59 protein-coding genes and 2 riboswitches (1 of these 61 only partly in view) are annotated in these 54405 nt (G+C 61.7%); of the genes, 25 read left to right on the top strand and 34 right to left on the bottom strand.

The genetic code is table 11. The annotated features are described in order from the left end of the window. Positions 1–32: the 5' end (the start) of an SDR family NAD(P)-dependent oxidoreductase gene (locus B3C1_RS03600; RefSeq protein ID WP_008482977.1), read on the bottom strand. 694 nt of this gene lie to the left of the window's left edge; the window shows 32 of its 726 coding nt (coding positions 1–32); the start codon lies at positions 30–32; its stop codon lies off the left edge, out of view. Between the two features lie 66 nt (positions 33–98). On the opposite strand from B3C1_RS03600, the gene B3C1_RS03595 reads away from it, so the two are divergent. The 6 genes from B3C1_RS03595 (at position 99) to B3C1_RS03575 (ending at position 4862) form a co-directional block, all read left to right on the top strand. Continuing rightward, positions 99–635, top strand: a complete 537-nt coding sequence (locus B3C1_RS03595) for a glutathione peroxidase (RefSeq protein ID WP_008482976.1) — start codon at positions 99–101, stop codon at positions 633–635. A gap of 53 nt (positions 636–688) precedes the next feature. Further along, entirely contained in the window at positions 689–2218 is a 1530-nt protein-coding gene (locus tag B3C1_RS03590) for a cryptochrome/photolyase family protein (protein ID WP_008482975.1), read from the top strand. Further along, positions 2188–2340, top strand: coding sequence for a DUF2256 domain-containing protein (locus tag B3C1_RS19685; RefSeq protein WP_008482974.1), 153 nt, complete (start codon positions 2188–2190; stop codon positions 2338–2340). Before B3C1_RS03590 ends, B3C1_RS19685 begins: the two co-directional genes overlap by 31 nt. Further along, entirely contained in the window at positions 2322–3539 is a 1218-nt protein-coding gene (locus B3C1_RS03585; RefSeq protein ID WP_008482973.1) for an FAD-binding domain-containing protein, read from the top strand. The genes B3C1_RS19685 and B3C1_RS03585 overlap by 19 nt, the downstream gene beginning before the upstream one ends. A gap of 122 nt (positions 3540–3661) precedes the next feature. Then, a complete protein-coding gene (locus B3C1_RS03580; RefSeq protein WP_237750959.1) occupies positions 3662–4213 on the top strand; it encodes a sigma-70 family RNA polymerase sigma factor in 552 nt (183 codons plus the stop codon). Then, entirely contained in the window at positions 4203–4862 is a 660-nt protein-coding gene (locus B3C1_RS03575) for a ChrR family anti-sigma-E factor (protein WP_008482970.1), read from the top strand. Before B3C1_RS03580 ends, B3C1_RS03575 begins: the two co-directional genes overlap by 11 nt. Positions 4863–4909: 47 nt before the next feature. On the opposite strand, the gene B3C1_RS03570 is transcribed toward B3C1_RS03575, so the two are convergent. Continuing rightward, positions 4910–5512 (bottom strand): FMN-dependent NADH-azoreductase, encoded by a 603-nt coding sequence (locus B3C1_RS03570; protein ID WP_008482969.1) that lies wholly within the window; start codon positions 5510–5512, stop codon positions 4910–4912. 172 nt (positions 5513–5684) lie between these two features. Between B3C1_RS03570 and B3C1_RS03565 the strand changes: the two genes are divergently transcribed. From B3C1_RS03565 to B3C1_RS03555, 3 genes are all read left to right on the top strand, one after another. Beyond that, positions 5685–7010 carry a sodium-dependent transporter gene (locus B3C1_RS03565; RefSeq protein ID WP_008482968.1) on the top strand — a complete coding sequence of 442 codons (1326 nt, stop codon included), beginning with the start codon at positions 5685–5687 and terminating at the stop codon, positions 7008–7010. Beyond that, complete coding sequence (locus tag B3C1_RS03560) at positions 7007–8359, top strand: sodium-dependent transporter (protein WP_008482967.1); 1353 nt, start codon at positions 7007–7009, stop codon at positions 8357–8359. Before B3C1_RS03565 ends, B3C1_RS03560 begins: the two co-directional genes overlap by 4 nt. A gap of 96 nt (positions 8360–8455) precedes the next feature. Further along, positions 8456–8683 (top strand): hypothetical protein, encoded by a 228-nt coding sequence (locus B3C1_RS03555; RefSeq protein ID WP_008482966.1) that lies wholly within the window; start codon positions 8456–8458, stop codon positions 8681–8683. Between the two features lie 10 nt (positions 8684–8693). Here B3C1_RS03555 and B3C1_RS03550 read toward each other — a convergent pair whose 3' ends face one another. Both B3C1_RS03550 and B3C1_RS03545 read right to left on the bottom strand, forming a co-directional pair. Continuing rightward, positions 8694–9878 (bottom strand): ABC transporter permease, encoded by a 1185-nt coding sequence (locus tag B3C1_RS03550; RefSeq protein ID WP_008482965.1) that lies wholly within the window; start codon positions 9876–9878, stop codon positions 8694–8696. Then, positions 9878–10660 (bottom strand): ATP-binding cassette domain-containing protein, encoded by a 783-nt coding sequence (locus tag B3C1_RS03545; protein ID WP_008482963.1) that lies wholly within the window; start codon positions 10658–10660, stop codon positions 9878–9880. Before B3C1_RS03545 ends, B3C1_RS03550 begins: the two co-directional genes overlap by 1 nt. A gap of 206 nt (positions 10661–10866) precedes the next feature. On the opposite strand from B3C1_RS03545, the gene B3C1_RS03540 reads away from it, so the two are divergent. From B3C1_RS03540 to B3C1_RS03515, 6 genes are all read left to right on the top strand, one after another. After that, complete coding sequence (locus B3C1_RS03540; RefSeq protein ID WP_008482961.1) at positions 10867–11568, top strand: YIP1 family protein; 702 nt, start codon at positions 10867–10869, stop codon at positions 11566–11568. A gap of 4 nt (positions 11569–11572) precedes the next feature. Continuing rightward, positions 11573–12718 carry an efflux RND transporter periplasmic adaptor subunit gene (locus B3C1_RS03535; RefSeq protein WP_008482960.1) on the top strand — a complete coding sequence of 382 codons (1146 nt, stop codon included), beginning with the start codon at positions 11573–11575 and terminating at the stop codon, positions 12716–12718. Beyond that, positions 12711–13418 carry an ABC transporter ATP-binding protein gene (locus tag B3C1_RS03530; protein ID WP_008482959.1) on the top strand — a complete coding sequence of 236 codons (708 nt, stop codon included), beginning with the start codon at positions 12711–12713 and terminating at the stop codon, positions 13416–13418. The genes B3C1_RS03535 and B3C1_RS03530 overlap by 8 nt, the downstream gene beginning before the upstream one ends. Next, complete coding sequence (locus tag B3C1_RS03525) at positions 13411–14646, top strand: ABC transporter permease (protein ID WP_008482958.1); 1236 nt, start codon at positions 13411–13413, stop codon at positions 14644–14646. The genes B3C1_RS03530 and B3C1_RS03525 overlap by 8 nt, the downstream gene beginning before the upstream one ends. Before the next feature lie 119 nt (positions 14647–14765). Further along, positions 14766–16073 carry a hypothetical protein gene (locus B3C1_RS03520; RefSeq protein WP_156804440.1) on the top strand — a complete coding sequence of 436 codons (1308 nt, stop codon included), beginning with the start codon at positions 14766–14768 and terminating at the stop codon, positions 16071–16073. Further along, on the top strand, positions 16066–16893 hold the full coding sequence (locus B3C1_RS03515; RefSeq protein WP_008482956.1) for an immunity 49 family protein: 828 nt from the start codon (positions 16066–16068) through the stop codon (positions 16891–16893). Before B3C1_RS03520 ends, B3C1_RS03515 begins: the two co-directional genes overlap by 8 nt. Positions 16894–16972: 79 nt before the next feature. Here the strand turns inward: B3C1_RS03515 and B3C1_RS03510 are convergent, their stop codons facing one another. The 4 genes from B3C1_RS03510 to zwf are packed head-to-tail and all read right to left on the bottom strand — an operon-like array spanning position 16973 to position 21572. After that, positions 16973–17605, bottom strand: coding sequence for a bifunctional 4-hydroxy-2-oxoglutarate aldolase/2-dehydro-3-deoxy-phosphogluconate aldolase (locus tag B3C1_RS03510; RefSeq protein ID WP_008482954.1), 633 nt, complete (start codon positions 17603–17605; stop codon positions 16973–16975). After that, complete coding sequence (gene edd / locus B3C1_RS03505; protein WP_008482953.1) at positions 17602–19431, bottom strand: phosphogluconate dehydratase; 1830 nt, start codon at positions 19429–19431, stop codon at positions 17602–17604. Before edd ends, B3C1_RS03510 begins: the two co-directional genes overlap by 4 nt. Continuing rightward, entirely contained in the window at positions 19428–20132 is a 705-nt protein-coding gene (gene pgl, locus B3C1_RS03500; RefSeq protein ID WP_008482952.1) for a 6-phosphogluconolactonase, read from the bottom strand. Before pgl ends, edd begins: the two co-directional genes overlap by 4 nt. Further along, positions 20133–21572, bottom strand: a complete 1440-nt coding sequence (gene zwf, locus B3C1_RS03495; RefSeq protein ID WP_008482951.1) for a glucose-6-phosphate dehydrogenase — start codon at positions 21570–21572, stop codon at positions 20133–20135. It lies immediately after the preceding gene. Positions 21573–21775: 203 nt separating this feature from the next. Between zwf and B3C1_RS03490 the strand changes: the two genes are divergently transcribed. The 3 genes from B3C1_RS03490 (at position 21776) to B3C1_RS03480 (ending at position 24472) form a co-directional block, all read left to right on the top strand. Next, the gene (locus B3C1_RS03490; protein ID WP_008482950.1) at positions 21776–22633 is read left to right on the top strand and encodes a MurR/RpiR family transcriptional regulator; all 858 of its coding nucleotides are present in this window, start codon (positions 21776–21778) and stop codon (positions 22631–22633) included. 78 nt (positions 22634–22711) lie between these two features. Then, complete coding sequence (gene pyk / locus B3C1_RS03485) at positions 22712–24148, top strand: pyruvate kinase (protein WP_008482948.1); 1437 nt, start codon at positions 22712–22714, stop codon at positions 24146–24148. Between the two features lie 120 nt (positions 24149–24268). Continuing rightward, positions 24269–24472 carry a YwbE family protein gene (locus B3C1_RS03480; protein ID WP_008482946.1) on the top strand — a complete coding sequence of 68 codons (204 nt, stop codon included), beginning with the start codon at positions 24269–24271 and terminating at the stop codon, positions 24470–24472. A gap of 14 nt (positions 24473–24486) precedes the next feature. Here B3C1_RS03480 and B3C1_RS03475 read toward each other — a convergent pair whose 3' ends face one another. From B3C1_RS03475 to hinT, 9 genes are all read right to left on the bottom strand, one after another. Continuing rightward, complete coding sequence (locus B3C1_RS03475) at positions 24487–25155, bottom strand: hypothetical protein (RefSeq protein ID WP_008482945.1); 669 nt, start codon at positions 25153–25155, stop codon at positions 24487–24489. 111 nt (positions 25156–25266) lie between these two features. Next, positions 25267–26208, bottom strand: coding sequence for a DMT family transporter (locus B3C1_RS03470; protein ID WP_008482944.1), 942 nt, complete (start codon positions 26206–26208; stop codon positions 25267–25269). Positions 26209–26244: 36 nt separating this feature from the next. Continuing rightward, the gene (locus B3C1_RS03465; RefSeq protein WP_008482943.1) at positions 26245–27057 is read right to left on the bottom strand and encodes a LytR/AlgR family response regulator transcription factor; all 813 of its coding nucleotides are present in this window, start codon (positions 27055–27057) and stop codon (positions 26245–26247) included. After that, positions 27054–28145, bottom strand: a complete 1092-nt coding sequence (locus B3C1_RS03460) for a sensor histidine kinase (RefSeq protein ID WP_008482942.1) — start codon at positions 28143–28145, stop codon at positions 27054–27056. Before B3C1_RS03460 ends, B3C1_RS03465 begins: the two co-directional genes overlap by 4 nt. Before the next feature lie 90 nt (positions 28146–28235). After that, a complete protein-coding gene (locus B3C1_RS03455) occupies positions 28236–29012 on the bottom strand; it encodes a choline/ethanolamine kinase family protein (protein ID WP_008482940.1) in 777 nt (258 codons plus the stop codon). Next, on the bottom strand, positions 28990–29592 hold the full coding sequence (pnuC, locus tag B3C1_RS03450) for a nicotinamide riboside transporter PnuC (protein WP_008482938.1): 603 nt from the start codon (positions 29590–29592) through the stop codon (positions 28990–28992). The genes B3C1_RS03455 and pnuC overlap by 23 nt, the downstream gene beginning before the upstream one ends. After that, a complete protein-coding gene (locus B3C1_RS03445) occupies positions 29589–29834 on the bottom strand; it encodes a thiamine-binding protein (RefSeq protein WP_008482936.1) in 246 nt (81 codons plus the stop codon). The genes pnuC and B3C1_RS03445 overlap by 4 nt, the downstream gene beginning before the upstream one ends. A gap of 9 nt (positions 29835–29843) precedes the next feature. Next, on the bottom strand, positions 29844–31892 hold the full coding sequence (locus tag B3C1_RS03440; RefSeq protein ID WP_008482935.1) for a TonB-dependent receptor: 2049 nt from the start codon (positions 31890–31892) through the stop codon (positions 29844–29846). Positions 31893–31928: 36 nt separating this feature from the next. Further along, positions 31929–32034: riboswitch (TPP riboswitch) on the bottom strand. 84 nt (positions 32035–32118) lie between these two features. Continuing rightward, the gene (gene hinT / locus B3C1_RS03435; protein ID WP_008482934.1) at positions 32119–32469 is read right to left on the bottom strand and encodes a purine nucleoside phosphoramidase; all 351 of its coding nucleotides are present in this window, start codon (positions 32467–32469) and stop codon (positions 32119–32121) included. A 68-nt stretch (positions 32470–32537) separates the two neighbouring features. On the opposite strand from hinT, the gene B3C1_RS03430 reads away from it, so the two are divergent. Then, on the top strand, positions 32538–34298 hold the full coding sequence (locus B3C1_RS03430; protein ID WP_008482933.1) for a M61 family metallopeptidase: 1761 nt from the start codon (positions 32538–32540) through the stop codon (positions 34296–34298). Between the two features lie 28 nt (positions 34299–34326). On the opposite strand, the gene B3C1_RS03425 is transcribed toward B3C1_RS03430, so the two are convergent. The 5 genes from B3C1_RS03425 to B3C1_RS03405 form a co-directional block, all read right to left on the bottom strand. Then, positions 34327–34758, bottom strand: coding sequence for a GNAT family N-acetyltransferase (locus B3C1_RS03425; protein WP_008482932.1), 432 nt, complete (start codon positions 34756–34758; stop codon positions 34327–34329). A gap of 266 nt (positions 34759–35024) precedes the next feature. Continuing rightward, positions 35025–36338 (bottom strand): hypothetical protein, encoded by a 1314-nt coding sequence (locus tag B3C1_RS03420; RefSeq protein WP_008482930.1) that lies wholly within the window; start codon positions 36336–36338, stop codon positions 35025–35027. 61 nt (positions 36339–36399) lie between these two features. Then, positions 36400–36954, bottom strand: coding sequence for a rod shape-determining protein (locus B3C1_RS03415; protein ID WP_008482928.1), 555 nt, complete (start codon positions 36952–36954; stop codon positions 36400–36402). A gap of 5 nt (positions 36955–36959) precedes the next feature. Continuing rightward, positions 36960–37307, bottom strand: a complete 348-nt coding sequence (locus B3C1_RS03410) for a hypothetical protein (RefSeq protein ID WP_008482926.1) — start codon at positions 37305–37307, stop codon at positions 36960–36962. A 195-nt stretch (positions 37308–37502) separates the two neighbouring features. Further along, positions 37503–38576 (bottom strand): alkene reductase, encoded by a 1074-nt coding sequence (locus B3C1_RS03405; protein WP_008482924.1) that lies wholly within the window; start codon positions 38574–38576, stop codon positions 37503–37505. 292 nt (positions 38577–38868) lie between these two features. Here B3C1_RS03405 and B3C1_RS03400 point away from each other — a divergent pair, with 292 nt between their 5' ends. Beyond that, complete coding sequence (locus B3C1_RS03400) at positions 38869–41433, top strand: hypothetical protein (protein ID WP_008482923.1); 2565 nt, start codon at positions 38869–38871, stop codon at positions 41431–41433. A 106-nt stretch (positions 41434–41539) separates the two neighbouring features. On the opposite strand, the gene B3C1_RS19680 is transcribed toward B3C1_RS03400, so the two are convergent. From B3C1_RS19680 to B3C1_RS03385, 3 genes are all read right to left on the bottom strand, one after another. Continuing rightward, entirely contained in the window at positions 41540–41968 is a 429-nt protein-coding gene (locus tag B3C1_RS19680; protein ID WP_192813343.1) for a CbrC family protein, read from the bottom strand. A gap of 28 nt (positions 41969–41996) precedes the next feature. Beyond that, positions 41997–42500, bottom strand: coding sequence for a hypothetical protein (locus tag B3C1_RS20425; protein ID WP_192813342.1), 504 nt, complete (start codon positions 42498–42500; stop codon positions 41997–41999). Between the two features lie 99 nt (positions 42501–42599). Further along, positions 42600–43073 carry a LabA-like NYN domain-containing protein gene (locus tag B3C1_RS03385; RefSeq protein ID WP_008482919.1) on the bottom strand — a complete coding sequence of 158 codons (474 nt, stop codon included), beginning with the start codon at positions 43071–43073 and terminating at the stop codon, positions 42600–42602. 80 nt (positions 43074–43153) lie between these two features. On the opposite strand from B3C1_RS03385, the gene B3C1_RS03380 reads away from it, so the two are divergent. Both B3C1_RS03380 and B3C1_RS03375 read left to right on the top strand, forming a co-directional pair. Next, positions 43154–44023, top strand: a complete 870-nt coding sequence (locus B3C1_RS03380; RefSeq protein ID WP_008482917.1) for a GNAT family N-acetyltransferase — start codon at positions 43154–43156, stop codon at positions 44021–44023. Continuing rightward, on the top strand, positions 44023–44931 hold the full coding sequence (locus tag B3C1_RS03375) for a polysaccharide deacetylase family protein (RefSeq protein WP_008482916.1): 909 nt from the start codon (positions 44023–44025) through the stop codon (positions 44929–44931). Before B3C1_RS03380 ends, B3C1_RS03375 begins: the two co-directional genes overlap by 1 nt. Before the next feature lie 28 nt (positions 44932–44959). Here the strand turns inward: B3C1_RS03375 and B3C1_RS03370 are convergent, their stop codons facing one another. The 3 genes from B3C1_RS03370 to B3C1_RS03360 all read right to left on the bottom strand — a co-directional run bounded on the left by B3C1_RS03370 (position 44960) and on the right by B3C1_RS03360 (position 46866). After that, the gene (locus B3C1_RS03370) at positions 44960–45289 is read right to left on the bottom strand and encodes a DUF4377 domain-containing protein (RefSeq protein ID WP_008482915.1); all 330 of its coding nucleotides are present in this window, start codon (positions 45287–45289) and stop codon (positions 44960–44962) included. 90 nt (positions 45290–45379) lie between these two features. Next, on the bottom strand, positions 45380–45790 hold the full coding sequence (locus B3C1_RS03365; protein WP_008482914.1) for a GNAT family N-acetyltransferase: 411 nt from the start codon (positions 45788–45790) through the stop codon (positions 45380–45382). 101 nt (positions 45791–45891) lie between these two features. Beyond that, entirely contained in the window at positions 45892–46866 is a 975-nt protein-coding gene (locus tag B3C1_RS03360; protein WP_035481016.1) for a helix-turn-helix transcriptional regulator, read from the bottom strand. Positions 46867–46965: 99 nt separating this feature from the next. Here B3C1_RS03360 and B3C1_RS03355 point away from each other — a divergent pair, with 99 nt between their 5' ends. Continuing rightward, a complete protein-coding gene (locus tag B3C1_RS03355; RefSeq protein ID WP_008482911.1) occupies positions 46966–47613 on the top strand; it encodes a glutathione S-transferase family protein in 648 nt (215 codons plus the stop codon). On the opposite strand, the gene B3C1_RS03350 is transcribed toward B3C1_RS03355, so the two are convergent. The 5 genes from B3C1_RS03350 to B3C1_RS03330 all read right to left on the bottom strand — a co-directional run bounded on the left by B3C1_RS03350 (position 47610) and on the right by B3C1_RS03330 (position 50710). Beyond that, positions 47610–48311: an aspartate/glutamate racemase family protein gene (locus B3C1_RS03350; RefSeq protein ID WP_008482910.1), complete on the bottom strand. Its 702-nt coding sequence runs from the start codon at positions 48309–48311 to the stop codon at positions 47610–47612. The two genes, B3C1_RS03355 and B3C1_RS03350, sit on opposite strands and share 4 nt — an antisense overlap. An 11-nt stretch (positions 48312–48322) precedes the next feature. Beyond that, positions 48323–48937, bottom strand: a complete 615-nt coding sequence (locus B3C1_RS03345) for a DKNYY domain-containing protein (protein WP_008482909.1) — start codon at positions 48935–48937, stop codon at positions 48323–48325. Continuing rightward, positions 48937–49338, bottom strand: coding sequence for a GFA family protein (locus B3C1_RS03340; RefSeq protein WP_008482908.1), 402 nt, complete (start codon positions 49336–49338; stop codon positions 48937–48939). Before B3C1_RS03340 ends, B3C1_RS03345 begins: the two co-directional genes overlap by 1 nt. An 8-nt stretch (positions 49339–49346) precedes the next feature. Continuing rightward, positions 49347–50267, bottom strand: a complete 921-nt coding sequence (locus B3C1_RS03335; protein WP_008482907.1) for a D-2-hydroxyacid dehydrogenase — start codon at positions 50265–50267, stop codon at positions 49347–49349. Between the two features lie 62 nt (positions 50268–50329). Then, positions 50330–50710 carry a hypothetical protein gene (locus tag B3C1_RS03330; RefSeq protein WP_008482906.1) on the bottom strand — a complete coding sequence of 127 codons (381 nt, stop codon included), beginning with the start codon at positions 50708–50710 and terminating at the stop codon, positions 50330–50332. A 224-nt stretch (positions 50711–50934) separates the two neighbouring features. After that, positions 50935–51110, top strand: a riboswitch (cobalamin riboswitch). Between the two features lie 77 nt (positions 51111–51187). On the opposite strand from B3C1_RS03330, the gene B3C1_RS03325 reads away from it, so the two are divergent. Together B3C1_RS03325 and B3C1_RS03320 are read left to right on the top strand one after the other, a co-directional pair. Next, complete coding sequence (locus B3C1_RS03325) at positions 51188–53098, top strand: TonB-dependent receptor family protein (RefSeq protein ID WP_008482904.1); 1911 nt, start codon at positions 51188–51190, stop codon at positions 53096–53098. An 11-nt stretch (positions 53099–53109) separates the two neighbouring features. Beyond that, on the top strand, positions 53110–53619 hold the full coding sequence (locus tag B3C1_RS03320; protein WP_008482903.1) for a DUF6580 family putative transport protein: 510 nt from the start codon (positions 53110–53112) through the stop codon (positions 53617–53619). A gap of 200 nt (positions 53620–53819) precedes the next feature. On the opposite strand, the gene B3C1_RS03315 is transcribed toward B3C1_RS03320, so the two are convergent. Further along, a partial coding sequence (locus tag B3C1_RS03315) for an SLC13 family permease (RefSeq protein ID WP_008482902.1) occupies positions 53820–54405 on the bottom strand: 586 nt, incomplete at its 5' end.

Genomic DNA, 54405 nt, shown 5'->3' with positions numbered 1-54405 from the left:
GCATTGCAGCCCTTGGGAAGATGCTGGAACATGATAAGGTCCTGATCTGATGGCCGACCCTGGGTCGTACGACGCCAAAACACAAACGGAGCATTGTCATGCTAAAACGCCTTATTCCCCTGCTGGCCGCCCTGGCCTTGCCGGCCATGGCCGCCGATTGCCCAAGCACCCTCAAATTCGTCAAGCGCAAGCTCAACTCCGAGGAAACGGTCAACCTGTGCCAGGCCTACCAGGGCAAGACCCTGCTGATCGTCAACACCGCCAGCTACTGCGGCTTTACCCCCCAGTTTGACGGCCTGGAAGCCCTGTACAGCCAATACAAGGACAAGGGCCTGGTGGTGCTGGGTTTCCCCTCCGATGATTTCTTCCAGGAAGCGGACGACGAGAAGACCACCGCCGAGGTCTGTTTTACCAAGTACAAGGTCAACTTCCCCATGTTCGAGAAGCTCCATGTGCGCGGTGACGATGCCGATCCCCTCTATCGCATCCTGGCCAGCCAAGCCGACGACAGCGCCCCCAAGTGGAACTTCTACAAATACCTGGTGGGCAAGGACGGCAAGGTCATCGAACTCTTTTCCAGCCGGACCAAACCGGACAGCGAAGAGCTGCGTAAAGCCATTGAACGTGCGTTGTGATCTCCTGTCTGACACTGCGGCGGGCTCAGGCCCGCCATTTTTTTGGGTAGTCGATGGCCAAACTGATCCTGGTGCTGGGGGACCAGCTCAGCCTTAACCTTGCCAGCCTGCGCTGTTACCAGCCGGGGGATGCCGTGTTGATGGCCGAAGTGATGACCGAGGCCAGCTACAGCCCCCACCATCAGAAGAAACTGGCCCTGGTATTCAGCGCCATGCGCCATTTCGGCAAAAGCCTTAAAGACGCCGGTTATCGCCTGCGCTACTGCGCCCTGCCCGGCTCCAGACCCAGCCTGGTGGCGGAAGTAGAGGCGACCCTTGCCAAAGATCCCAGCCTTGACAGCCTGCTGGTAACCGAGCCGGGGGAGTGGCGCCTGCTGGCCGAGATGCAAGGCTGGCAGGCTCGCCTCGGCATTACCGTTACCCTCTTGGATGACGACCGTTTTTTTTGCTCCCGCCAAGCCTTTGGCCAATGGGCAAAGGGCCGCAGCCAATGGCGTATGGAGCATTTTTACCACCAGCAGCGTCGCCAAAGCGGCCTGCTGATGGACCAGGGCCGGCCCCTTGGTGGCCGCTGGAACTTCGATGCCGACAACCGCCAAGGCTGGGACGGCAGCGCCCAGGTGCCGCCCCTTCGCCACTACCCCAACGACCCCATCAGGGAAGGGGTACTGGACCTGGTTGAGCAGCACTTTGGCCAGCATATGGGCAAACTCAGGCCCTTCGATTTTCCGGTCACCCGGCAGGAAGCCCTGGCGGAGCTGGCCGACTTTATTCAATTGCGCCTGCCGTCATTCGGCGCCTGGCAGGACGCCATGGCCATAGGCGAGGACTGGCTCTTTCACTCCAGGCTCTCCCCCCTTATCAACCTGGGCCTGCTCGGCCCCCAGGAAGTCTGTCAGGCGGCCGAAGAGGCCTACCACAGCGGCCATGCCCCGCTGGCGGCGGTGGAGGGCTTTATCCGGCAAATTCTTGGCTGGCGCGAGTATGTCCGGGGGGTGTATTGGACCCTGATGCCGGGTTACAAGGCCAATAACGCCTTGGCTAGCACCCGGCCCCTGCCGGATTTTTACTGGACCGGGCAAACCCAGATGCGCTGCATGCACGAAGCCCTTCGCAACAGCCTGGATAACGGCTACGCCCACCATATCCAGCGGCTGATGATCACCGGTAACTTCGCCCTGATAGCCGGTTTGTCAGTTGAGGCGATCTGCGACTGGTATCTGGCGGTCTACATGGACGCCTACGAGTGGGTGGAGCTGCCCAATACCCTGGGTATGGTGATGCACGCCGACGGCGGCCTAATGGCGTCCAAGCCCTATGCCGCCTCCGGCAAGTACATCAAACGCATGTCCAACTATTGCAGCCAGTGCCCCTACGACGTCAACAGCCTCACCGGCCCCAAGGCCTGCCCCTTTAATGCCTTTTATTGGCATTTTTTACTGCGAAACCGGTCCAAACTTGAAGCAAACCCCCGTTTGGCTATGCCCTACCGAACCTTGGACAGGTTCGGCCCCGACAAACGGGATGCCATAACCCAGCAGGCCCAGGCCCTATGGCGAAGACTGGACGACAACGACCTGTGAAGATCTGCCCTGTCTGCCAAAGGCCCTTCTCGTGGCGCCGTAAGTGGAAAGACAGCTGGGACCAGGTCAAATACTGCTCCGAACGTTGTAGAAGGAGTAAAAGATGCAGGCCATCTTGCTGAACGGTCAGCTGCGGCTGCACCGCAATCCCCTATTTGACGGTGTCGACAGCGCCCTGCTGCTCTGGTGCTGGCCAAGGCGCGCCAGCCCCCTTCGCCAGGCCTGGCTGGCCGCCAACCTGGCCAAGGCACAACAGACACTGCGCCAACGGGGGGCCGACCTCTTTGTGCTGGAACAACGTCAACTGCCGGACTTTTTGGCACGCCATGGGGTAAGCCAGGTGCGCATGGCCCAGCCACTGGCCCCTGAGGAAGCGGCCCTTGGCAGCACCCTTGGGGCCGAGTTGGCCCCGGCCAACACCCTGTTCGATACCGCCGAGGCAGGAGCCACCTTCAGCCAGTTTAAAAAGAGCATGGCAGCTCCCCAGCCAAGGTCCTGCCTGGCGGCGCCGCCTTCAAGCCCCCTGGCCGCCCCCACCCTGGCCCCGCTGCCAGGTACCTTTCGCTTTGAACCCGGGGAGGAGGCCGCCAACGAACGGCTGCTGCACTTTGTTCGCCAGCACCTTAGCCATTACAAGGCCAGCCGCAACGGCCTGCTGGGGGACAGCTTTTCCAGCCAGTTGTCGGCCTACCTGGCCGAAGGGTTGCTGGCCATAGACCATGTCTGGCAAGCGGTGCACAGTGCCCCGGCCGGTCCTGGCCGCCAGCAGCTCTTGGATGAACTCTTATGGCGCGAATTCTTTCATCACTGGTTGGCCGGCCAAGGGGCCCGGGTCTTTACCGGCGGTCCCAAAGGGGCAAGGGATCAGCGCCTTAAAGCCTGGCAGCAGGGCCAGACCGGCCTGCCCCTGGTGGATGCGGCCATGCGTGAACTGCTGGCCACAGGCTACATGAGCAACAGGGCCCGCCAGAATGCGGCCAGCTTCCTGGTGCATGATCTCGGCCAGGACTGGCGCGCCGGCGCCGACTGGTTCGAGCAACATCTACTGGACTACCAGGTGTCGGCCAACTGGGGTAACTGGGCCTATATCGCCGGCCACGGCGCCAACCCCAGGGCCATTTATTTCGACGTGGCCTGGCAGAGCCAGCATTACGACCCCGATGCACTTTACCTGCGCCACTGGCTGCCGGAGCTGGCCGAGCTGCCCACCGCCCGCATTCACCGCCTGCCCTGGCTGGCGCAAAGGCCCGCCGGCTACCCGGCTCCTGTGGGTTTTGACGGTTGGGGCTTTGGGCCGCCACCTACTGATCTGCACGGCTAGCTGCCACGTATGTCCGGCAAAGCCCTTTGATGCGGGCAAGTTGGAGTGACGGAATGTGGATAACAGCCCCGGGCACAAAGGGATATACTGGCACCAGTACCCCCAGGCAAGTGGACAACAATGTGAGCGCGGACAAGCTGGCAGAGGATCTCAGTCTTATCGCCAAGGCTCGCTGTAAAGAGGCCTTTCGCCGCGTATTCACTCACTTTGCGCCCCGCCTCAAGGCCTTTGGCTTCAAGCAGTTCGGTAATGAGCAGCTGGCCATGGAGCTGGTCCAGGAGACCTTGCTGACCCTGTGGAACAAGGCCCATCTTTACGACCCGGACAAAGCGGCTGTCAGCACCTGGGTATACCGGGTAGCCCGCAACCAGAGTTTTGACATGATGCGGCGCCAAGCGGCCCGCCCGGAAACCCTGGTGGCCGACGATTTGTGGCCCTTGGACAGCCAGGATCTGGAGCCCGATGACCTGGAACAGCAGATCCTCGGCGACCAGGCCAGGGCCTGCCTGGCCCTGCTACCCAAGGCCCAGCGCCAGGTCATAGAGAAGATTTACGTGGAAGACAAAACCCAGCAGGAAACGGCGGCTGAACTGGGGGTGCCCCTTGGCACCGTCAAATCCCGGGTCCGCCTGGCTCTGGAACGCCTCAAGGAGCATCTGCACCGTGAAGATTAAGCACCATCCTGCCCAGGCCCTGCTGGTCGCCCATCAGGCCGGCGACTTGCCCTTGGCCACCAGCGCCGCCCTGGCTGCCCACCTGGCCGGTTGCAGCTATTGCCAGGCGGTGTTGGCCGAACTGGAAGAAGAGGCGGCCGGCGCCTTCGAGGCCCAGAGCCTACCGGTACGTCAAGACGACTTTGACGCCCTGCTGGCCAGGCTGGACCAGGCGCCGCCTGCCCAGCCCGCCCCTATTACCCTGCCCAGTCTCAGTGTCAACGGCGAAAGCTTTGTACTGCCCAAGGCCCTTGGTGGCCTGGTGGCTAGCGTAGGCAGTTGGCGCCGCCTGGGCTCCAAGGTATGGAGCGCCGACCTGGATCTTGGGGACAAAAAAGCCAAGGCCAGCTTTCTTTACGTGGACAGCCATACCCGTATCCCCAAGCACACCCATGGGGGCGAAGAGATCACCCTGGTGCTGTCGGGCAGCCTGGCCGATGAAGGCGGCCGCTATGGCGAGGGGGATTTTCTGCTGAAAACCCCGGCCGACGAGCACCAACCCTACACCCAGGACAGCCCCTGCCTTTGCTTTACGGTGCTGAGCGCGCCCTTGGTCTTTACCGGCCCCCTGGGGCGCCTGGCCAATCCTTTGCTCAGGCTCTTTTTCTAGGCATGAAAAAGCCCGGCAGTTGCCGGGCTTTTTGCTGGGTGGACGCCTTAGAGAGCAGCGGCCACTTCAGCAATTTTCACTTTGGCGTCGGCAAAGGCCTTGGCTTTGGCGTCTTCGCCCATGTTCAGGCCTTCGGCATAAACGAAGGTCTGGTCGTTGACACCCATCAGGTTAAACAAGGCGCCCAGGTGCGGGGTTTGGGAATCCCACTGGCTACCGGCATAAACACCGCCACGGGCGGCCAGCACCACCAGTTTCTTGCCTTCGATAAGGCCTTGGGGGCCATTTTCGGTGTACTTGAAGGTCACACCGGCACGGGCCAGGCGATCCAGGTAGGCTTTAACCTGGCTGGGAATACCCAGGTTGTAAAGGGGCACGGCCAGTACGATAACGTCATGGGCAGTGAATTCTTCAATGAGCAAGTCGGAGCGCTGGGCCAGTTCGGCCTGCTCGGCGGTGCGGTCGCCAGGAGCGGCCATCCAGCTCAGGATCTCGGGGGCACCCAGGTGGGGCAGGTCGAGGGCAATCAGATCCTTTTCGGTGATCTGAACGTCTTTGCCAGCCAGCTCGGCTTTAAATGCCGCCGCCAGTTGCGAAGAGTTACCCTGGTCACCGAAGATAGAGCTGCTCAGGAGCAGTACTTTTTTCATGGGACAATGCCTCGTTCAAGTTGAATGGCCCTCACTCTACCTTCAGAAAACAAAAAGAATACCGCTAAAATTCGCAGCCTTTACCTCACAAAATCGAATGAAGGTACTGTCAATAGACGCCGCCGTCGGCGAACCGCTATCATGCGGCATCCTTTCTTTACATCCTCCTGTCATGGTCAAAACCCAATTTTCCAGCCGCCTCGGCTTTGTCCTTACCGCCGCCGGTTCTGCCGTTGGCCTGGGCAACATCTGGGGCTTTCCTACCCAAGCCGCCCAGCACGGCGGTGGCGCCTTTCTTTTGCTCTACCTAGTATTGGTGTTTGCCCTGGCCTATCCGGCCCTGGTGGCGGAAATGGCTATAGGCCGCCGTGGCCATCAGGAGCCCATTGCCGACTTGGGCTCTCTGGCTGGCTTAACCGGCAAGCTGGTGGGTGTACTGGGACTGTTGGCGGTCAGCGCCATTTTGAGCTTCTACCTGATCGTGGCCGGCTGGCTGGTAGGCTACATGGGAGACGCCCTATTAAAGCTATTGGGGGTTGATTGGCCTTGGCTGACCGAGTTTGGCCTGGGCCGCAACTTGGCCCTTGGCGGTCTTTTTGGCCTGCTCACTTGGTGGGTGGTGCAAAGGGGCCTGCAGGAGGGGATTGAGACTTGGTCCCGCCGCCTGATGCCGGCCCTGCTGCTGGTGCTGATTGCCCTGGCCGGCTATGTGTTGACCCTGCCCGGGGGCAGTGAAGGCCTGGCTCTATACCTAACCCCCAACCCGGCCAAACTCCTTGAGCCCAGCCTGTGGCTGGCGGCTACCGGCCAAGCCTTCTTTTCCTTGTCCATCGGCGTGTGCGTGATGATGGTCTACGCCAGCTACCTGGACCAGGATGCTTCCCTACCCAAGCTGGGCCTGCAGGTCACCTTGATTGACTCGGGTATCGCCTTCTTGGCGGGCCTGTTGGTTATCCCCGCCATGTACGTAGCCAAGGCCCAGGGCCTGGCCATACTGGACGCCAAGGGCGAGCTGATCAGCTCCGACACCCTGGTGTTCGACCTTTTCCCCCGGCTCTTTGACAACCTGGGCAGCGCCGGCCTGGTGCTGTCCCTGGGCTTTTTCCTGCTGCTGACCCTGGCCGCCCTCACCTCCACCCTGTCGATGCTGGAAGTGCCTACCGCCTCCCTGGTAGCCCGCACCGGTGCCAGCCGCCGCCAGGCCAGCGGCATGGTGTTGGCCCTGGTGCTGGTCGCCATGGCCCTTATCTGCTGGCAATTCCAGTGGCTGTTCGGCCTGGTGGTCAAAGTGGTCACCCAATACGCCCAACCGCTGCTTGGGCTGGTGTTCTGTCTTTTCGCCGGCTGGCTCTGGCGCCGTGACAGTCTCCTGAAAACCCTGGCCGCCAAGGATGAAACCTTTGCAAAATCATGGTTCTGGAGACTCTGGCCCGGCTATGTCAAACTGGTCTGCCCGCTGCTTATTCTGCTGGTGATGGTCCAGAGTATCCTGCAATGACAACAACCAATCGTGGACAATTCAGCTCCCGCCTGGGCTTTGTGCTGGCCGCCGCCGGCGCCGCCGTTGGCCTTGGCAATATCTGGGGTTTTCCCACCCAGGCCGCCCAGCACGGGGGCGGCGCCTTCCTGCTGGTGTACCTGCTGCTGATCTTCGCCCTGGCCTACCCGGTGCTGGTGGCCGAGCTGCTCATCGGCCGCCATGGCCAGGCCAACTCGGTGCGCTCCCTGATGGCCCTGGCCAACCGCCCCTGGCAGCGCTGGCTGGCGATTGTCACCGCCCTTTTGGGCATTGTGACCGTCTGCCTGGTGCTGAGCTTTTATGCCATTGTCGCCGGTTGGCTACTGAGCTACCTGTTGGGGGCGGCCCTGCGCCTGCTGGGCCTTAACGGCGCTGCCGACTGGAGCGAACAGTTTGGTTTTGGCCGCAACCTGATCTTTACCCTGGTGTTTATGGCCATGACGGCAGCGGTGGTACTGCGCGGCGTCAGCCAGGGGCTGGAAAGCTGGTCCAAGCGGCTGATGCCGATGCTGTTCGTGCTGCTGATTGGCCTTATCGCCTTTATGCTGACCCAGGACGGCGCTCTGGCCGGCCTTGGCCGTTACCTCAAGCCGGACCTTGGCGCCTTGGACGACCCGGGCCTGCTGCTGTCGGCCACCGGCCAGGCATTTTTCTCCCTGGGCCTGGGGGTGGGGGCCATGATGGTGTACGGCTCTTATCTGGCCAAAGACAGCAACCTGCCCAAGCTGGCCCTGTCGGTGACCCTGGTGGATACCAGCGTGGCCTTCCTGGCCGGCCTGTTGATCCTCCCGGCCATGTATGCCGCCCAGCACCTGGGGGTATCCATCCAGGCCGACGACGGCAGCCTGGTGTCCTCAGGCACCCTGGTTTTTGACCTGCTGCCGAGCCTCTTTGCCAAGATGGGCGCCCTGGGCCCCTGGGTGGCCCTGGCCTTCTTCCTGCTGATGGCCATTGCCGCCATCACCTCCTCCATCAACATCCTGGAGCTGCCGGTCAGCTTTGTGGCCGAGGAAAGCCCTCTTGGCCGCAGCCAAGCCGCCGTGCTGATAGGCCTGTTGGTGAGCGCCCTGTCGGTGCTGATCCTCTGGCAGTTCGAGACCCTGTTCGAGCTGGTGATAAGCCTCTCGACCCAGTACCTGCAGCCCTTTGTGGGTCTGCTGCTGTGCCTGTTTGCCGGCTGGGTCTGGCAGCAACAGCGCTGCCTGGCCGCCTTGGCCCAAGGTAGCCCAGCTCTGGCCAGCAGCCGCACCCTCAGGGTCTGGCGCTGGTACGTCAAATGGGTATGCCCATTGCTGATTGCCGGGCTCTTGGTGCAAAGCTTTCGCTGATAAAAAAGCCCGGCTCGCCGGGCTTTTTTGTACTGATCGACCTTGGGCCAAGCCCGGGACCTTGCTAAGGTGGCCAAAACCCTTTGAGCCATCCCCATGCTGAAAAAGAAACTGACCCTGCATCTCGATGCCCTGCTGGTAATAGGCCTGCTGTTTTTGGCCTCCATCGCCTTTAACGTCTGTCAGCAACGGCAAGTTCACCGGCTCACCGAAGAAAACCTCAAGCTGCAATGGCAGGCAACGGTGGATAAACTCAACCTGGAGTCCCAACAGGCCACCATCGACAGGCTGGCCGGCCAGCAAGGGACAAAAAAGGCGCCCTAAGGCGCCTTTTTTAGCGGAACAGTATCTTTTCCTGCCGAAAGCAGTAGACGCAGAAGCTTATCAGCAGCGCCGCTATCACGGCGGTAGACAGCAGGATCAGCCCCAGCAGGCCATAGTCGACGGTGCCTTTGAGGATCTCCTTGATGGCCAGGGCCACATTGGTAATGGGCACCAGCGCCCACTGGGCATCCAGAGTCACCCCCGGCAGCAGCGCCACCACTATGGGCAGGATCAGCGGCAGGTTCAGCATCCCCATATAGTTCTGGGCTTCCTTGTAGCTGCGGGCATAGACCGACAAGGACAACATGGCCGCCGCAAAAATCGCCGCTATGGGGATCAGCATCAGCAGCACCAGCAGCACGTCCCCCACGCCGATGGCAGAGAACACCTTGATAATGGCGTCAATGGCAAAGTGCTGGCCGATAATAAGGCCCCAGATGGCAAAGCTGGCCACCGACAGCAAGGCTGCCAGTACCGCCGTGGTAAAGACCACCAGGAACTTGCCCAGTACCAGCTTGGTGCGGGGCACCGGCGACAGCAACAAGGTTTCCAGGGTGCCCCTTTCCTTTTCACCGGCCCCCAGGTCAATGGCGGGCATCATAGCCCCCATCAGGCAGGTAAAAAAGAGCACATAGGGCAAAAAGCCTCCCAGTTTCTCACCGATGGACTCGCGCTTGTCCGCCACCGACACCTTGGTGAGCTTGACCGGCTCGGCCAGGGCCAGCCGTACCGGCTCGTCCACCCCCACCAGGGCGCTAAAGTCACCTTTCAGGCGGTCTTCCAGGGGTTTCAAGGCCTTCTCCACCCGGCTCATCACCGACTTGATGGATGAAGCATCGTTGAAATAGACCTGCCACTCGCTTTGGCTTGGCTGGCTGGGGTCAAAGGTTTGTGGGATAGCCAGCACCACGTCCACCTTGCCCCCCTTGATAGCCGCCGGTATGTCGGTAAGGTCCACGTCATCCACCAGCACAAAATTGGAAGCGTCACGGACCACGTCCAGCACCTGGGGCACGGCCCGGGTCAGGGCCACTTTCAGGGGCTCGCTTTCGGCCTTCTGGATTTGCTTGGCGGTAATAAAGCCGATGCCACCGAAGATCAGCGGGAAGATCAGCAGCGGCATGGCGATGGCGAAAAAGAGGGTCTTTTTATCCCGTACCAGCTCCAGCAGTTCCTTTTTATACAGGGTCCACATCAGGCCGCCTCCTTGCTCATCACCAGGGTCAGCAGGGCCTGGCGCAGGTCGCCATTGAGGGCCGCAAACTGGGCCAGGCTGTCGTTAAATACCGTCTCACCCCTGTCGATAACCGCTACCCGGTCACAAAGGGCCGCCACTTCGTCCAGATGATGGGTGGAGAAGATCACCGGCACCCCTTGGCTTTTCAGGTGGCGCACCACCGACAGCACCGTCTCGGTGGCCATGATATCCAGGCCGGTGGTGGGCTCGTCGAGGATCACCACCTGGGGGTTATGGACCAGGGCCCGGGCGATGGAGGTGCGCTGCTTCATGCCGGACGACATCTGCTCTGCCCGGCGGTGCAAGAAGGACTTCATGTCCAACAGGCTGAACAGGCTGTCCATACGCTCGGCAAGGGCTTCTCCTTCCAGGCCATGCATGCGGCCGAAGTAGGCGACGTTTTCCATGGCGGTCAGGCGGCCGTAAAGGCCGGTGCTGGAGGACAAAAAGCCGATTTTCTTGCGGGCGGCGGCCGGGTCGCGCACCACGTCGATGCCGCCAATTTCAATGGTGCCGGCGTCGGGCTTGATGGCAGAGCTCAGCATGCGCAGTGTGGTGGTTTTACCGGCGCCGTTGGGGCCAAGCAGGGCCAAGACCTCCCCTTGCTGGCAGCTAAATTCCACTTGCCGAACCGAGTGAAAAAAACGCCCCTGCAGACGGGGATCGGCTTTTTCTTCTTCGGTCAGCTTCTTGGGGTCCGTTACGGCAAATCGCTTTGCCAGTCCTTTTACCTCAATCATCCTTTGCTCCTGGATTGGGCCTGCCATTATCATCGCTTTTCAACATCTTATCTGCACCATGCCAACGATGGGCGCTTTGTAACAACTTGTAAACATCTTGAGTCAATCTCTTGACAGCTCAGCTTGGCTGCCAGGACACTTCTAGCTTTGGGAACGCCGGCAGGCCTGTGGCTTGGGTGCCGGAAACAATGACAAAAGGGATAGCTATGCAAAGTTCTTCTGTTTTCGGGGCCGTTATCGATATTTTTGTGGCGCCCAGCCGCGCCTTGGTCGGGGTAGACAAGAACAGAGGTTGGTCATTCCTGGCCTTTGTTCTGTATGCGCTGATCCCTGCCCTTTTCATGGCCTACTACTTCCTGGGCAATGATTTTGAGGTGATCAAGGGCCAGATGCTGGCCGCCATGGGCGATGTGAGCCCGGCCGAGCGTGAACAGGCTGCCGCCTTCTTTACCCCCATGAGCATGACGGTCACCACCACCCTGATGATCACCTTGGTCAACCTGATAGTACTGACCCTGCACGGTCTCTACCTGATGTTTGCCACCAAAGTGGACCCCAACAACACCCATGGTTTCCCCGATTGGTGGGCCCTGAGCCTGTGGGCGCACCTGCCGGAGATCCTCGCCAGCCTGCTGGGCTTTGTGGTGGTAATGGCGTCCAGCACCGTACCAGACCAAAGCCAACTGGGGCTGTTGACCCTCAATGCCCTGCTGGGCCTGAGCCAAGGGGATAACTGGTTCAACTTTGCCAGTACCCTGAGCCTCTTTACCGTCTGGACCACAGTGCTGACCGCCCTGGGTATCCAACTGTGGACCCAAATCGACAAGGCCCGCGCCTGGACTATCGCCCTGCTGTTCCCTGCCGTGGTATACGGCGGCTGGGCTGTTATCAACCTCATCAAAGGTTGAGGCCATGAAGCGTCTACTGATCGGCCTTGGCATCCTGGCCATTGGCGCCCTGCTGGTCTGGGCCAAGGTGGCCAGGGGCCCGGCCGGGGTGTCGGTGGACCAGGTCGCTGCCGAAAAGGGCGATTTGAAACGCTCGGTGCTGGCCTCCGGCAAGCTGGCCTATCGCGAACAGGTGCAGCTGCGCTCGGAAGTGTCGGGGGTAGTGAAAAAGGTACTGGTGGAAGAAGGGGACCAGGTCCATAAAGGGGACCTGCTTATTGCCCTTGATCCCCAAAGTTACCAGGCCCAGGTCGACGCCCAAACCGCCTTGGTCAATCAAAGCCGCATTGCCATAGAGCGCCAGAGAAGTTACCTGCAGACCCTCAAGGCCCAGGTGGCCCGTAAGGTGGCCCTGCACGCCAAGGGGCTGCTGGACACCGACTCCTTCGAGACCGCCAAGTCGGATCTTACCCTGGCAGAGATTGACCTGCAGACCCGTGAGCAGGCCCTTAACCAGGCCCAGGCAGACCTGGACAGGGTCAAGGAACTGCTGGCCAAGACCCGCTTCGTAGCGCCCATGGACGGGGTGGTTACGGCAGTGGACGTCAAGGAAGGGGAAACGGTTATTCCCGGCACCACCAACATCATCGGCTCCAGCCTGATGACCCTGGCCGACACCTCCGCCATCCTCACCGAGGTAGAAGTGGACGAAGCCGATATTGCCGGAGTTAAGGAAGGGCAAGACGCCGACATTTTCGCCGTTGCCTTTCCCGACACGCCCTTGAGCGGCCAGGTGCAGTCCATTGCCACCACGGCCCGCCAGGCACCGGGGCGCCAGGGCATGAGCTTTACCGTCAAGATTCTGCTGTCGGACCTGAAAGACAAGGCCATCAGGCCCGGCATGAGCTGTAGGGCCGAGATCTACACCGAAACCGCTTCCGACGTACTGCTGGTGCCCATCGAAGCGGTGCGTTACGACGAGGACGACAAGCCCTTCGTGATGCGGGTCGACAACGGCCAGGCCCAGCGTCAAGACGTGACCCTGGGTATGTCCGACGACACCCAGCAGGCCATCGCCAGCGGCCTGGACGCCGGCGCCGAACTGGTCAGGGGCCCGGCCAGGGTGCTGCGCAACCTTAAAGACGGTGACAGGGTCGTAGCCAATGACTGATGTCATTTGCCTTGAGGCCATCAAAAAAGCCTTCGTGATGGCCGGCGAACCGTTCTGGGCCCTCAGGGGCATCGACTTGACCATAGGCCGCAACGACTATCTGGCCATTATCGGCCCCTCCGGCTCAGGCAAGTCGACCCTGCTCAATATCCTCGGTTGCCTGGACGTCCCCAGCGAGGGCCACTATTGGCTGGCCGGGGAAGATGTGGCCACCCTGCCCCAAAGCCAGCTGGCCCGGGTACGCAATCACCAGATTGGCTTTATCTTCCAAAGCTTTAACCTGCTGCCCCGGGCCAGCGCCCTGGATAACGTGGCCCAGCCGCTGGTCTACCAGGGTTTTAGCCTCAAAGAGCGGCGCCAGCGGGCCCTGGAGGCCCTGGCCAAGGTAGGCCTGGCTGACCGGGCCAACCACAGGCCCAACCAATTGTCCGGCGGCCAGCGCCAGCGGGTGGCCATAGCCCGGGCCCTGGTGACCCGGCCCTCTATCCTGCTGGCCGACGAGCCTACCGGTAACCTGGACTCCCAAACCACCCGCGACATCATGGCCCTGTTCGACGAGCTGCACGGCGAAGGGCAAACCATCGTCGTCGTCACCCACGAGCAGGACATCGCCAACCATTGCCGGCGGGTGGTAAGGGTCATGGACGGTGTTATCACCAGCGACAGCCTAGTTGCCGGGCAGGAGAGCCGCCTTGTCTAACAACGCCATACTGGCAGAAAGCCTGCGGGCTGCGGTCGGCGCCATCCGTGCCCACGGCATGCGCTCTGTGCTCACGACCTTGGGTATCGTTATCGGTATCGCCTCGGTTATCGCCGTGGTAGCTGTGGTCCAAGGGCTGACGGCCAGCATCGACAAGCAACTGGCCGGAATGGGTACCAATGTGCTGTCCATCAGCCCCTATACCCCCCTTAAAGATCAGATCACCGGCAACTTTGCCCGGCTGCGCGAAGAAGACGTGGACAGCATCAGAGGCAGCGTCTCCGGGGTTGCCAATGTCACGGTTTCCACCCCTTTGGTGGGTACCCTCAGCACCTTGAGTTACCAAGGGCGCAAGGCCAGCGCCATTGCCGCCGGAGTCGGCTACGCCTACGCCGATCTGTACGGGGCCTATACCGACAAGGGCCGCTTTTTCTCCAAAAGCGACGAGCAATCCCGTCGCCGGGTAACGGTGCTGGGCAAAACCGTGGTCAGCAACCTCAAAATCGTGGGCGATCCCATAGGTCAATACCTGCAGCTGGGCCAGGAGTGGTTCAAGGTGATAGGGGTTTTGGAAGAACGGGGTAAGTTTTTTGGCTTCGACCAGGACGACCAGATCCTGATCCCCTACTCTACCGCCCGGGCCCTGCAAGGCTTTGTGTCCACCCCCAACCTCAACATCTCCATGGCGATCACCGATCTTGGTCAGCAGGACAAGGTGGTGGAGCAGCTGAAAAGGGTTTTACGGCGTAACCATGGCCTGGCCAAGGACGCCCCCGACGACTTCGAACTGCAAACGGCCAAACAGATGCAGGAGCGCATCGGCGCCATCACCAACACCACCACCCTGGTGGCAGCGGGCGTGGTGGGAGTGTCGTTGCTGGTGGGCGGCATCGGCATTATGAACATCATGCTGGTGTCGGTCACCGAGCGCACCCGCGAAATTGGTATCTTAAAAGCCCTTGGCGCCACCCGCGCCCATATCCTCTGGCAGTTCCTGGCCGAGGCGGTGCTGCTGTGCCTCTTGGGAGGCATGATAGGCCTGGCATTGGGTTATGGTCTGGCCCTGGCTGTAACCGCCATGATCCCCGGCATGCCGGCGGCTACCGTGCCTTGGTGGGCCATAGCCCTGTCCCTTAGCTTTTCCGCCTTTGTCGGCGTGCTGTTTGGGATATTGCCGGCCATCAAGGCCGCCAACCTGCACCCCATCGACGCCCTAAGATATGAGTGATAACCCTAAAACAGTGACTGGCACCACTAATATCAATAAAGACTGAAGCGCCCTGTCACCCATGAGCAAAGGACGATAGCTTCTTGCCGATTTAATCTCGCAGGAGTGCAAGGATGCACTTGAGTTTTGATACCTTGGAAGTAACGGATGCCTTGAATGGCGTCTATGTGTTCGTGCCCCGCAACCACCCTGATCTGTTGCTCTATACAGAAGGGAATAGTTCAGCCCAGGGCGATTTTGCCCAGTTGCTGGACAGGTTAACCCTCTCCGGGCGCCATGCGCTGTTGAACTTCTGGGATAACCTCACCCACTCTGCATCGCCGCTACGCAACTGCGGCGGCAACTCGGCAGAACACCAACTCGTACAGGCCTTGGAAAGGGGCGAACTGTGCGTATTCCAGGTTGCCAGCGGCCTGGAGACCGCCTTAAAGACCCATGCCCCAAGCACCGCAGCGGCCAGCAATTCAACTACCGCCGCCGCCAACGACACCCCGAGACAGCAGACCCAACAGGCCAGTACCGCCCAGGAACAACAAGTCGCCGCCCGCACTGCCGAAAGCGAGGCAGAGGCAGAGGCAGAGGCAGAGGCAGAGGCAGAGGCAGAGGAGCCTAGCGACTGGAAGAATGTCAGCAAAGAACAATTTATCAGCGACTATACCGCGCGCTACCCTAACACCACCATCGCCGATAAATTGCCAGAATATTACGATGAAGGTATGCGCCAGCATCCTGAAACAGGGCACCTTCGCAATATCAACACCACGAACACGCCGCAAATCGAGGCGAAGCCAATCAGCACCAGCGAAATAACCTTTACCCACACCAAAGAGCTGAAGATACTGGAGGCCCAGCGTAAGCGAGCCCAATTAGCCAAACTGAGAGCTATCGCGAAAGGTGATGAGGAAGCTGAAAAGGCAGCCAACCAACGTATGGTCAATTTCAGTGCCGCCATCGGTGTCACGTCAGCCCGCCTGGTTATGGCTAAAGAGTATCCTGACTTTGAAGAGCTGGTTGACTTCAAACTGCCCGGCAAGGGAGAGCAGGGGCAATTTGATCTGGTCTATAGCAACAAGAATACCGGTGAAGTGCTCGTCGTCGAGGCCAAAGGGGGGGCATCAACACTAGGCAGCAGGAAAGCTCTGTGTCGTAGGCAAGCTCAACAAGGATCGCCCGAATACTGTGATAGTGTTATTGCGAATATGCATAAGATCTATAAAAAAGCCTTGAATGCAGGAAAGACCCCCAATGAGATGAAAGGGCTTAGTGATGGTATGAAAGTATTAAAAAGAGCTAAACGCGTTGATGATAAAATACACTCCATCCTAATCAGTCAAAGGCTAGAGTCGGATGGTTCCCTTAAGCCCTCTGCAAAGCTGATTAAATTCAGCAACGAACCATCCTTAAGAAAGGAAGTACGAAATGATTGAACGCCATTATAAAGAGAAGCATCCAGAGTACACTGAGGAAACTCTTGTTGATTACGAGGAAGATATCCCACTCATGATCAACACCATTAAAAAAAAGAATGGTGGATTGATTCTGGGTGGTTCCATTAACGAAGCAGTGGATGGCTTTGGTAACGCCATTATTCTTGGACGGCCGCATAACGACTCTCTTCGGCATCTCTCTCTTTTAAAAGAGTTTGGCGTCACCAATTTTGCCTATATGGTGAACCAGGGCAAAACATTTCAGGCAACCATTGATGGCGACACTTTTGAGCTGACCGGCCAGCCCAAGACCGATTATGTCGATACCGACAGCTGGATTAAGGTGTATTGCGCAGCAGTCATGTTGCGGGATTTTGACGCTATTAGCGTTTTGAACCAAGTGAGCGAGGCGACCTTTATCAGCGCCAACCTAAAGCCAGACAGCTTCGATTTAGCCCTGATTAAGGTACTTAAAGGCATCTTCACTCCAGACTCGGATATGGCAGCGCTGTTGAAAGATGCCTTGCTCTGCGACGATATCGATGATATGCGCCTACCTTACGCTCACCATATCTTGTCGCCATTACTGCCATTAGTACGCTGCATTTTTACTGCCAATGCCGAAGCCGAGTTTAATCAGGAACTGCGCGAAGCGGTTGCAATGCACAAAGCCTATTGGTCCAAGGATGAACTAGAAGCCCTTGGCTGGGTATCTTTACCCCTGACCGCTCTGGCCGTTATCGCCCAGGATGCCAAGGGTTATAGAATGAACTTTGAAACCGACTACATTCCGGCCTGGATAGTTAATCGGGAATTTTAAATTACCGGTAGCCCGCAGCTAGCTGCAAAGTTACGCGTTTAATAACGGTAGAAATAAAAAAGCGCCTTTCGGCGCTTTTTTATTTCAGGCTGTAGGCCTCGCGGGCCAGGGCGGTAATGCCGTCCCAGTCACCGGCCTCAATCAGGCCCTTGGGGGCCAGCCAGCTGCCGCCGACGCACAGCACGTTGGGCAGCTTGAGGTAGCTGGCGGCATTTTGCTCGCTGATGCCACCGGTGGGGCAGAATTTCACCTGGGGAATGGGGCCACCCATGGCCTTGAGGGCCGGGGCGCCGCCACTGGCTTCCGCCGGGAAGAACTTGAAGTAGCTCAGGCCCATGTCCATGCCGGTCATCACTTCGGACAGGGTGCTGACACCGGGGATAAGGGGCGCGGGGCCAGCCAGGGCAGCCTGCACCAGCGACGGGGTCATGCCGGGGCTTATCACAAACTTGGCACCGGCAGCCACGGCGGCCTGGTAGTCTTCGCTGTTGAGCACGGTACCGGCGCCCACCAGGGCGTCTGGCAGTTCCTTGGCGATCAGGCGAATGGCGTCCAGGGCGCACTGGGTACGCAAAGTCACTTCCAGCACCTTAACGCCACCGGCCATCAGGGCCCGGGCCAGAGGCACAGCGTGCTCAAGCTCTTCTATCACCAGTACCGGCATTACCGGGCTGGCGGTCAGCACGTCTTGGGGTGCTAGGTTCCAGGTCATTGGTTGTCCTCATGGGGAAAGCGGAACAGGGTGGCTCCTTGCTCGGCGCCGCACAGTTGGGGTCGTAGGTTCATGAAAAGGCCACGGCCCATGCCGATGCTGTTGGGCAGCAGATCGGCCTTGGCGCACTGGCGCTTGGCCAGCTCCGCCTCGTCTACCAGCAGGGTCAGCTCGCCGGTATGGCTGTCCAGGCGGATAAGGTCGCCGTCCTGCACCTTGGTCAGCACCGGGTTGTCCAGGGCTTCGGGGGTCAGGTGAATAGCGGCGGGCACCTTGCCGGACGCGCCGGACATACGGCCGTCGGTGACCAGGGCCACCTTGTAGCCTTTTTCCTGCAATACGCCGAGGGGCGGCGTCAGCTTATGCAGCTCCGGCATGCCGTTGGCCTTGGGCCCTTGGAAGCGCACCACCACGATGCAGTCGCGGTTTAAGTCGCCGGCCTTGAAGGCGGCGTCCAGCTGGTTTTGGTCAGAAAAGACCACCGCCGGGGCTTCGATAACGGTGTTGGCCGCCGGTACCGCCGAGACCTTGATAACGCCACGGCCGAGGTTGCCGTGCAGCACCTTAAGGCCACCTTCGGGGCTAAAGGGCGCCTCGGGGTCGGCCAGCACGCTGGTATCCAGGCTTTTGTCGGGGCTGGGGCGCCACTCGAGCTTGCCTTCGTTGAGCCAGGGCTCCAGTTCGTAGGCGTCCAAGCCCTCCCCTACTATGGTCTTGACGTCTTCGTTGAGCAGACCCAGCTTGCGCAGGCTCTTGATGAGATAGCCCATGCCACCGGCCGCCTGGAAGTGGTTGATATCGGCCTGGCCATTGGGGTAGATGCGGGTCATCGACGGTACCACCTTGGACAGCTGGTCGAAGTCGTCCCAGTTGATGTCGATACCGGCAGCGCGGCCGATGGCCACCAGGTGCATGGTGTGGTTGGTGGAGCCGCCGGTAGCCAGCAGCGCCACCATGGCGTTGACCAGGGTCTTGGCGGTGAGGATCTCGCTAAAGGGGGTGTAGTTGCCGGACAGCTCGGTCAGGCGGGTCACCTGCTTGGCGGACGCCTCGGTGAGGGCGTCACGCAGCTGGGTATTGGGGTTCACAAAGGATGACCCCGGCAGCTGCATGCCCATCACTTCCACCATCAGCTGGTTGGAGTTGGCGGTGCCGTAAAAGGTACAGGTACCGGCGCTATGGTAGGACTCGCTCTCGGCGCGCAGCAGCTCGGTGCGGTCGACCTGGCCCTGGGCATAGGCTTCGCGGATGCGGGCCTTTTCCTTGTTGGGCATGCCGGACGGCATGGGGCCGGCGGGCACGAACACGAACGGCAGGTGGCCAAAGCTGGCCGCCGACATCAGCAGGCCGGGCACTATCTTGTCGCAGATCCCCAGCATCAGGGCGCCGTCAAACATGTTGTGGGACAGGCCCACCGCCGAACTCATGGCGATAACGTCCCGCGACAGCAAGGACAGTTCCATACCCGGCTGGCCCTGGGTAACGCCGTCACACATGGCCGGCACGCCGCCGGCAAACTGGCCGACCGACCCTACCTCGTGCAGCGCCTTTTTAATCAGCGCCGGGTAGGCCTCGTAGGGCTGGTGGGCCGACAGCATGTCGTTGTAGGCGGAGATGATGCCGACGTTGGCCTTGGTGAAAGACTTGAGGCTGTCCTTGTCGGACAGGCCACAGGCGGCAAAACCGTGGGCCAGGTTGCCACAGGACAGGCTGGCACGGTGCACGCCACCGGCTTTTTGGCTGGCAACCTGCTCCAGGTAGCGGGCGCGGTGCTGGGCGCTGCGCCCTTCGATGCGGGCCGTTACCTCGGCCACAACCTTATTCATGCTTCCTCCTGGTACAAATAGACGTCTACCGGGGTTTGCTTTTGCCCCAGAATGGCGCGAATGGGCATGGCCGCCACGTCGCCGCCGGCCAGGGCCTTGGCCAGGGTGTCGGCCTTGTCCTGGCCTTCCAGGTGCAGATAGATCTGGCGGCTGTTAAGCAGCGCCGACAGGCTCATGGAAATACGGGCCAGGGGTTGGCTGGCCGGGTGGGCGGCAATGAGCCTGGCCTGGGTCTGCAAGCCTTCTTGCAGATGGGGGCAATCAGGGAACAGGGAGGCGGTGTGGCCGTCGTTACCCATGCCGAGGATCACCACGTCCAGGGGCTGGGGCAGCGCACCCAGCCAGTCGCTGGCCAGGGCCAGGCCTGCTTCCACCGTGGCGTGGGGGGTTTTAAGGCCCACAAAGCGGGCGCTGGCCGCCCGCCCGGTAATCAAATGCTGGCGCACCAGGGCGGCGTTGGAGGCGCTGTCGTCCAGGTCTACCCAGCGCTCGTCGGCCAGGGTCACCAGCACCTTGGACCAGGTGATGGGCTGGCGGGACAGGGCCTGGAAAAAGGCCAGGGGCGTGCGGCCGCCGGATACCACCAGGGAGGCTTTGCCCCTGGCGTCTATGGCTTCTTGCAGCTGGCCGGCCACTTTGGCGGCCAACTGCTCTGCCAGCAGGGCGCGGTCGTTAAAGCGCTTTTCCACTGTCAGTTTCATTTATTCCTCCCAGCTGCGGCCGTCGCGGGTAATAAGGGCGATGGAGGCCACAGGCCCCCAACTGCCGGCCTGGTAACTCTTGGGGCCGTCGCCGCTTTGGTCCCAGGCTTCCATGATGGAGTCCACCCAGGTCCAGGCCGCTTCTATTTCGTCACGGCGCACAAAGAGCGCCTGGTTGCCCACCATGGCTTCCAGCAGCAGCCGCTCGTAGGCGTCGGCAATACGCTCTTCCTTGAAGGTTTCGAAGAAGGACAGGTCCAGCTTGGTGCTTTGCAGGCGCATGTTGGACTCCAGGCCCGGCACCTTGTTGAGCATCAACAGCTCCACCCCTTCCTGGGGCTGCAGGCGGATGATGAGCTTGTTGGCGGCCAGCTGCTTTTGCGACTTGGCAAAGATGTTGTGGGGCAGCGCCTTGAAGCTCACCACCACTTCGGTGCACTTGGCGGGCATGCGCTTACCGGTACGCAGGTAAAAGGGCACGCCGGACCAACGCCAGTTGTCGATGTCCACCCGCAGGGCCACGAAGGTCTCGGTGTGGGAATTGGTGATGGCCCCTTCTTCTTCAGCGTAGCCCGGCACCGCCTTGCCCCGCAGGAAACCGGAGCTGTACTGGCCGCGCACCGTCACGTCGTTGACGTTGGCGCTGGTGATGGGGCGAAGGGCGCGCAGCACCTTGAGCTTTTCGTCGCGGATGGCGTCGGCGTCCAGGCTGACCGGCGGTTCCATGGCGATCAGGGTCAGCACCTGCAGCAGGTGGTTTTGCACCATGTCGCGCATCTGCCCGGCCTTGTCGAAGTAGCTCCAGCGCCCTTCGATACCCACTTCCTCGGCCACGGTGATCTGCACATGGTCGATGCAGCTGTAGTCCCAGTTACCGGCGAAAAGAGCGTTGGCAAAGCGCAGCGCCAGCAGGTTCTGCACCGTTTCCTTACCCAGGTAATGGTCGATACGGTAAATTTGACGCTCATTAAAGTGGGCGTCCACCTTGTCGTTGATGACCCGGCTGGAGGCCAAGTCCTGGCCTATGGGCTTTTCCATGATGACGCGGCTGTTGTCACGGATAAGGCTGGCCCCGGACAGGCCCTGGCAGATATCGCCGTAAAGGGAAGGAGGCGTGGCGAAGTAATAAACTTCCGGGGTGTCGTGGTTGACCACCTCGCCAATGGCGGCGTAGGCGTTCATGTCGGAAAAGTCTAAGGACACATGGGCCAAGCGGGCCTTGAAACGGGCCAGCACTGCCTTGTCGACAGGTTCTTTGAGGAAGGTATCCAGGGTGTCTTCTATTGGCTCGGCATCTCCCCGGGCCACGCCGATGATACGGCTGTCTTTGTCCAGTAATCCGGCCTTGTCCAACTGATAAAGTGCCGGCAACAGCTTACGCCTGGCCAAGTCCCCTTTTACACCGAACAACACCAGATCGCACGGGCCTATGGCTTTCATGCGTGCATCCTTCCCCTGATCAATTAGGTTGTAATTTAACTACATTATAGGCACCAAAAGCCCCCCCTTGTCCACAATCCCACCGGAGATTTTCGGTTGTCGAACTTTCATAAGAGGTTTTTTTTCATAATAATGACAAAAATCCAGTGGGATCAGTGCGATCTATCCCGGCGGCCAGCCAACAGAATAAGGAAAATGTTGCCATGAACACCTTGGACAAAATTGCCAAGAGTCTGGGAAGTCTTTCAAAATCAGAGCGTAAGGTCGCCGAGGTGATCCTCGCCAACCCCCAGTCCGCCATTCATTCGTCCATCGCGTCCCTGGCCAAGGCCGCCGACGTTTCCGAGCCCACCGTCAACCGTTTCTGCCGCCGCCTGGACACCAAGGGCTTCCCGGATTTCAAGCTGCACCTGGCCCAGAGCCTGGCCAACGGCACCCCTTATGTGAACCGCCATGTAGAAGAAGACGACGGCCCCGACGCCTACACCGCCAAGATCTTCGAATCCGCCATGGCCTGCCTGGACACCGCCCGGCGCAGCCTGGACACCGCCGTTATCAACCGCGCCGTAGACCTGCTGACCCAAGCCAAGAAAATTTCTTTCTTTGGCCTGGGCGCCAGCGCCGCCGTGGCCCACGACGCCCTCAATAAGTTCCTGCGTTTCAACGTGCCGGTGGTTTATTCCGACGACGTGCTGGTGCAGCGCATGAGCTGCATGAACTCCGCCACCGACGACGTGGTAGTGCTGCTGTCCCACACCGGCCGCACCAAGAGCCTGGTGGAGCTGGCCCGCATCGCCCGGGAGAACGACGCCACGGTGATTGCCATCACCTCCAAGGACTCACCCCTGGCCAAGGAAGCCACCTTCGCCATCGGCATGGAAGTGCCGGAAGACACCGACGTTTATATGCCCATGGCCTCCAGGCTGGCGTCCTTGACCGTCATCGACATCCTGGCCACCGGCTTCGTACTGCGCCGGGGCCCCCGTTTTCGGGAGAACCTGCGCCGGGTCAAGGACGTGCTGCGCGATTCTAGGTTGGAAAAAGACGACGAAAAGCGCTGATCGGATTTGTAGTAAAATTACAAGAAAAGGGCGGTGACTATGCTATAGTGGCCTCACCGCCTTTTAGGGTATCCGGTCATGCTTAGAAGAACGAAAATTGTCACCACCCTCGGCCCCGCCACGGACAAGGGAAACAACCTGGAAAACATCATCCGGGCCGGCGCCAACGTCGTACGTCTTAACTTCTCCCACGGCAAAGCCGAAGACCATATGGGTCGCGCCAAGGCCGTGCGGGACATCGCCGCCAAGCTGGGCCGCCATGTGGCCATTCTTGGCGACCTGCAAGGCCCCAAGATCCGCGTCTCCACCTTTAAGGACGGCCCCATTCAGCTGACCGTTGGCGACCATTTCGTGCTGGACGCCGAGCTGCCCGCCGGTGCCGGCCACCAGGGCGCCGTAGGCCTGGACTACAAAGCCCTGCCTGACGACGTCAACACCGGTGACGTGCTGCTGCTGGATGACGGCCGGGTACAATTGAAGGTGCTGGGGGTTGAAGGCGCCAAAGTCAACACCCAGGTGCTAATTGGCGGCCCCCTGTCCAACAACAAGGGTATCAACCGCCAAGGCGGCGGCCTGACCGCCCCGGCCCTGACCGACAAGGACAAGGCCGACATCAAGACGGCGGCCGCTATCGGTATCGACTACCTGGCCGTGTCCTTCCCTCGCTCCGGCGACGATCTTCGCTACGCCCGCCAACTGGCGGAAGAAGCCGGCGCCAAGCCCTTTATCTGCGCCAAGATTGAAAGGGCCGAAGCCGTGTCCGACAACGAAGCCCTGGACGACATCATCCTGGCGTCCGACGCCGTGATGGTGGCTCGGGGCGACCTGGGTGTGGAGATCGGTGACGCCGAGCTGGTAGGACAGCAAAAGCGTATCATCCGCCGTGCCCGGGAGCTAAACCGGGTGGTGATCACCGCCACCCAGATGATGGAAACCATGATTGAAAGCCCCATGCCCACGCGGGCCGAAGTCATGGACGTGGCCAACGCCGTATTGGACGGCACCGACGCGGTGATGCTGTCTGCCGAAACCGCTGCCGGTAAATACCCGGTGGAGACGGTGGAAGCCATGTCCCGAGTCTGTGTCGGCGCCGAAAAGAACCCGGCGGCCATCATCGACACCCACCGCATGAACCACAGCTTCAACTCGGTGGAAGAGACCATCAGCCTGTCCACCATGTATGCGGCCAACCACCTGGCCGGGGTCAAGGCCATCATCGCCCTGACCGAGAGCGGTGGCACGCCGCTGCTGATGTCGCGGATAAGCTCTGCCCTGCCGATCTTCGCCCTGTCGCGCCACGCCAGCACCCTTAACCGCCTCGCCCTGTACCGGGGCGTCTTCCCGGTGGCTTTTGATTCCAGCCACTACCGGGATGATGCCCTCAAACGCGAAGCCCTGACCCTGCTCAAGGCCAAGGGCCTGCTGCAAAGCGGCGACCTGGTGCTGATGACCTACGGCGACCGTATGGAAACCATCGGCGGCACCAATACTTGCAAAATTTTGCAGGTGGACTGAGACCGCAACGCAAAAAAGGCGCCCTAGGGCGCCTTTTTTATTGCCTGGCCCAGACACGGCCTAGGACAGTAGAGCCCGCCCTGTTAAGGTGCCAGCCTCAGACTTTTAAGGAGAATGCCCATGCAGGGTAACAACAGGGCCAATATCAAGGTGGGCGCCACGGTGTCTGTGGTGCTGAAAAAAGATCAAGGCAGCGGCGCCCTTACCCAGGGGGTGGTGCAGCGCATCCTCACCAACTCGGCCAACCATCCCCATGGCATCAAGGTCAGGCTGGAAGACGGCCAGGTGGGACGGGTCAAGGTGATCCACGGCGACGGGCACTGAGGCCCGCCAGCCGCTTAATAGATGTTGATGGTGTAGTCGATGTCCTGCACCAGCTCCTGGCCACTGTCGGCAAGGTAGCGCGAGCGGATCTTCAGGCTGTGTTCGCCGGGGGATAAGGGCCTTAGCATCACCCAATAGCCTTCGGTGGCCGACGGATAGATCTTCGGCGGTAGCCGGTCCCGGGATACGGAGCCCAGCAAGTCAAAGCAGCTTCTGGCTTTTTGCCTGAAGGCGGCCAGGCTACCAAGATCATGGCCGTCGAGCTCCAATGACAAGGTTTTTACCTGGGGCCATTTGATGGCCACCGCCTGTTGCACCGCCGGGCACTCGAACTCGTTTTCGTAGTTGGGTGCAGCCAACTGCGACATCACAGGGACAAACAGGTACTTGCCTGCCGGTACGTTGCAGTAGCGCTCCACCTTGTGGTCGTTGGGGGCGCTGGCCAGAAACCACACCGGGCCAGACTGGCTGTAGTCACAACGCAGCCCTGTCATGTCACTAAAGGGGCTTGCCGGCCCCGGTACCGATTTTTGCCATTGCCACCAGGCCACCGCGTATTGCGATTGGCTCACTTCGCCCACCCGCATCAGCGGGGGCAATATGCCGTCATCCAGGGCATGGGTGCAAAAAGACAATAGCGCAAGCAGTAGGGCGCACACCCTGGCGCAGATCCCCTTGTCCATCTCAAAGACTCCCTCGTATTTGCAGCGGTGGTCTTATGCCCCGCTTTTCCTGCATTAACAGCAGGTTGAACATTAAATTAACAAATAGGAGGGAAATGTAAAGCAATGACGCTAAGTGGTCGCCTTTTTTCGTGAAAATAGGCGATGTCCCATGGCGTTGACCACGGATCCCAGCACCACCAGCCCGGCTCCCAGGTAAGACAGCAGCGGCAAATGCCGGGTGTCGAAACCAAAGGGCAGCAGCGGGGCCAGGGCCGCCACGAACAGGAAGGTCATCAAGGGGGTAATGGCCAGCAGCGCCGACACCTTGGAGGCTTCCCAGTGGTTGAGGGCTTCGGCAAAGGCACCGTAGGCTATCAGGGTGTTAAAGCAGCAAAACAGCAGCCAGCCCCCTTCCCAGGGCGACAATTCCACCACCAGAGACGGCGCCGACATGGGCAGGAATACCAGGGCCCCGGCCAGGTTGATCAGCATCATGATCTGCACCGAACTCAGCTGGCGCAGCAGCGTCTTCTGGGCCAAGGCGTAGGCCGCCCAGGTTACCGCCGCCACCACCATCAGCAGCACCCCCAGGCCAAGGCCGGCAAAGTCGGTGACGATTTCAACCAAACGCTCGTTGAAAAAGAGCCCCAGTCCCAGCACCAACATCAACACCCCCAACCGCTGGGCCCCGCCGAAGGGCTCCTTGTAGAGCCAGACGCCCCCCAACAACAGCAGCAAAGGCGCCAGCTGGATAACGGTTTGGGCGGTGCGCGGGTCCAGGTGGCGAAGGGCCAGCAGGTAAAAGCCGTAATTGGCCAGCAGGCCGACGATGCAAATGGCCAGCAGCCAGGGCCCCTGGCCCCGCAACTGCCGCACCTTGGGCATTTGCCCTTTGACCAGCAGCCAAACCGCCAGCAGGGCGCCGGAAACGGCAAAACGGTAGAAGGTGATGGTATAGGGGTCCATGTGCACCAACACCTCTTTCAAGGCAATGGGCAGCAGGCCCCACAGCAGCACAGTGACCATGGACAACAGCGCGCCATAACCGGCGCGCCCGGACAAGGGATGCATCAACGGCTCCGAAAGAAGCGGAAAGGAAAACCGGGGTCAGAGCAGCAGCTGCTTGACCTTTTCCCGGTAGGAGCGCCCTACCCGCAGCTCATCACCGCTTTTGAGGCGCACCAGATAGTCGGCACTGGCCAGGTTGATCAGCTGGCCGATACGCTCGCGGTTGACGATGGCGCTGCGGTGGATCCGCACGAAACGGCGCGGGTCCAGCATGGCTTCCAGCTCCTTCATGGTTTTACGCATGATGTGGGTAATGCCCTTGGCATGGATGCACATGTAGTCGCCGGCGGCGTCCACCCAGTCGATATCCGCCACCGCGACCAGGCTCACTTCGGAGCCGTCGCGGATGGCCAACTGACTGGCGTAGTCGCCGGTGACGGCCTCACCCCGGCTCAGGCGCTGCTGCACCTCGTCCATGCTGACCCCGGCCAGTTCCGCCAGGGCTTTGAGCATGCGGGCCTCACGGCGGGCCTGGTCGCGCTGTTCCAGCTGGCTGCCGATGCGCTCAAGGCAGGCGCCTAGGCGCTCTTCGTCTATGGGCTTTAGGAGGTAGTCCAGGGCATGCAGCTCGAAGGCCTTGACCGCATAGTCGTCATAGGCGGTGACAAAGACCACCAGGGGCAACTCCAAATCCTTGTCCACCAAGGATTCAATAAGCTCGATACCGGTCATGCCTGGCATCTGGATATCCAGAAATACCAGGTCCGGCTTGAGAGCGGCCATGGCTTGCAGGGCCTCTTTGGCAGAGCCCGCTTCCCCCACCAGTTCCAGGTCCGGGTGGGCGGCCAGCCGGACTTTCAGCCCTTGGCGGGCCAGCGGCTCGTCGTCAACTATCAGGGTTCTTATGGTCATTCTTCTGTCTGGTAGGGTATGCGTAAATTGACGGTCAGTCCCGACGGCTCCCGGGACGACAGGGTAAAGGCAAAGTCTTCACCGTATAGGGTTTGCAGGCGCTCGCGGGTATTGGCAAGGCCAACGCCTGTGCTGGTGCTCTTGCCCTGGCCCAGGCCTGGACCATCATCGCCGATCGCCAGCAGCAGATCACTACCAAATCGTTTGCCTGAGATCCAGATATTCCCGCCCTGCTCTTGCCCCGCCACCCCGTACTTGATGGCGTTTTCAATGAGCGGCTGCAGGATAAGGGACGGCACCAATGCCGCTTTAGCCTCTTCATCCACCTGCCAGTGGACCTTGAGGCGGTCGGAAAAACGCACCTGCTCTATGGCCAGGTATCGCTCCATGGCCCGCACTTCCTGCTCCAACGGCACCCGGCGGATCGGATCGTTTTCCAGGGAATAGCGCAGGAAGTCGGCAAGACCGGTGACCATGCGGTTGGCGGTGTCGTTTTCCTTGACCATCACCAGGGTGGAAATGGCGTTCAGGGTGTTGAACAGAAAATGGGGGTTGAGCTGGTAACGCAGCGCCCGCAACTGGGCCTGCTGGGCGGCATTGGCGGCCTTTAAGGCCTTTTCGTTCATCAGCTGCAGCATCCGGTAGTACTTGATACCGAAATACAGGCCGCTCCAGGCCGCCAGTATGGGCACCGCCGCCACCACATAGCCGTAGTAGCCCGACCAGGCGTCCGGCGCCTTGTTGGGATAGAGCACGGCAAAGTAGAAGAAGTTGCGGGCCAGCTGCCAGACCATGCCCACCAGCAGGCAGGCCAGGGTGGTAAGCAGCACTATGGTGCCGGCCTTGTTGTTCCAGATGCGCCGGTAAAAATAGCGCAGGGGAATGGACAGCAGCCAGCCGGTGCCGCTGAGAAAGGCGATATGGACCCAATAACGGCTCGAGCCCCCTGCCAGATAGTTGGAGATCCAGAACAGGGCGCCGTAACTCAACCAGCCAAAGCTGTGTAGCAGCCAAAAATAACGGTCGTGGTACTCACCGAAGAGGGTGCGGCCTACGTCCCTGCTGTCATCTGCCAAGGAGCGCCTCATAAGGACACCTTCGCCATCAGCCAGGGAGAGGGGAAAACCGCTATGTATGCCAGCATGTACAGGACCGGATCAAAAAGTCTGTAACAAAGGCTAATGGAGCCCTTCCAGGGCCACAAGGCACTGGCCCCAGGCTTTGCGATAATGCGCCGCATAGGCAAGGTAGCCCGCTTGAGGGTGGCGGCACCAGCACTCACAAAGGTGGGCAAAAACGGCCCCCATGGCCCAGAGCCTGGCCAGGCGAATAGGCTTTAAGGTCAGGGCTTGCCAGGCGTTTGCCAAATGCTGCGGCGCCAGTTCATGGGTGATGAAAATGGCGGCAAGGTCGTAGTAAGGGTCGGCCAGGCTGCCGTATTCCCAGTCGATAAGCCACAGCCGTTGTTGCTGCCACAGGCAGTTTTGCGGGTTGAGATCCACATGGGCCGGCACCAGCGGCAAAGGGTCCGCTTCAATCAGCTGGTAGGCAGCCCAGGGGCTGTCGGCGCCGGCTCCAAGGGCCAGGGCCCGCGCCCTGAGGGGCAGCACCGGCAAGGTGGGCATGGCCAGGCCCTGTAACCAGGCAACGGCCTTTAACAGGCTGGCAAGTTGCCCCTCCTGGCTGGCCGGGCCGGTTGGGGCGTCGATAAAGCGGCTCAAGGTCCACTGCCCCTGCAGCCACAACAGCGGCGGGCTTATCCCCGCTTGGCTGGCCGCCTGCCACAGGGCCAATTCCGCCTGGCGGTCTATGCCAAGCTCCAGGGCGGCGCTGTTTTGGCGCAGCAGCGCCCGCTGCTCTCCTAGGGTCAGCAGCCAATGGCGGTTGGTCAGGCCGCCGCCAAAAACCTGAGCCTTGGCCTGGGCCCAGGGCTCAGGCAGGGGTGGCAGCGTCACGGCGCCAGCTCCAATAACCACCTACCGCCATCAGCACATAAGCCACGAACAGCAGCGCCGTCATGGCCAAGTCTTTTTGCAGGTACAGCCAGATACTGGCCGCGTCTATGGCAATCCAATAGAGCCAGTTCTCCAGCACCTTGCGGGTCACCATCCAGGTGGTGATCACCGCAAAGCAGCTGGTGGCGGCGTCTAGGTAGGGAAAGGCGGCCTGGGTCTGGGTGGCCATCAGGTGGCCCCAGGCCAGGGACACAGCGGCGCCAAGGGCAATGACCCTAAGATGCCAGGCCAGGGGCCGGGAATTGACCGGCAAGCGGCCCCCTGCCCTGCCCCTTCGCCAGCTCCACCAGCCATAGAGGGCCATGGCCATGTAATAGAGGTTCAGCACCGACTCGCTGAGCAGGGCAACGTCGTAGAAGAGCACCACGTAAATCAGGGTACTGACCAGGGCCGCCGGCCAGCACCACTGGCTTTGGCGCATGGCCAGCAGCAAATAGGCGACCGCCAGCGTCACCGCCAACCCTTCCAGGGGGGAGGTGGCCGCCAGCTGGGCGGCCACCTCCTGGACAAAGCCGGTCACGGGCGCAGGTCCCCACCCAGGAACTTGCACACGAAACTGGCCTTGCCCTTGGCGTGCTGGGCCTTCATGGCCTCGCCCACCACCTTGAGCACCTCATCGTAGGGGCCGAACACCTGGGTACTCATGGTGTTGGTGATCACCTTGAGGTTCGGGTGGCGGTTCAGCTCGTCGATAAAAGCCTGGATAGGCGGAATGTAGTCATCCGCCAGGGGGTACATGGAGATCTCGACCGAAAGGTTCATCTTGGTTCCTTAGAAACGGTAGCTGGCACTGGCGCCGACCATGCGGCCGTCACCCAGTTGATAATAGGGATGTTCGCCGTAGCCGTCTGCCGGGTCGTTGCCGAAGCCGCCAAAACCACGGGTGGCGTAGCGCCGGTCGAACAGGTTGCGGCCAAACAGGCTCAGCTCCCAGTTCTGGTGCTGCCAGGCCAGGTTGGCATGCCAAAGGGCAAAGGCCCAGGACTGCTCGTTGTGGGTGTCGGAGAAGTAGAAGGCGTCTTTGCCTTCGCTCTCTAGGGTCAGCAGCCAGCTGTCCGCCAGTTGCCAGTCGGCGGCCAGGTGGTATTGCCAGCGGGGGGCCTGGGCCTGGTCGCGGCCGTCCAGGGCCTGGCCTTCGGCGTTGACGAAGTCTTCATAACGGGTATTGAGCAGCCCCAGGCTGCCGGACAGGCGCAGGCTGTCGGTGGCCTGCCAGGCCGCTTCCAGTTCCAGGCCGTAGTTGCGGCCGGAGGCGGCGTTGTCCAGGTAGTTGACGAACTCGGTGGAGCCGTCGTCACGGGTGACGGTCTGGTAGGTCTTCACCTGCATGTCGTCGCGCCACATATGGAACAGGCTCAGCGCCAGGGACAGGTCGTTTTGCAGCCACCACTTGGCCCCCAGCTCCAGGTTCAGGGCCGTTTCGGTGTCAAAGTGGCGGTATTGCTCGGCAACGCTGCCTTCGGTGTTAAAGCCGCCTGGCTTGTAACCCCGGGACAGGCCCAGGTAGTAAAGGCTGCCGTCCAGGCTGTAGGACAGATCCAGGTTGGCGCCCCACAGGGTTTCGCTGCTGGACAACACCTGGGGGTAGGAGTCGCTGTAGTCGGCTTGCCAGCGCTCCAGGCGCAGGCCCCCTTCCAGGCGCCAGCGGGCATCGAGGGGCAAAGACAGCTGACCGTACAGGGCCTTGTTGTCGCTGTCGATATCGCTGTTCATGCCGCCATAGGTGTAGTCGCGCACCAAGGACTCGTCCTGGAAGCGCCCGTACAGGCCCAGTACCCAGTCGGCCTGGCCCAGGCGGCCGGCAGGGCTGGACACCAGGCGCAGATCCACCATCTGGGTGTCCCGCTCGCGCCGGTAGGCGTCAATGCTGGCGTAATCGCCGTAGGGGCAGTCGCGGCTGGCGCAATAGCCGGGGTTGGACCAATCCTCGTCGAAGCTGTAGCCAAGGTCGCTGTGGCTGCTGGTGGAGTCGAGCACGATGCGGGCCTTGTCCCAGCCGCCGTAGCTCAGGCGTGAGCCCAGGCCACGGCTGCGCTGCTTGTCGCGGCCGGGGTTGTCAGACAGGGTGGTGCGGCCATTGTCAAAGCTAAAGGCGTCGTAGCCGTTGTCCACGTCCAGGTACAGGCCGATGAGATCCCACTGCCAATCCCCTTGCTGGTAACGCAGCTTGAGGCGGGCGGTGTCTTCGCTGCGATCATTGCTGGCCTTGCCCAGCAGGGCGTTGTGGTTGTCGCCGTCACTGTCATAGGTGGAGCCGGACAGGCGCGCCGACCAGGCGCCCCCCAGGCTGCCACCCAGGGCCCCTTCCAGGCGCTGGCTGTCGTGGTTGGCCAGGGTCAGGCGGCCATAGCCCTGGGTGTCCTGGCTTGGGTCCTGGGTGCGGATATTGACCAGGCCGGCCAGGGCGTTGGCGCCAAAGCGGGTGCCCTGAGGGCCACGGAACACTTCGACCTGGTCGATGTCGCTGATAAGGCCGGCCAGGCCCAGGCCGGAAAAGTCAAAGCCGTCCACCAGCAGCCCCACCGAGGGGTTGACCGGGTCCACAAACTGGCTGCGCTCCCCTATGCCACGGATCTGGATAAAGCGGCCACGGCTGGCGCCGCTGGAAAAGTTGACGTTGGGCACCAGGTTCAGGGCCTCGTCCAGGGCCTGGGTGTGGCGCCGCTCCAGGGTGTCGGCGGACAGCACCGACACCGAATCGGTCAGTTCCTGCAGCGCCTGGGCGCGAAAATCGCCTGTGACTTCAATGCGTTCTATGGCGTCGTCCGCCAAGGCGGCCGGGCTGGCCAAGGCAAGTGCGAGAAGGGATTTTTTGAACATCTGGACCTCTTTATAAGAGATCCGGGGCGTGCGGCAGTTATGGCAGAGCACCATCCCTACGCCGGTACGAGCCGGATCAGGTTCAAAGGGTCTGTCGGTACACCGACATCTCAGGCCTAAGAGGCCTCCCCCTGGTGAAAAATCGCGGTGATTGTAACGGGGCTGTCACGCCTTGTCAGCCCCGTTGTGGCCGCCGGGGGCCTGGTCGTACAAGCCCCCTGCCCCCTTAGCGGGCCAGCATCGGCCCCAGGGGCTTGCCCCCCAACAGGTGCAGGTGGATGTGATAGACCTCCTGGCCACCGTGGTCACGGCAGTTCATCAGCAGGCGGTAGCCGTCTTCGGCCACCCCGGCGTCCCTGGCCAGCTTGGCCGCCACCGTCATCATCCGCCCCAGGTAGGGTTCGTGGGCTTCGGTGATATCGTCGGCGGTAGCAATCAGGATATTGGGCACTATCAACAGGTGCAGGGGCGCCTTGGGGTTGATGTCCCGAAAGGCGGTAACCAGGTCGTCCTGGTAGAGGATGTCGGCGGGGATCTCGCGGCGGATGATCTTGGAAAAAATGGTTTCTTCGCTCATGTGGGGCTCCTTATAGCGGCCTCAAAGTCCATGCTAGACTGCAGCTAAACCCTTGACGCTGCAAGCCGATGATCGCTGCCATCCATTATGACATCAAGCCCGCCGAGCTGGGCCGCCACCTGTTCGACGTGACCCTCACCATAGAAGAGCCGGACGCCGCCGGCCAGCAGCTGTGGCTGCCGGCCTGGATCCCCGGCTCCTACCTTATTCGCGACTTTGCCAAGCACCTGCAATGGCTGGAGGCCAGCGACGAGGATGACAACCCGGTGGCCATCCAAAAGCTGGGCAAGGCCCGCTGGCAGCTGGCCCCTTGTGAAGGGCCGGTACGGGTGCGCTATCAGATCTACGCCTGGGATCTGTCGGTAAGGGGCGCCCACCTGGATGAGACCCACGGCTTTTTCAACGGCACCTCGGTATTCCTGGCGGTAGCGGGCCAGGAAGGGGAAGCGGTGTCGGTGGCTATCCAGGCGCCATTGGAAGCCCCCCATTGGCAGCTGGCCACCGGCCTTAGCCGCATCAGCGGCGAGCCCTGGGGCTTTGGCCTGTTCAGCGCCTGCGACTACGACGCCCTTATCGACCACCCGGTGGAAATGGGCGACTTTGAGGTGCTGAGCTTCGAGGCTTGCGGCATTCCTCATCACCTGGTGCTGACCGGCCATCATTATGGCGACAAGGAAAAGCTCAAGCGGGATCTGGCCGCCATCTGCGAGACCCAGCTCAATTTCTTCGGCACGCCCCACCCCTTTGCAGAGTACTGGTTCCTGACCATGGTCACCGCCGACAGCTACGGCGGCCTGGAACACCGCAACTCCACGGCGCTGATGGTGCCCCGCTACCTGCTAAACGGCGCCGAGTACTTGGATTTTCTGGCGCTGTGCTCCCATGAGTACTTCCACAACTGGAACGTCAAGCGCATCAAGCCCCAGGCCTTCCTGCCCTACCAACTGGACAAGGAAAGCCACAGCATCCAGCTGTGGGCCTATGAGGGCATTACCTCCTATTACGACGACCTGATGCTGCACCGGGCCGGCCTTATCGACGCCGGCGCCTACCTCGACCGCCTGGCCACCACCCTGACCCGGGTGGCCCGCAGCCCCGGGCGCCTGGTACAAAGCCTGGCCGACTCGAGCTTTGACGCCTGGACCAAGTTCTACCAGCAGGACGAAAACGCCCCCAATGCCATCGTCAGCTATTACACCAAGGGCGCGGTGATGGCCCTGTGCCTGGATCTGACCCTGCGGCTGCGCTCCGAACACAGCCTGAGCCTGGACGATGTCATGGCCCACCTCTGGGAAGCCTACGGCCAAACCGCCACCGGCACCGCCGATGACAGCCACCAGCGCATTGCCGAGTCCCTGCTGGGTGAACCCCTGGACGCCTTTTTCAACCAGGCCCTGCACAGCACCGAGGATCTGCCCGCCCAGAAACTGCTGGCGGCCCTGGGGGTAGAGTTGACCTTCAAGGCCGCCGCCGACGACAGCGACAATGGCGGCCGCCCCCACAAGCCAAGGCCCGAGCGCCTGACCCTGGGGGCCAAAAGCCTAGAGGCCGACGGCGGCATCAAGTTAAGCCAGGTCTTGCACGGCGGCGCCGCCGACGCGGCTGGCTTGGCCGCCGGCGACCTTATTGTTGCCATCGACGGCCTGCGCGCCCGCCAAAGCCTGCTGGCCCGGCAGTTGGCCGCCATAGGCCAGCGCCAGGTGGAAGTGCACGCCTTTCGCCGCGACGAACTGATGACCTTCGAGCTGACCCCGGCCCCGGCGCCGCTGGACACCGCAGTGCTGACCATCAGCGACCCTAGCTTGCTAAAAGGCTGGCTGGAAGCCTGAAAAAACGCCGCGATAGCGGCGTTTTTAATTAAAGGGCCAGGTGCAAAATGGGAAAGGCCTTGCCCATGCTGTCCAGGGGTGAGCGGGCCACCACCTTAAAGCCCAGGTGCAGGTAAAAGCCCAGGGCCTGGGGGTTTTGCTCGTTCACATCCACCCGGCTGGCCCCCAGTTGGCTGGTGGCCAGGGCCATCAGCGCCTTACCTACCCCAAGGCCCATCAGGCCGTCATCCACAAAGAGCATCTCCACCTTGTCCCCTGCCACCCCCACAAAGCCCAGTAGGCGGCCGCCCTGGTCCTTGGCGCAATAGAGGGTCACAGACGCAAAGCCCTGGGTCAGGATAAGGGGCAGGAAGAACGCGATGTCTTCTTCGGTCAAGAAATCATGGGTGGCGCGAACCGAGCGCTCCCACAGGGCCAGCATGGGGCCATGGTCTTCGTCCTTGGCAGGCACTAGTTGCATAGGGGTCTCCAAGAGGGGCAAGGCTCAGGGCCTGGCACCGCTATTTTTCAACATTGACGCTAAAGCAATGGCAGGTGCAGCTAAAGCGGGTTACCACAGGATCCAGGGGCTGTTTGCCCCGGCGCCGTGCCTGGCTGTTGGCGATATCGATGGCCCGCCTGATCTCCCCAACCTCACTCAAAGACATGCGCCGCTGGCGGCCATGGACGGGGCAGCGGTCGCGCTCCCCGTCTTGGCTGATTTTTTCTTTGGACAGGCTCTGCTCCTTACCAGGCCAAGGGCGCCTGGCCTTGCCAAAACAGCCAGCGGCGAACCTCGCTGTGGTTACCTGTACCTATTTCATAAGGCGCTCGGCCCTGGTCCAACTGGATGATGGAGATAAAACCGGCATAGGTAGAGCAGACCAGGGTGCGGCCGTCACTGGACACATCCATATCGCCGATGGACGAGCCGATAAAGTGCTGCCAGTGGGGCGTGCCGTCGTTGCCAAAGGCCCGCAAGTAGCCGTAGGCATCGCCGATGATAAATTCATGGCCCCTGTGGCAGCCGGCATAGACCCTGGACATCTCTTCCAAAAAGGGGGTCTTTGGGTTGTCCTCGTAGGGCTCGGTTTTCAGCCCCGGCAGTAGCGCCGTGGGAACCCCTATGGTCACGCCGTTATAGAAATGGCAGGCGTTGAAAGCTGCCAGGCTGCTGTCCTGGCTGAACAGGGCCCAGTGGGGATAGTCCATCTGGTTGCCGATATCTGCCGCCAGCTGCAGCTTGTCGTCAAAGATAAGGTGGCTGCTGTCCTGGGCCCCTACCGCTATCCATTTGCCGTCCGCCGAGACAGCGCCGTGCTCCATGGCCAAGTCCAGGCTCAGCTCGTCCTCGGGGTATTCCTCCCTGAGCCAGGTAAAGTGCTCGATAACGGCTTCCTGGGTGGGCAACAAGCGCACCGCCTCGCTGGCGCTCAGTACAAAGATACCGCCGGGGGAGACAAACAGCACCCGGCGCCCGTCGGGAAAGGGCACCAGTTGGGTGGCGGTGGGGGCTTCTACTGCCAGTTGGCCAAAATCCTCGGGCAGGCCTTCGCGGCCGCTGGGGTAAGGGCAAAACGCCACCTGTTCACCGCGCCAGCCCAAGGTGATGGCCACGCCCCCTTCCCGGCAGTAAGCAAAATAACGCCGGTCGGGGCTGCGCCCGAAAAAGGACTCGTCTTCCACCACCTTGACCTCGGTACCGGCGATTTCCACCACCTGGCCAGGCCCGTAAGTGTTGCCGATACGGGCCACCACCCGGCCGTCGTCCAGCAGGCAAAGGCAGGGAATGCTCTGGCCCTTTTCCTTAAGGAGCGGCAACAGGGGGCTATAGGCCAGCGGCCACTGCTGGCGCAACTGCGCCAGGCTACCGTCCTTGTTGGCCTGGGTAATGGCCGCCAGCAAGGCCGGCACCAGTGGTTCGCGGCCGTTGTCTTCGGGCTCGGGGCCGATATTGTCCCAACCGTCGCTCATACCTTTGGCGACAAAGTCGTTTACCGCCTGGGTATAGGCCAGGGTCTTTTCACGCCATTCCTTCTGGCTCTCATCAGTACTGCTCATGGTCATCCTTTAGGTTGTTTAAGGGCCGCACCCCTGACAGCGGCGCGGCTGTGGTGCTGGGCTATTTGATAAAGGCCAGGGCCAGTGCCCCCAGCACTATGGCAAGGGTCAGCAAGCTCTGCTTGGCCGAACTGGCCTTGGCCCCTTGCCAAAATGGCCCGGCGGCCAGCTCGCCCATGGACAATACCTGCCCCTGGTGGACGGCCACCACCTTGGCCCCCAGTCCCAGCAGCAACTCTTCAAAGGCGCGGACCTCGATGGCACTCAAGCCGCCCTGGTTTTTCTCCATGGCCTGCACCACCACCCTGGGGGCCGGGGCAAAGCGGGCACCTTTGACAAGGGCAAAGCTGCGGCGCAGCAGGGCCTGGGCCAGAAAAAAATCGTTCAGCACCGTTCTTGGGTGGCTAAAGGGGTTGGCAAGGGTGACACCGGGGCCGGCCTTGGCCGCTGCCCCTATGGCCACCACCGTTTTTTGGCCCTTGGCATCGGTACTGATGGCCACATCGGGCACTTCGTCAAAAAGGGTACCAGCAAAGACGTCGACAACTTTTAGCCGCGTCTCCCAGATCTGGACGTAGTAAAGGGGCCGGCGCCGTGAAAAAAGGGAGTTTGCCATGGTCGTTATCCTTGGGTTTTAAAAGGCCTGGCGGCGGCCAGCAGGGGCGCTGCGATGACGACCAGCAACAAAGGGGTACTGGCCGGCGCGGCAAAGGTTGAGAGGGCAAAGCCAAAGTAGCAGGTGAGATAACAGGCGCAGGCCAATGGCAATGCCCGGCCCTTGGACCGGCCCAAACTGGCCACCAAGAGCCCAAAAGCCGCAGCCAGGGCCAAGGCCGCTGCCAGCACATAAGCCCAGTACCAGACAGGCTGGGTAACCCTTAGGGCCAGCCCAGGGACAAGGCCCTCAAGGCTTAGCATCAGCGCCAGCCACAGCCCCGAGTAAGCCAGGGCCACCAGGCTTGCCGCCATCGACATCCATTTCCACATCGTCCTTTATGCCTTCTTACAACCTGGGCAAGGCCGCCACCTTAGCGACAAAGAGGCAAAGAAAAAAGCCCCGCTCTATCAACCCCTTGGAGCGACTCACTGGACCGGCGGGTTAAATACACCCGCCAAAGAACTGGCCTTCGCCATAAAAAACGCCGCTGATGCGGCGTTGTCGGCTTAAGCCATGGCGGGGTAGTCGGTGTATCCCTCGGGCCCAGGGGTGTAGAAGCTGTCGGGCTTGGGGGCATTCAGGGGCGCCCCGGCCTTGACCCTGGCCGGCAGGTCGGGGTTGGCCAAAAAGCCGGTGCCAAAGGCCACCGAGTCGGCCTGGTTGGCAGCCAGGGTTTGCGCCGCCTCTTCAGGGCTGTAGCCCATGTTGAGCATCAGGTGGCCCCGGTAATGCTGGCGGGCCACCGACACCACGTCCCCTTGCTGCAGGCCGAAGAAGTCGCTGCGCATCAGGTGCAGGTAGGCGAGGTTAAAACCGTTCAGGTGCTTGGCCAGGAAAGTGGTCCAGGCGATGGGATCGCTGTCTTTCATGCCGTTAAAGCTGTTGAGGGGGGACAAGCGCACCCCCACCCTGTGGCTGCCGATTTCGCTGCACACGGCGTCCAGGATCTCGGTCAGGAAACGGGCGCGGTTTTCCAGGCTGCCACCGTAACGGTCGGTGCGCTGGTTGGCGCCGTCGCGCAGGAACTGGTCAATCAGGTAACCGTTGGCGGCGTGGATCTCGACGCCGTCAAAACCGGCGGCAATGGCGTTGGCGGCGCCACGGCGAAAATCGGCGACGATATCGGCAATTTCCCCCTCGGTCAGCGCCCGAGGCACGGTATAGGGCTGTTTGCCCTGGGGGGTGTGGGTGACATCGTCAATGGCGATGGCGCTGGGGGCCACAGCTTCGCGGCCGTCGTTGAGCAAAGGGTGGGCGGCGCGGCCGGCGTGCCAGATCTGCATGAAGATACGGCCGCCTTCCTTATGGACCGCCTCGGCGGTCTGACGCCAGCCCTGGACCTGGCTGTCTTCATAGATACCGGGGTCATCGCCGAAGGCGGAGGTCTGGGGGCTGACCATGGTGCATTCGCTGATCAGCAAGCCGGCGCTGGCACGCTGGCCATAATACTGGGCCATCAGGGCATTGGGCTGGTGGCCAGGGGCGCGGCAACGGGTCAGGGGCGCCATGGTAAAGCGGTTGGGCAGGGTCAGCTGGCCCAGGGTTACAGGGCTGAACAGCGCAGCGGTATCGACAGACATGGGTACTTCCTCAAAGGGGCCTGGCCCCGGTTTGGCTCTAAGCCCAAGAGATGGGGGCGGCGCGGCAGTTTTCAGCCCCCTGGTATGGAACAGAGCGTTTTATCCAGCCGATCAAAGCCCTGCCCTTTATCCCAGGCCCCGCCCTGCCGCCTCCTTCTAATGGGCGCCCAGGCCCCTTGGCTTGCAGCGCCAACCTGGCTGCGTTTAAATGGCGCCCCTCTCGCGGTGGTATTGCGGTGTCTTTCGCCGTTCACGCGCCACAAGCCCTTGAAAAGACATCTGAAGGACGCACATGTCTGAGTTCGACAAACGCCAAGCCATCACCCTTGACCCAACCCATCTCCAAAGCCTGAAAGCGGCCCTCGGCCAATACCGGCAAAAGCTCGACGACGGCAGCGCCTTTCGCCTGCATATGGACCTCCTGCTGGATATCGCCTTTTGCCACCAGGACGGCCGCCCCCTGGAGCGGGGCGACGCCGGTGCCAACCAGGCATTGTTGGACAAGGCCCTGGACAGCTGCCGCCAGGACAACAAGCTGTGCCATTACAGCGAAGCGGTGCTCTTTGCTGCCGCCCTCAATTTTCCCGAACTCTACCCTGATCTGGAAGACACCGCCCAGGCACTGGTGCGCTTTGCCCGCAGCCGCAACGATTCTGCCGACATGGCAGTGGACGACTACAACCTTTTAGGGGTTGAAGCCCTCTACATGATGGCCTTTTGCCGGCCCCAGTGGAGCCGCTATCTGGCCGCCTTTCTGGTGCCCTACTGGGACACCCAAACCCATTACCTTCCTCTGGAGCTGTTAAACAAGCTGGTGGCCAACTTCGGCTGGCAGCGGCCCATGATCAGCGCCTACCTGTGGTGCGACAGCGCCCAGCTGCGCCGCTGCTTTTACAGCGACAGCGAAGGCAACCCGCTGCAGCCCGATCTGCTAAGCCACTTTGCCAAGCACCCAGATGACTACCCCTGGTTCAAGGAGCAACTGCTGGCCCGCCTCAAGGCCCAGCCGCTACTGGCCTACAGCAGCGGCAATCAAGCGGACGATCCCCACCCTACCCTGGACTTTTTCTACAGCCTGGGGGCCTGGCCCGTCGCGGCCGACCCCGACGACATAGAAGAGTGGCAGGACCAGGTAAAACAGCAGCCCTGGCTTGGCCACAGCGTCGAAGACGAGGCCCTGGCGATACTGGCCACCTTGCAAAGCCAGGCACCAGAGCTGCCACTGCTGGAGGTGGCTCCGGCCTGGCAGCAAGAGGACCGCCACCAGGCCTGGAAGACCGCCAAGCCGGCACCTGCGCCAAAGCAGCAAGAGGCGGAAACGGCCGCCCCCAATTACACCAGGGTCTTTTCTTGCCTTAGCCCCCACAGCGATCGGCTAAAGCTGGCCCAGCTCGAGAAGGTGGACCAGGCCATAGGGGACGACCTGACATCGGCCCTGGCCGCCCTACCGCCGCACCTGGGAAGCTGCGCCTACGCCAGTTACCGGCTACACAATCCCGATTGCAGCCAAGAGCAGGCCAGCCTGTTAATCGACTGGCTGCAACAACAGCTACCCCAGGCGTTACTGGAGGCCTATGAAGACGCCAGCGACGATGACCACGAACAGTTTGAAGAACTGATGGCCTGGCTTGTGGATCCGGCCAACGACGCCGACCCGGCCGCCATGGCGCAGCTGGCCAAGGACGTGCTGTACCTCGACGGTGGCGTCAAGGGCGCTCGCATCAGCGCCCACCAGGGGGCCTATCAGCTGCTGTGGGGCGAAGACGGCTTGCAGCGGGGTTTACTGAGCCTGTTCTGGCTGCTGGGCAGTGACCGTCTTGCCAAGGACAACGGCCTCTATCTGCTGGCTAAAAGGCATTGGCAGCTGTGGCTGACCCTGGCTCCCCAGCGGCTTATCAACCGCATTTTTTATCTCCGGGGCAACTACCACCATTACGCCGCCATCGACGACATCGACCAGGAACGGCGCCTTTGCCAGCAACTTTTGGCCCTGGGGGTAGCGCAGCTGCAGCTGGACGCCTTTATGCTGCTTTGCGACCAGCGGGTGGCACGCTATCGCCCGGCCGACCCACGCTTTTGGCGCCGCTACCAGGCGCGGCTGGCACAGTTTGCCCAAAGCACCGACGCCGAGCGCCAGGCCCTGCAGGGCGTGCTGGCCTACTGCCATGAAGACCAGTACCTGGCCTTTTTAGCCGATCTGGCCTGCTGCCACCCCGAGCTGGAGCTGCCCCTGGCGCCGCTTTTTGAGGCAAGCCTTGAGCGGCAACTGGCCGACGCCTTCCCAGACCCGGTGGCCCATAAGCTTTACCGCCAGCTGCTGGATTATCTGGCCACAGGCCAGGGGCTTGAGGCCCTGTCCCCCAAAGCCCTTGGCCTGCCAAGGCTGCAAGGCTGGGACCCCTACGCCGACCAAAGCGGCAAGGTGGGGCCGGTGGATTTCTTGTGGCTACTGCCCAAAGAGCAAGGCCAGCGCCTGGCCCTGTTCCTGGCCCAACTGGGCAAACGGGGCCTGCATTGGCTGGGCTGCAGCTGGGTGAAGGAGGCTTATGTCCGCGCCTGCATCCAGGGGGGGCAGTTGACCTTTGCCGAGCGCTGGCAGCACCCGGCGCTGGGCCATAACCCTATCAGCGACCCGGACCTGGGCCTGGCCCTGTTAGCCGCCAAAGATGCATGGGCGCTCCAGTGGCTGGACAGCCAAGGGGTAGCAGCCCAGTCCCTGGTCTATTACGCCGTCCATGAGGGGCGCAACTGCGGGCCCTTCTTGCAGCAACTGGCCAAAGCCCAGCGCCTGCCAGACATGAAAGGCTGGCTGACCAGCGCCCAACGGGCCAAGCTGGCGACCCTGCTGGGGGAGTAAGGGGCGTCCCGAAGACCCGCCCCGAACAGGAACTTAATCCAAAACCTATGGGGTCCTAAACCCCCAAAGGCCCGCCTGGCGGGCCTTTTTATTGGCCATGGCCCGGTCAGTCGTAATCGCCTACCAGGTGACGCTTGGCACAGCGGCGGCATTCAAAGACCATCTCATAAGGCTCTTGCCGGGTGACAAACTCGGCAGGCTCACCGCAATGCACCCACCAGCCGATGGGGTTGTAGGTGGCAAAGCCGATGGTTTTACCAAAGACTTCCCGGTGCCAGGCCGCATTCAGATCCAGGTAGTCATCTTCGTCATCCACAAAGTGGCCGTCGAAAAAGTCGGCATCGTATTTGTCTGTGGCGCTACCGTCGGCGATGCACCAGGGGCAGAGATTGTCAGGGGCATTGGCCGAGTAGACCACGCCCTGGTACAAAAGGCCCGGCGCCTTGCCACAGCATTGGCAGGGGCTCTGTGACTCTCGAACGGATCCCGAGGCGATCGGATCCCGGTGATAGGGAAAATGGGGCAGTTTGGTCATCAAGCAATCTCTAAAGGCTTGGTAAAAGTCAGGCGTTTTGCACCTTGGGCAGGCGTTTAAGGGCCGAGCGCAGCAGGGCCTGGCTATAGCGGTGATGAAAGCCGCTAAGGAGATGGAAGCCGGCGCTGAATACCCCTTTACCTTCGACATCAACCTTGCGCGGCAACACGGCACTGCCGAAATACAGGCGGCTGGTATCGGCAGCGGTCTCGACCATAAACCAGGAGCGGGTATCACCAAAGCGCAGCAGCAGTTGGGTATCGGTGCGCTCTTCGACCTGCCAGGCACTGAACTGGCTTACCTGGGACCGGCCAAGAGCGGCGGCGTCCTGGTCGCTGGCCTTTTTACCCAGGGCCAGGCCCAGCAGGGTCCGCTCAAACTTGAACACCGATGAGCTGTAAAAGGCTTCCACAAAATGGGCCAGATGTACCGGCCCGGGCAGGGTCATCAGGTAGCAGTCCGTGTAGGCGCCGCTCTGGGCATAGGGGCGCAACAAGGCCTGTTCGGGAAGGGAATGGGAGACAATCATCACATCAACATCCTTGTCTGCTAATGGGCCACAGCTTACCCCTTCGGCCCTTGTGCAGCCAGATGCCAAGAGGCCAGCAGCCCCCAATATCCGGCCAAGGTCCTACCCCAACAGCAGCTCCCCTTCGATTGGAATAAAGCGGGACGCGGCATTGATAAGGGAAGCGGCGCTCAGGGCCGCCACCCCGTAGATCTCCACTATCTTGCCCTTTTCCCTAAGCTTGGCCGCCAACAGATCAAAGTCCCCGTCCCCCGACACCAGCACCACCACCTGGGCCTGGTCGGCGTATTCCAGGGCGTCGATGGCGATGCCCACGTCCCAGTCCCCCTTGGCCGAGCCGTCGGCGCGCTGGATAAAGGGTTTGAGTTTGACCTCAAAGCCGATGGCCCTGAGGATATTCTGGAACTCGCGCTGCTTGGTGTCGCCCCTGTCTATGGCATAGGCAAAGGCCTTGACCAACTGGCGCCCCGCCGTGGCCCTGGCCCAGAAACGGTTGTAGTCGAAGCGGCGCTGATAGGCCTGGCGGGTGGTGTAATAGACGTTTTGTACGTCCACCAGGACAAGGACCTTTTCCATTGCATGTTCCGCTTGTCGTCAAAGGGGGCATCTTAACAGAGCCCCGGCGCTATGCTGATAGCAAACCCAAGGAGGCGCCCATGGCCCAACCCCTGCACATCCGCCCCATGACCCGGAGCGAGCTTGACCAACTGGTGGCCTGGGCCGCCGACGAAGGCTGGAACCCGGGCCTGCACGACGCCGACAGCTTCTGGGCCACCGATCCCGACGCCTTTATCGCCGCCGAGCTAGGCGGCGAACTAGTGGGCGGCGGCGCCATCACCAGCTATGGCGGCCAGTACGGTTTTATGGGCTTTTTTATTATCCGCCCCCCTTTTCGCGGCAAGGGCCTGGGAGACCAGCTCTGGCAGGCCCGCAAGGCCCTGCTGCAATCGCGCCTGGCCCCCGGGGCCGGCATCGGCATGGACGGGGTCTTTGACATGCAGCCCTACTACGCCAAGGGCGGCTTTGTGTTTTCCCACCGCAACCTGCGCTTTTGCGCCCAAATCCCCAAAGATCTGGCCGCCCCGGCCCCGCATCCGGCCTTGGTGCCCCTAAAAGACCTTGCCTTCGAGACCCTGCTGGCCTTTGACAGCCACTGCTTTGGGGTTGACCGGCGCCGCTTTCTCAAGGCCTGGGTAAACCAGGAAGACGCCGCCGGCCTTGCCTACCTACAAGGGGGCGTCCTGGCCGGTTACGCCCTGGTCCGGCGCTGCCGCCAGGGGTACAAGATAGGGCCGCTCTTTGCCGACACCCCGGCCATAGCCGAGACCCTGTTCGACGCCCTGGCCTCCGTGGCCGCCGGGGGCCCTCTGTATCTGGACGTACCCGAAGCCCACCAGGAGGCCATGGCCCTGGCCAGCGCCAAGGGCATGAGCGAGGTGTTTGGCTGCGCCCGCATGCACCTGGGGCCAAAGCCCGCTGCCGAGGACAACAAGGTGTTTGGCGTCACCACCTTTGAGCTGGGCTGATGGCCGTCAACAACGAGCGGGATCTCACCGGTTACGGCGGCCGGCCGCCCCACCCCCAATGGCCAGGCCGGGCCCGCCTGGCCCTGCAATTTGTGCTGAACCTGGAAGAAGGGGCCGAGTCCTGCGTTTTGAACGGCGACAGCCAGTCGGAGGCCTACCTGCACGAACTGGTAGGCAGGCCCGCTCGCCTGGGGGAGCGGGATCTCAGTGTCGAGAGCCTTTTTGAATACGGCGCCAGGGCCGGGGCCTGGCGGCTGTTGGCCCTATTTGACAGCCGCCAGCTGCCCCTGACCGTGTTTGCCTGCGGCCTGGCCCTGGAGTTGAACCCGGACCTGGCCAAGGCCCTGGTGGCGGGGGGCCATGAACTGGCCGGTCACGGTTATCGCTGGCTCGACCACCACCCTATGGCCCTGGCCGAGGAGCGGCGCCAGATGGCCAAGACCCAGGCCATCATCCAGGGCCTGGGCCAGGCGCCGCCCCTGGGCTGGTACACGGGGCGCATCAGCCCCCACAGCCGCCAGTTGGCAAGGGAGGCGGGGTGCCTGTATAGCTCGGACTGCTACAACGACGACCTGCCCTATTGGCTGGCAGGTAGCCCGCCGCTCTTGATGATCCCCTACAGCCTGGTCAGCAACGACATCCGTTATCTGCAGCCTCACGGCGCCGGCAGCCCAGAGGCCTTTTATGGCGAGCTTAAGGACGCCTTCGATTGCCTCTGGCAGGAAGGGGCCAAGGCCCCCAAGATGATGACGGTGGGCCTGCATGGGCGCATCAGTGGCCAACCGGCCCGGGCCCAGGCCCTGGCCCGCTTCCTCGATTACGTGCAGCAAAGACCCGGGGTCTGGGTTTGCCGGCGCCAGGACATAGCCCGGCACTGGCAAGGGCGGTTTCCTGCCCCTTGCCCATAAAAAAGCCGCTTAAGCGGCTTTTTAAAGGTTACTGGGCTGGCGTCTTGTCCAGCACCGCCATCAGCTCGTAGCGGTAAGGGCTGGCGTCGGCCGGCACCTGGCCCTTGGGGAAGGCCTCGGTGCGCTTGACCTTAAGGCGGTAATCAAAGCCTGCCTCAAAATCAAAGCCGGCGATATCCGAATAAAAGGCCTCGCCGTCCACCACCAGGCATTTTCGGGGGCCAACCCCTACACAGTCCACCTGTTGGGGGCCAACCTCCAGGGTCATCAGCTCGCCGTCTGTCATCGGCGCTTTTCCTTCCTGGCCACAACCCCACAGCGCCACGGCGCACAGGGGCAACATCAGGGTCTTTTTCATTTCGCTCTCCACTGGCTTGCGGGCCTCGTTATAGCAAGGCTTGGCTGACGCCAAGCTTTACGGCGCCACCAGCCCCGCGCTAATGGCGCTTTAGCTGCGCGGTGTGAAGGCCTTGGTCATGCCCTGGCTGGCCGGCGCCACCAAACGATAGCCGAGTTTTTCATAGAAGGCGGGCTGGTCGGCGATCATGGAAACATAGGAGCCGGGCAGCGCCACCGACCCCAGGTAGTCGTCGATATATGCCATCACGGCCCGGCCAAGGCCCTGGCCTTGGTAAGCCGGGTCTACCGCGATATCCACCACCTCAAAGTTACAGGCGCCGTCACCAACCACCCGGCCCATGGCGATAAGCGCGCTGCCCTCTCTGACGGAAACGCCATAAAGGCTATTGGGCAGGGCAATAGTGGCGGCTTCAAGCGACTTGGCAGACAACCCCGCCTTGACGCGCAGGTCGCAAAATTCCTGGGGGCTGGGGGCCTTTTCTTCAAATCTCAATGCCATAACGCACGGCTCCTTTTATGCTGCCAACAGCATACATCCATAAACTGTATATAAAAACAGTGTCATGTCATAAGCCAAGGGGAAGCACGCTCGGGGTTGGCCTAGCTGTCTTTGGGGCGGTACAGCGCCAGCACCTTGCTGGCAGTGTCGGCCAGCTGTTTCCTTAGGGCGGCGGGGGCCAGCACTTCCACCTCGGCCCCCAGGCGCGCCAGCTCCGAGGCCATATGCCAGACCGACCCCATGGGCAGGCTAACTTGCTGCCAGCCTTGGGCGTCCGGCTCCCCTTGGGCTTGGCTGCGGGCCAGTTGGTAGGGGCTAAAGAGGGCCCGAAGGAGTTTGTGGCCCTGAGCAGAGAGGCGCAGCAGCGCCTGGTCGGGGTAACTTTCCTGTTCCAGGCGCTGGCGGCTTTGCTGCCAATATTGGGCCAGGTTGAAGTCCTGCGGCCGTTCAAAACCGGTAGCAAGCACCTTGAAATCGAGGATGCGCGACACCCGATAAGTGCGGATGTCGGCCCCCACCTGCCCCACCAGGTACCACTGGCCGCCCTTTTGCACCAGGCCCAGGGGGCAAAGCTCCCTTTCCCGCTGGCTCTTCCAGCTGCGATAGCGCAGCCAAAGCCGACGCTGGCGGCGCACCGCTTCAGCCAGGGGCACCAGGGCCGGCAGTGTTTCCGCCTCCCCAAACCAACCTGGGGCGTCCAGCAAGAAGCGGTCACTCATTTTGGCCAGGCTGTCCCGCTGGCCGGTGGGCAAGGCCGCCAGCAGCTTGAGTTGGGCCTCGGCCACCACCCCGCCCAGGCCCAGCTCGGCCGCTTGGCCACTAAGGCCCAGCATGAAAAGGCCCTGGGCTTCGTCAGCGGACAGGCCGTTAAGCTGGGTGCGGTGGTTTCCCAACAGGCGATAACCGCCCTCGGCGCCCCTTTCGCTGTACAAGGGAATGCCGGCGCCGCTCAGGGCGTCCATATCCCTATAAATGGTGCGCAACGACACCTGGCAATGCTCGGCCAGTTGCTGGGCATTGACCTGCCCCTTGGCCTGCAGGTGCATCAGAATGGAAAGTAGTCGACTGGCTCGCATGGCAAAAAATTTACCCTAACCTGACAGTATTTGACAGGTATGGCCCCGTATCTTGGTGGGGTTGCCAAGCCTTGGCCCATCATCACAAGGAAAAAGACCGTGAAAGACTCGCTTGTTTTCTACCATGCCCCCCAAACCCGTTCGTCCGTGGCCCTGACCCTGCTGGAAGAGCTGGAGGCTCCCTTCGAGCTGCAGCTGTTGAACATGAAGGCCGACGAGCAGCGCCAAAGCCCCTACCTGGCCATCAACCCCCTTGGCAAGGTGCCGGCGCTGCTGCACGGCGACACCCTGGTGACCGAGCAGGTGGCGATTTTCATCTACCTGGCCGACCTCTTTCCCGAAAAGGCCCTGGCGCCGGCTATCACTTCACCGCAAAGGGGCGACTACCTGCGCTGGATGGTCTATTACGCCGCCTGTTACGAGCCGGCCCTGGTGGACAAGGCCCAGGGCCGGGAGGTCACCAACCCCAAGATGTCGGTGTACGGGGACTTTGACACCATGCTGGGCACTGTCCTGGCGCGCCTGGCCAAAGGGCCCTATTTGCTTGGGGAGCAGTTCAGCGCCGCCGACATCCTCTGGGGCAGCGCCTTGAACTGGGGGCTGATGTTCAAGCTGGTGCCCGAATCGCCGCTGCTGACCGACTATGTTAATCGTATTGTCGGCCGCCCCAGCGCCGTCAAGGTGGCCGCCCGCGACCAGCAATGGGCCCAGGCCCACCAGGCCGCCTTGGACCAGCAACCGGCCTAAGGTAATTGGGCCGTTGCCAAGGCGACGGCCTTTTGGGCATGGAGCGCCGTGGTGTCGAAAAGGGGCACCGGGGTGTCCCCCTGCCCCACCAGCAGCCCTATTTCGGTGCAGCCCAGGATCACTGCCTGGGCGCCCCTGGCGGCAAGGCGGTCGATAACCTGCAGATACTGGGCCCGGGAGGCCGCCTCGATGCGGCCCTGGCACAGCTCCTGATAGATAACGTCATGCACCAAGGCCCGGTCGCTTTCGTCCGGCACCAGCACCTCCAGCCCAAAGCCTTGGGCCAACCGCCCCTTGTAGAAATCCTGCTCCATGGTAAAGGCGGTGCCCAGCAGCCCCACCCGGCGCACCCCGGCTTGGACCAGGGCCTCACCGGTGGCGTCGGCAATATGAACCAGAGGAATGGACAGGGCCTGGCTCAGCTCGGGGGCCAGCTTGTGCATGGTGTTGGTGCACAGCAGTAAAAAGTCGGCACCCGCCGCCTCCACCCGCTTGGCGCCTTCCACCAGCAAGGCTGCCGCCCCGGCCCAATCCCCTTGGTGCTGCGCCGCCGCCAGGGGCGCAAAGTCGACGCTGTAGAGGGCGATTTTGGCCGAATGCAGGCCACCGCAGCGCGCCCTTACCCCTCGGTTGATGGCGCTGTAATAGCCCTGGGTGCTCTCCCAGCTCATGCCCCCCAGCAAACCTATGGTTTTCAATCGCTATCTCCTTATTGGCCGCCAGCGGCCAGTGCCGGTATCGCCTTGCCTGCGTCGTAATAGCCGTTTTGGCATCTGGCCAGGGTGCCCCCCAGGCTCTCAAAAGTGTTGGGATCGGCTCCCTTGATGGGGCGCCCCTGGTAATAGACCCGGTCTTGGTCCCGGGCAAAAAGCTGCAAGCCATCGCCCAAAGGCGTAAAGCTGGCGAGGTGCGCGTCTTTGATGACCTTGTTGACAAAAAAGGCCTGGCTGGCGTCCCGGCTGTGGTAGCAGTCCAGGGCCACTATGGTTTCAGGGTCGGCCCCTGGCAACAGCCGCCGGCGGCAAAAGACCTGGGTCTTGTCCCTTAGCAGATCTTCCCCAAGGTAACAGGCGCTGTCCCTGTCCACCTTGGGCATGGCGGTTCCTTCGTAATAAATATGATGCTTGTCCTTGGCAAAATAGCCTCCCAGGTAGCAAAGGCTGGCGGCATCCATCTTGGCCTTGGGGTAGCCGGCGTAGAAGCCCTGGGCCTTGTCGCGGGCATAGGCGCCCCCCAGGTGCTCAAAGCTGTCGGTATCGCAGTGTAGCTGCCGGCTAATCCAGAAAACGCAGTCGCCGGCTTTGTAGTATCCACGCATCACCATCAGGCTCCGGGGGGCAGTTGGTCAAAACCGGGCAAGGCGGCCAAGTTGTGCTCCCAAGGCGCCCGGCTGGCTAAAAAAAGATGGGCGGTGGGGGCAATGGTGGGGGCCTGGTCCAGGCTGCCGGCCGGCACCAGCAACAGGGCACCGTCCTGGTATGGCAGGGGCGAGCCACAGTTGCTACAAAAGGCCCGCCCGTGGCGGCTGCCCGGCAGCGTAAAGCGGTGCAACAGTTCCTCACCCTGCAGCCAATGCACCTGGCCACCCATGGCAAAGAGGTTGGCACCATGGGCAGAGCCGCTGCCCTTTTGGCAATGCTGGCAGTGGCACAGGTAAAAATGGCTGAAAGTGGCGTCCAGGCGATAGCGCACCTGGCCGCAAAGGCAACTTCCTTGCTGTTCCATAACCCCTCCTAGGGTTGCAACCGGCGAATATTGTCGGCGGTGAGATTGACGATGTTCTGGCGCGCCTCCGGGCTTATCCAGGCGTTGTGGGGAGTGACAATCAGGTTCAAGGGTTCAGCCAGGGACGCCAGCAGGGCATGGCCCTGGCGGGGCGGCTCTTCGGGCAGCACATCCACCGCCAGCCCCCCCAGGCGCCCAGCTTTAAGGGCCGCAAGGGCCGCCTGCTCGTCGATGATGCTGCCACGGGCGCAGTTGATCACCAGGCAGCCGGGTTTGATGATTGCCAGCCGCTCGCCGTTCAGCAGGTGGCGGGTCGCCTCGGTCAAGGGGCAGTGGAAAGACAAGAGATCGGCCTGGGGCAGCAGGCTGTCGAGGCTGGGGCGGTTGTCGCCAGGGTCCCCGGGACGGGCGGCAAACACCACCTTGGCGCCAAAGGCCTCGGCCAGGCGGGCCACTTCGCTGCCCAGGGTCCCGGAGCCCACCAGCACCAGGGTCTTGCCTTTGAATTCCAAGGTGGCGTGGCCCATCAGGCAGAAAAAGGGGCTTTGCTGCCAGGCGCCGGCGGCCAGGTCCCGCTGGTACAGGGGCAAACGGGCGGCCAGGGCCAACATCAGCATCAGGCTGTGTTGGGCCACCGAGGCGGTACCGTAATTGCTGACATTGCACACCGGAATGCCCCTGGCCTTGGCGGCGGCCAGGTCGACGTTGTTGGTACCGGTGGCCATCACCAGCAGGGCTCTGCGCCCGGCCATGATGGCATCATCCAGCACCACTTTGTTGGTGAGCAGCAGCTCGGCGTCGGCGGCATGGGCCTGGAGCTGGCTTGGGGCTGTGGTGCCAAAGACCCGAAGTTCGCTGACCACGGCACGGATAGGGCTTAAATCGATATCCTTGCCCAGGGTATCGGCATCCAGGAGCACGGCTTTCATCACAAGGTCCGGTTAAAGGGGCTTGGCTTTTTTTAATCCAGCCCCGGGCCCTGGTGCAAGCCTCAAACCGCCATGCGCCCGGCCAGGCGCGACAAGGGCAGCATACCCGCGATCGCCGCCAGGGCCAGCCACCAGGGGTAGGCCAGCAGCGCCGAATAAAGCACCGCCACCAACGCCAATATGGCTACCAGGGACCAAGACAACACGGCCGCGCGGCGCCGCTCCAGCAGCAGTGCCGTCAGCACGCCGACAAAACTGGCCAGCCAGATACCGATAAGGGTGACAAGGGTGTAGCCCAGGCCCTGCTCCGCCGGATAAAGGGCGATGGCAATGCCTTGAATTAAAACCTGGGTGGAGGCCGCCACTACCAACCCGGCCAGGATAGCCAAGGGTAATTTGAGCCAGCGGCTGTTGCCGCTTTGCAGCTGTTCTTCGTCTACCATGTCCCACACTCCATGTTGGGGCCGCCTGATTCCCTAAAGCGGTCAAAAAAACCACAGACTTAACTGCTGTTCTAATCCTTATGCACAATGCCGCCATTGGCAAGCTCATCTTAGGGCCTGTTTTAAAAGGACTCAGCTGGGTCAAAAGCGGCTCTAAAAGCACTTTGGCCATCTGGACTTCCAAGTTACAAATCCCTATGATCGCCGCTTCAGCTTTTACTGAATTCAACGCCTTTTTTCATGGTGCCCGCTGGGATAATCGGGAAGCCGGTGTAAATCCGGCACTGCCCCCGCAACGGTAAGGAAGGCGCAGCGTCATCAGGCCACTGTGGCAACACGGGAAGGCGGCGCTGCTAGACCCCGTCCAAGTCCGGAGACCGGCCATGAAAGAAAACCTGACGCCTTCGGTGGGCAAGGCACAGGTTCGGCATTTTTGCTGTGGTACCTTCATTGCCCCCATGAAGTGGATAGAACTTTATGGGCTTTTCCCGAACCCTTATCGCCCTGGCGCTGCTGCCGGTGGCCGTCCAGGCCGCTCAGAGCGCCGACGAGCACCTGCTGGTGCTGGGCCGCCAGACCCAGGCCGTAGACAGCCTGCCGGCCGCCGTCACCCTGATCAGCCAAGCGGATATCGAAAACAGCGGTGCCACCAGCCTGGAAAGCCTGCTCCGTGGCCGCGCCGGTATTCAGGTGGCCAACTCAGGCTCTGGCCCGGTGCTGAGCCTGCGCGGCTTTGCCCCCGACCAAAGCGGCGCTAACGTGCTGGTGCTGATCGACGGGCGCCGCCTGAACAGCCAAAGCCTGGCCGGGCCGGCCCTGGCCAGCCTGCGCCTTGGCAACATAGCCCGCATCGAAGTGCTGCAAGGCTCCGCCGGTGTGCTCTATGGCGACCAGGCCGTGGGCGGCGTTATCAACATCATAACCAAGGGCGGCAGCGACGGCGGCCAGGTTTCGGCCAGCCTCGGCAGCTTTGACCACCAGGCCCTGGGGGCCAACCTGTCCAAGGGCTTTGCCAACGGCCTCTACGTCGACAGCAACCTGGCCTGGGACAAAGCCGACAACTACCGCGACCACAGCCAAAGCCGCACCGCCTCGGTGCAGGGCCGCCTGGGTTACCGCACCCAAGGGCGCCACCTCTATGCCGAGCTGGGCTGGGACCAGGACGACCGCGACCAGCCCGGCCCCCTGACTTTCAGCCAGACCGACCGGCGCTTCTCCCGCCCCGAATTTGCCAAGGACTTTATCAACCAGATAAGCCAGGTGGCCCGCCTGGGCCTGGAACAGCAGCTGGACGACAACTGGCAGCTGCTGGTGGACGGCTCGGCGAGCCGCCGGGAACGGGACTACAACCAAAGCTACATGGACTGGGCCGTGGACAACCCCAGCGAAACCACCGAGCGCCTTAACCGCATCTCCCCGCGCCTCAAGGGCCAACTGGGTGAACTGGCGGTGCTGGCCGGTATCGATTACGAACACGGCAACTACGACGACGACAGCCTGGGCGCCCATAACAGCCGCGACAGCCAAAGCCTCTATGCCAACGGCCAGTGGCAGCACCAGGCCCTGACCCTGAGCGCCGGCCTGCGCTACACCGACGTGGACGACGACCTCATCTACGCCAGCACCTACGCCCAGGGCGTGTCCATCAGCCGCGACGCCACCACCTGGTCCCTGGCCGGCCAATACCAGCTGGACCAGGCCGGGCGCCTCTTTGCCCGTATCGACCGCAACGTGCGTTTTGCCAAGCTGGACGAGCAGGGCTACACCCCAGCCGGCATCCTGGGCCTGGACCCGCAAAAGGGCCTGTCGGTGGAGCTGGGCTGGGCCGGTGAGCAGCTCAGCCTGTCGGCCTTTCGCCTGGATCTCAAAGACGAGATCGTCTTTGACGCCAACGCCCCGGCCCCCGAAGGCGGCCTCTTTGCCGGCGCCAACGTCAATGCCGACCAGTCCCGCCGCTACGGCGTCAACCTGGCCGGGCACCAGGACTTTGGCCCCCTGACCCTGGGCGTCGACTACCAATGGCTGGACGCCCAGTTCACCAAGGGCGCCAGCGACGGCCACAAGGTGCCCTGGGTGTCGCGCCACAGCGGCCTGCTCTATGGGGACCTGGTGCTGTCCAAGGCGCTGAGCGCCCGGGTCGAATACCAATACCGTGGCAGCCAGTACCTGCTGTCCGACAACCTCAACCAGGGCGACAAGGTCGGCAGTTACGGCCTTTGGAACCTGGCGGGAATTTGGCAACAAGGCCCCTGGCACTTTGTGCTGAGGGTGGATAATCTGTTTGATAAGCGATTTGCGGATTACGCCGTTTACAATGCCTGGGGGGAAGACTCCTGGTACCCCGGCAAAGGCCGTGAGTTAAACCTCACCGCGCGCTACAACTTCTGACGAGGATAACAATGACCCCACGCCTGCTGACACTGCTTGCCATCATCGCCCTGTGCGCCCTGTACCGGGTGATGCCGCACCCCTGGAACGTGTCGCCGGTGGCCGCCATGGCCCTTTTTGCCGGCGCCCACTTCCAGACCCGCGCCATGGCCTTGCTGGTGCCGCTGGCGGCCATGGCCCTGTCCGATCTGGTGCTGGGCCTGCACCCTACCCTGCCCTTCGTCTACGGCGCCTTGTTGCTGACGGTGATGCTGGGCTTTTGGGTGGGCAAGGACATCAACCCCGGCCGGGTGCTGGCCGGATCCCTGTCCGGGTCATTGTTGTTTTTCTTTGTCACCAACGCGGCGGTGTGGCTGGTGGGTAATTATTACCCGCCAGGTCTTGAAGGCCTGAACCAATCCCTGGCTGCCGGCGTCCCCTTCTTCCAGTACACCTTGGTGGGGGACCTGGCCTTCAACGCCCTTTTCTTCGGCGCCTTTTACGCCTTGGAAAAACACTTCCCGCAGCAATACAGCCATTGAAAAAGGCGCCGCAAGGCGCCTTTTTTTGTTTTAGGGCCAGGCAGCACGCTGGCCCCCTAAGCTCCCAGAAACTTTTCGTCCCTGGCAACACGCCGAAACCGGGCGCCGCCTTTGCACAGCACCAGGTACTCCCTACCTCCCTGGCCGCCCCTTCGCCTTGTTGGCCATTGCCATGGGGCACCGGTCTGGGGCAGACACTATTAGCGCAAAGGCCAACCCAGCAGCAGCACGGTAAGGGTTGTGGCCCCCACCAGCAGGTTCATGGGCAGGCCCACCTTCAGAAAATCGTTGAACTTGTAGCCCCCAGGCCCCAGCACCATCAGGTTGGTCTGGTAGCCAAGGGGGGTGGCAAAGCTGGCCGAGGCCGCCATCATCAGGGCGAACACAAAAGGGGTGGGAGCCAGGCCGGCCTTGTCGGTGATCTCCACTACGATGGGCAACATCACCAGGGCGGCGGCATTGTTGGTGATGACTTCGGTCAGCAGGGACACCGCCAGGTACACCAAGATCAGCAGCAGCCAGGGCTTGCCACCGGACAGGGCCACCAACTGGTGGGCGATAACCCCGGCAACCCCGGTTTTTTGCAACGCCGTGCCCAAAGCAAAGGAGGACGCAATGGTGATCACCAAGGGCAGATCCAGGCTCTTTTCAGCCTGGCCCACCGACATGCAGCCGGTCAGCAGCATCAGGCCGGCCCCCATCAGGGCGGCATTTAGCATGCTGATAAGGCCAAGGCCCGCCGCTCCCACCAACCCCAGCAAAATGCCCCAGGCCAGCAGCGCCTTG

The sequence above is a fragment of the Gallaecimonas xiamenensis 3-C-1 genome (assembly GCF_000299915.1).
GTDB classification, from domain to species: domain Bacteria; phylum Pseudomonadota; class Gammaproteobacteria; order Enterobacterales; family Gallaecimonadaceae; genus Gallaecimonas; species Gallaecimonas xiamenensis.
The sequence above is the reverse complement of the archived record's forward strand: the minus strand, read 5'-3'. Positions and strand labels throughout refer to the sequence as shown.

Coding starts and splice junctions, on each gene's coding strand:
- B3C1_RS19685 (WP_008482974.1), top strand. CDS start 2,188: ATGGCGAAGACTGGACGACAACGACCTGTGAAGATCTGCCCTGTCTGC.
- zwf (WP_008482951.1), bottom strand. CDS start 21,572: ATGAAAGCCATAGGCCCGTGCGATCTGGTGTTGTTCGGTGTAAAAGGG.
- B3C1_RS03545 (WP_008482963.1), bottom strand. CDS start 10,660: ATGATTGAGGTAAAAGGACTGGCAAAGCGATTTGCCGTAACGGACCCC.
- B3C1_RS03460 (WP_008482942.1), bottom strand. CDS start 28,145: ATGAGGCGCTCCTTGGCAGATGACAGCAGGGACGTAGGCCGCACCCTC.
- pgl (WP_008482952.1), bottom strand. CDS start 20,132: ATGAAACTGACAGTGGAAAAGCGCTTTAACGACCGCGCCCTGCTGGCA.
- B3C1_RS03330 (WP_008482906.1), bottom strand. CDS start 50,710: ATGGTAGACGAAGAACAGCTGCAAAGCGGCAACAGCCGCTGGCTCAAA.
- B3C1_RS03320 (WP_008482903.1), top strand. CDS start 53,110: ATGACCCCACGCCTGCTGACACTGCTTGCCATCATCGCCCTGTGCGCC.
- B3C1_RS03400 (WP_008482923.1), top strand. CDS start 38,869: ATGTCTGAGTTCGACAAACGCCAAGCCATCACCCTTGACCCAACCCAT.
- B3C1_RS03335 (WP_008482907.1), bottom strand. CDS start 50,267: ATGAAAGCCGTGCTCCTGGATGCCGATACCCTGGGCAAGGATATCGAT.
- B3C1_RS03430 (WP_008482933.1), top strand. CDS start 32,538: ATGATCGCTGCCATCCATTATGACATCAAGCCCGCCGAGCTGGGCCGC.
- B3C1_RS03420 (WP_008482930.1), bottom strand. CDS start 36,338: ATGAGCAGTACTGATGAGAGCCAGAAGGAATGGCGTGAAAAGACCCTG.
- B3C1_RS03560 (WP_008482967.1), top strand. CDS start 7,007: ATGACAACAACCAATCGTGGACAATTCAGCTCCCGCCTGGGCTTTGTG.
- B3C1_RS03405 (WP_008482924.1), bottom strand. CDS start 38,576: ATGTCTGTCGATACCGCTGCGCTGTTCAGCCCTGTAACCCTGGGCCAG.
- B3C1_RS03465 (WP_008482943.1), bottom strand. CDS start 27,057: ATGACCATAAGAACCCTGATAGTTGACGACGAGCCGCTGGCCCGCCAA.
- B3C1_RS03365 (WP_008482914.1), bottom strand. CDS start 45,790: ATGGCATTGAGATTTGAAGAAAAGGCCCCCAGCCCCCAGGAATTTTGC.
- B3C1_RS03510 (WP_008482954.1), bottom strand. CDS start 17,605: ATGACCTGGAACCTAGCACCCCAAGACGTGCTGACCGCCAGCCCGGTA.
- B3C1_RS03380 (WP_008482917.1), top strand. CDS start 43,154: ATGGCCCAACCCCTGCACATCCGCCCCATGACCCGGAGCGAGCTTGAC.
- B3C1_RS03375 (WP_008482916.1), top strand. CDS start 44,023: ATGGCCGTCAACAACGAGCGGGATCTCACCGGTTACGGCGGCCGGCCG.
- B3C1_RS03590 (WP_008482975.1), top strand. CDS start 689: ATGGCCAAACTGATCCTGGTGCTGGGGGACCAGCTCAGCCTTAACCTT.
- hinT (WP_008482934.1), bottom strand. CDS start 32,469: ATGAGCGAAGAAACCATTTTTTCCAAGATCATCCGCCGCGAGATCCCC.
- B3C1_RS19680 (WP_192813343.1), bottom strand. CDS start 41,968: ATGACCAAACTGCCCCATTTTCCCTATCACCGGGATCCGATCGCCTCG.
- B3C1_RS03515 (WP_008482956.1), top strand. CDS start 16,066: ATGATTGAACGCCATTATAAAGAGAAGCATCCAGAGTACACTGAGGAA.
- B3C1_RS03535 (WP_008482960.1), top strand. CDS start 11,573: ATGAAGCGTCTACTGATCGGCCTTGGCATCCTGGCCATTGGCGCCCTG.
- B3C1_RS03555 (WP_008482966.1), top strand. CDS start 8,456: ATGCTGAAAAAGAAACTGACCCTGCATCTCGATGCCCTGCTGGTAATA.
- B3C1_RS03410 (WP_008482926.1), bottom strand. CDS start 37,307: ATGGCGGCAAGCCTGGTGGCCCTGGCTTACTCGGGGCTGTGGCTGGCG.
- edd (WP_008482953.1), bottom strand. CDS start 19,431: ATGAATAAGGTTGTGGCCGAGGTAACGGCCCGCATCGAAGGGCGCAGC.
- B3C1_RS03595 (WP_008482976.1), top strand. CDS start 99: ATGCTAAAACGCCTTATTCCCCTGCTGGCCGCCCTGGCCTTGCCGGCC.
- B3C1_RS03565 (WP_008482968.1), top strand. CDS start 5,685: ATGGTCAAAACCCAATTTTCCAGCCGCCTCGGCTTTGTCCTTACCGCC.
- pyk (WP_008482948.1), top strand. CDS start 22,712: ATGCTTAGAAGAACGAAAATTGTCACCACCCTCGGCCCCGCCACGGAC.
- B3C1_RS03530 (WP_008482959.1), top strand. CDS start 12,711: ATGACTGATGTCATTTGCCTTGAGGCCATCAAAAAAGCCTTCGTGATG.
- B3C1_RS03475 (WP_008482945.1), bottom strand. CDS start 25,155: ATGGACAAGGGGATCTGCGCCAGGGTGTGCGCCCTACTGCTTGCGCTA.
- B3C1_RS03490 (WP_008482950.1), top strand. CDS start 21,776: ATGAACACCTTGGACAAAATTGCCAAGAGTCTGGGAAGTCTTTCAAAA.
- B3C1_RS03570 (WP_008482969.1), bottom strand. CDS start 5,512: ATGAAAAAAGTACTGCTCCTGAGCAGCTCTATCTTCGGTGACCAGGGT.
- B3C1_RS03370 (WP_008482915.1), bottom strand. CDS start 45,289: ATGAAAAAGACCCTGATGTTGCCCCTGTGCGCCGTGGCGCTGTGGGGT.
- B3C1_RS03445 (WP_008482936.1), bottom strand. CDS start 29,834: ATGAACCTTTCGGTCGAGATCTCCATGTACCCCCTGGCGGATGACTAC.
- B3C1_RS03550 (WP_008482965.1), bottom strand. CDS start 9,878: ATGTGGACCCTGTATAAAAAGGAACTGCTGGAGCTGGTACGGGATAAA.
- B3C1_RS03325 (WP_008482904.1), top strand. CDS start 51,188: ATGGGCTTTTCCCGAACCCTTATCGCCCTGGCGCTGCTGCCGGTGGCC.
- B3C1_RS03415 (WP_008482928.1), bottom strand. CDS start 36,954: ATGGCAAACTCCCTTTTTTCACGGCGCCGGCCCCTTTACTACGTCCAG.
- B3C1_RS03425 (WP_008482932.1), bottom strand. CDS start 34,758: ATGCAACTAGTGCCTGCCAAGGACGAAGACCATGGCCCCATGCTGGCC.
- B3C1_RS03585 (WP_008482973.1), top strand. CDS start 2,322: ATGCAGGCCATCTTGCTGAACGGTCAGCTGCGGCTGCACCGCAATCCC.
- B3C1_RS03385 (WP_008482919.1), bottom strand. CDS start 43,073: ATGGAAAAGGTCCTTGTCCTGGTGGACGTACAAAACGTCTATTACACC.
- B3C1_RS03480 (WP_008482946.1), top strand. CDS start 24,269: ATGCAGGGTAACAACAGGGCCAATATCAAGGTGGGCGCCACGGTGTCT.
- B3C1_RS03345 (WP_008482909.1), bottom strand. CDS start 48,937: ATGGTGATGCGTGGATACTACAAAGCCGGCGACTGCGTTTTCTGGATT.
- B3C1_RS03540 (WP_008482961.1), top strand. CDS start 10,867: ATGCAAAGTTCTTCTGTTTTCGGGGCCGTTATCGATATTTTTGTGGCG.
- B3C1_RS03470 (WP_008482944.1), bottom strand. CDS start 26,208: ATGCATCCCTTGTCCGGGCGCGCCGGTTATGGCGCGCTGTTGTCCATG.
- B3C1_RS03340 (WP_008482908.1), bottom strand. CDS start 49,338: ATGGAACAGCAAGGAAGTTGCCTTTGCGGCCAGGTGCGCTATCGCCTG.
- B3C1_RS03440 (WP_008482935.1), bottom strand. CDS start 31,892: ATGTTCAAAAAATCCCTTCTCGCACTTGCCTTGGCCAGCCCGGCCGCC.
- B3C1_RS03360 (WP_035481016.1), bottom strand. CDS start 46,866: ATGCGAGCCAGTCGACTACTTTCCATTCTGATGCACCTGCAGGCCAAG.